The sequence below is a fragment of the Paenibacillus shirakamiensis genome (genome assembly GCF_017874255.1).
GTDB classification, from domain to species: domain Bacteria; phylum Bacillota; class Bacilli; order Paenibacillales; family Paenibacillaceae; genus Fontibacillus; species Fontibacillus shirakamiensis.
The window spans coordinates 576715-634106 of the sequence record NZ_JAGGLD010000001.1 but is presented as its reverse complement, the minus strand read 5'-3'; the positions used below and the strand labels follow the sequence as shown (position 1 = coordinate 634106).

General features: G+C 43.1%; 63 protein-coding genes and 1 pseudogene (1 of these 64 running past the window's edge). 5 read left to right on the top strand and 59 right to left on the bottom strand.

Annotated elements, in window-relative coordinates; genetic code table 11:
- The 4 genes in view from proC to mtnB are tightly spaced (at most 2 nt apart) and all read left to right on the top strand, a layout consistent with a single transcriptional unit that may run on beyond the window.
- Positions 1–715 carry the 3' portion of a pyrroline-5-carboxylate reductase gene (gene proC / locus J2Z69_RS03045; protein WP_209859027.1) on the top strand. The gene continues 143 nt to the left of window position 1, outside the view, so the window shows 715 of its 858 coding nt (coding positions 144–858); its start codon lies beyond the left edge, outside the window; the stop codon is at positions 713–715.
- The gene (locus J2Z69_RS03040) at positions 712–1923 is read left to right on the top strand and encodes a 2,3-diketo-5-methylthiopentyl-1-phosphate enolase (protein ID WP_209859024.1); all 1212 of its coding nucleotides are present in this window, start codon (positions 712–714) and stop codon (positions 1921–1923) included. Before proC ends, J2Z69_RS03040 begins: the two co-directional genes overlap by 4 nt.
- Positions 1920–2591 carry a 2-hydroxy-3-keto-5-methylthiopentenyl-1-phosphate phosphatase gene (locus J2Z69_RS03035; RefSeq protein ID WP_209859023.1) on the top strand — a complete coding sequence of 224 codons (672 nt, stop codon included), beginning with the start codon at positions 1920–1922 and terminating at the stop codon, positions 2589–2591. The genes J2Z69_RS03040 and J2Z69_RS03035 overlap by 4 nt, the downstream gene beginning before the upstream one ends.
- Positions 2592–2593: 2 nt before the next feature.
- Complete coding sequence (gene mtnB / locus J2Z69_RS03030; protein WP_209859020.1) at positions 2594–3238, top strand: methylthioribulose 1-phosphate dehydratase; 645 nt, start codon at positions 2594–2596, stop codon at positions 3236–3238.
- A 317-nt stretch (positions 3239–3555) separates the two neighbouring features.
- Here the strand turns inward: mtnB and J2Z69_RS03025 are convergent, their stop codons facing one another.
- The 26 genes from J2Z69_RS03025 to J2Z69_RS02900 all read right to left on the bottom strand — a co-directional run bounded on the left by J2Z69_RS03025 (position 3556) and on the right by J2Z69_RS02900 (position 28642).
- The gene (locus tag J2Z69_RS03025) at positions 3556–4269 is read right to left on the bottom strand and encodes a hypothetical protein (protein ID WP_209859019.1); all 714 of its coding nucleotides are present in this window, start codon (positions 4267–4269) and stop codon (positions 3556–3558) included.
- Positions 4250–5455, bottom strand: a complete 1206-nt coding sequence (locus J2Z69_RS03020) for a hypothetical protein (protein WP_245338927.1) — start codon at positions 5453–5455, stop codon at positions 4250–4252. The genes J2Z69_RS03025 and J2Z69_RS03020 overlap by 20 nt, the downstream gene beginning before the upstream one ends.
- A 21-nt stretch (positions 5456–5476) precedes the next feature.
- Complete coding sequence (locus J2Z69_RS03015) at positions 5477–5977, bottom strand: hypothetical protein (RefSeq protein WP_209859017.1); 501 nt, start codon at positions 5975–5977, stop codon at positions 5477–5479.
- Positions 5964–6491 carry an RNA polymerase sigma factor gene (locus J2Z69_RS03010; RefSeq protein ID WP_209859016.1) on the bottom strand — a complete coding sequence of 176 codons (528 nt, stop codon included), beginning with the start codon at positions 6489–6491 and terminating at the stop codon, positions 5964–5966. The genes J2Z69_RS03015 and J2Z69_RS03010 overlap by 14 nt, the downstream gene beginning before the upstream one ends.
- A gap of 387 nt (positions 6492–6878) precedes the next feature.
- The gene (locus J2Z69_RS03005; RefSeq protein WP_209859015.1) at positions 6879–7583 is read right to left on the bottom strand and encodes a DnaD domain-containing protein; all 705 of its coding nucleotides are present in this window, start codon (positions 7581–7583) and stop codon (positions 6879–6881) included.
- Between the two features lie 19 nt (positions 7584–7602).
- Positions 7603–8898 (bottom strand): asparagine--tRNA ligase, encoded by a 1296-nt coding sequence (gene asnS, locus J2Z69_RS03000; RefSeq protein ID WP_209859014.1) that lies wholly within the window; start codon positions 8896–8898, stop codon positions 7603–7605.
- A gap of 38 nt (positions 8899–8936) precedes the next feature.
- Positions 8937–10157 (bottom strand): acetate/propionate family kinase, encoded by a 1221-nt coding sequence (locus J2Z69_RS02995; protein WP_209859013.1) that lies wholly within the window; start codon positions 10155–10157, stop codon positions 8937–8939.
- Positions 10154–11026 carry a 3-hydroxyacyl-CoA dehydrogenase family protein gene (locus J2Z69_RS02990; protein ID WP_209859012.1) on the bottom strand — a complete coding sequence of 291 codons (873 nt, stop codon included), beginning with the start codon at positions 11024–11026 and terminating at the stop codon, positions 10154–10156. Before J2Z69_RS02990 ends, J2Z69_RS02995 begins: the two co-directional genes overlap by 4 nt.
- A 138-nt stretch (positions 11027–11164) precedes the next feature.
- A complete protein-coding gene (locus J2Z69_RS02985) occupies positions 11165–12667 on the bottom strand; it encodes an AAA family ATPase (protein ID WP_209859011.1) in 1503 nt (500 codons plus the stop codon).
- Positions 12660–13193, bottom strand: coding sequence for a hypothetical protein (locus J2Z69_RS02980; RefSeq protein ID WP_209859009.1), 534 nt, complete (start codon positions 13191–13193; stop codon positions 12660–12662). Before J2Z69_RS02980 ends, J2Z69_RS02985 begins: the two co-directional genes overlap by 8 nt.
- Positions 13194–13478: 285 nt before the next feature.
- Positions 13479–13964 (bottom strand): cell wall elongation regulator TseB-like domain-containing protein, encoded by a 486-nt coding sequence (locus J2Z69_RS02975; protein ID WP_209859007.1) that lies wholly within the window; start codon positions 13962–13964, stop codon positions 13479–13481.
- A gap of 34 nt (positions 13965–13998) precedes the next feature.
- A complete protein-coding gene (locus J2Z69_RS02970) occupies positions 13999–15297 on the bottom strand; it encodes an amidohydrolase (protein WP_209859005.1) in 1299 nt (432 codons plus the stop codon).
- Positions 15287–15937 (bottom strand): redox-sensing transcriptional repressor Rex, encoded by a 651-nt coding sequence (locus tag J2Z69_RS02965; RefSeq protein ID WP_209859003.1) that lies wholly within the window; start codon positions 15935–15937, stop codon positions 15287–15289. Before J2Z69_RS02965 ends, J2Z69_RS02970 begins: the two co-directional genes overlap by 11 nt.
- 21 nt (positions 15938–15958) lie before the next feature.
- Positions 15959–18817 carry an ATP-dependent DNA helicase DinG gene (dinG, locus tag J2Z69_RS02960; protein WP_209859001.1) on the bottom strand — a complete coding sequence of 953 codons (2859 nt, stop codon included), beginning with the start codon at positions 18815–18817 and terminating at the stop codon, positions 15959–15961.
- A 167-nt stretch (positions 18818–18984) separates the two neighbouring features.
- Positions 18985–19617: a tetratricopeptide repeat protein gene (locus tag J2Z69_RS02955; protein ID WP_342591546.1), complete on the bottom strand. Its 633-nt coding sequence runs from the start codon at positions 19615–19617 to the stop codon at positions 18985–18987.
- Between the two features lie 144 nt (positions 19618–19761).
- Positions 19762–20145 (bottom strand): aspartate 1-decarboxylase, encoded by a 384-nt coding sequence (gene panD / locus J2Z69_RS02950; protein WP_209858999.1) that lies wholly within the window; start codon positions 20143–20145, stop codon positions 19762–19764.
- A complete protein-coding gene (panC, locus tag J2Z69_RS02945; protein ID WP_209858997.1) occupies positions 20138–21043 on the bottom strand; it encodes a pantoate--beta-alanine ligase in 906 nt (301 codons plus the stop codon). Before panC ends, panD begins: the two co-directional genes overlap by 8 nt.
- Complete coding sequence (gene panB / locus J2Z69_RS02940; protein ID WP_425354975.1) at positions 21040–21906, bottom strand: 3-methyl-2-oxobutanoate hydroxymethyltransferase; 867 nt, start codon at positions 21904–21906, stop codon at positions 21040–21042. Before panB ends, panC begins: the two co-directional genes overlap by 4 nt.
- 278 nt (positions 21907–22184) lie before the next feature.
- Positions 22185–23159, bottom strand: coding sequence for a biotin--[acetyl-CoA-carboxylase] ligase (locus J2Z69_RS02935; protein WP_209858993.1), 975 nt, complete (start codon positions 23157–23159; stop codon positions 22185–22187).
- On the bottom strand, positions 23149–24498 hold the full coding sequence (locus tag J2Z69_RS02930) for a CCA tRNA nucleotidyltransferase (protein WP_209858991.1): 1350 nt from the start codon (positions 24496–24498) through the stop codon (positions 23149–23151). The genes J2Z69_RS02935 and J2Z69_RS02930 overlap by 11 nt, the downstream gene beginning before the upstream one ends.
- Positions 24499–24548: 50 nt before the next feature.
- Positions 24549–25709, bottom strand: a complete 1161-nt coding sequence (bshA, locus tag J2Z69_RS02925) for an N-acetyl-alpha-D-glucosaminyl L-malate synthase BshA (RefSeq protein WP_209858989.1) — start codon at positions 25707–25709, stop codon at positions 24549–24551.
- Positions 25710–25756: 47 nt separating this feature from the next.
- Positions 25757–26455, bottom strand: a complete 699-nt coding sequence (bshB1, locus tag J2Z69_RS02920; protein WP_209858987.1) for a bacillithiol biosynthesis deacetylase BshB1 — start codon at positions 26453–26455, stop codon at positions 25757–25759.
- The gene (gene mgsA / locus J2Z69_RS02915) at positions 26452–26874 is read right to left on the bottom strand and encodes a methylglyoxal synthase (protein ID WP_209858985.1); all 423 of its coding nucleotides are present in this window, start codon (positions 26872–26874) and stop codon (positions 26452–26454) included. Before mgsA ends, bshB1 begins: the two co-directional genes overlap by 4 nt.
- A 15-nt stretch (positions 26875–26889) precedes the next feature.
- Positions 26890–27693 carry a 4-hydroxy-tetrahydrodipicolinate reductase gene (dapB, locus tag J2Z69_RS02910; protein WP_209858983.1) on the bottom strand — a complete coding sequence of 268 codons (804 nt, stop codon included), beginning with the start codon at positions 27691–27693 and terminating at the stop codon, positions 26890–26892.
- A gap of 20 nt (positions 27694–27713) precedes the next feature.
- Positions 27714–28250, bottom strand: coding sequence for a tetratricopeptide repeat protein (locus J2Z69_RS02905; RefSeq protein WP_209858982.1), 537 nt, complete (start codon positions 28248–28250; stop codon positions 27714–27716).
- Between the two features lie 59 nt (positions 28251–28309).
- A complete protein-coding gene (locus J2Z69_RS02900; RefSeq protein ID WP_209858980.1) occupies positions 28310–28642 on the bottom strand; it encodes a nucleotide pyrophosphohydrolase in 333 nt (110 codons plus the stop codon).
- A gap of 150 nt (positions 28643–28792) precedes the next feature.
- Here J2Z69_RS02900 and J2Z69_RS02895 point away from each other — a divergent pair, with 150 nt between their 5' ends.
- Positions 28793–29662 (top strand): YitT family protein, encoded by an 870-nt coding sequence (locus tag J2Z69_RS02895; protein WP_209858978.1) that lies wholly within the window; start codon positions 28793–28795, stop codon positions 29660–29662.
- Positions 29663–29816: 154 nt separating this feature from the next.
- Here J2Z69_RS02895 and J2Z69_RS02890 read toward each other — a convergent pair whose 3' ends face one another.
- From J2Z69_RS02890 to J2Z69_RS02730, 33 genes and pseudogenes are all read right to left on the bottom strand, one after another.
- Positions 29817–30695 (bottom strand): sporulation protein YpjB, encoded by an 879-nt coding sequence (locus tag J2Z69_RS02890; RefSeq protein WP_209858976.1) that lies wholly within the window; start codon positions 30693–30695, stop codon positions 29817–29819.
- A gap of 56 nt (positions 30696–30751) precedes the next feature.
- On the bottom strand, positions 30752–31378 hold the full coding sequence (locus J2Z69_RS02885) for a DUF1405 domain-containing protein (RefSeq protein ID WP_209858975.1): 627 nt from the start codon (positions 31376–31378) through the stop codon (positions 30752–30754).
- Between the two features lie 106 nt (positions 31379–31484).
- A complete protein-coding gene (locus J2Z69_RS02880) occupies positions 31485–32375 on the bottom strand; it encodes a menaquinol-cytochrome c reductase cytochrome b/c subunit (protein WP_209858973.1) in 891 nt (296 codons plus the stop codon).
- 28 nt (positions 32376–32403) lie between these two features.
- Positions 32404–33075, bottom strand: coding sequence for a menaquinol-cytochrome c reductase cytochrome b subunit (qcrB, locus tag J2Z69_RS02875; protein WP_209858971.1), 672 nt, complete (start codon positions 33073–33075; stop codon positions 32404–32406).
- Positions 33076–33091: 16 nt separating this feature from the next.
- Positions 33092–33637 (bottom strand): QcrA and Rieske domain-containing protein, encoded by a 546-nt coding sequence (locus J2Z69_RS02870; RefSeq protein ID WP_209858969.1) that lies wholly within the window; start codon positions 33635–33637, stop codon positions 33092–33094.
- Between the two features lie 169 nt (positions 33638–33806).
- Positions 33807–34244, bottom strand: a complete 438-nt coding sequence (locus tag J2Z69_RS02865) for a DUF2487 family protein (RefSeq protein WP_209858967.1) — start codon at positions 34242–34244, stop codon at positions 33807–33809.
- A 100-nt stretch (positions 34245–34344) separates the two neighbouring features.
- Complete coding sequence (locus J2Z69_RS02860; RefSeq protein WP_209858964.1) at positions 34345–34527, bottom strand: IDEAL domain-containing protein; 183 nt, start codon at positions 34525–34527, stop codon at positions 34345–34347.
- A 22-nt stretch (positions 34528–34549) separates the two neighbouring features.
- Positions 34550–34765, bottom strand: a pseudogene (locus tag J2Z69_RS02855) (gamma carbonic anhydrase family protein); the annotation flags it as partial.
- Positions 34766–34952: 187 nt separating this feature from the next.
- Positions 34953–36053: a hypothetical protein gene (locus J2Z69_RS02850; RefSeq protein ID WP_209858962.1), complete on the bottom strand. Its 1101-nt coding sequence runs from the start codon at positions 36051–36053 to the stop codon at positions 34953–34955.
- Between the two features lie 90 nt (positions 36054–36143).
- A complete protein-coding gene (locus tag J2Z69_RS02845; RefSeq protein WP_209858960.1) occupies positions 36144–36731 on the bottom strand; it encodes a histidine phosphatase family protein in 588 nt (195 codons plus the stop codon).
- 84 nt (positions 36732–36815) lie between these two features.
- Entirely contained in the window at positions 36816–37418 is a 603-nt protein-coding gene (locus J2Z69_RS02840) for an anti-sigma factor family protein (protein WP_209858958.1), read from the bottom strand.
- The gene (locus tag J2Z69_RS02835; RefSeq protein ID WP_209858955.1) at positions 37415–38008 is read right to left on the bottom strand and encodes an RNA polymerase sigma factor; all 594 of its coding nucleotides are present in this window, start codon (positions 38006–38008) and stop codon (positions 37415–37417) included. The genes J2Z69_RS02840 and J2Z69_RS02835 overlap by 4 nt, the downstream gene beginning before the upstream one ends.
- A gap of 779 nt (positions 38009–38787) precedes the next feature.
- The gene (locus J2Z69_RS02830; protein WP_209858953.1) at positions 38788–39882 is read right to left on the bottom strand and encodes a prephenate dehydrogenase; all 1095 of its coding nucleotides are present in this window, start codon (positions 39880–39882) and stop codon (positions 38788–38790) included.
- A 40-nt stretch (positions 39883–39922) separates the two neighbouring features.
- Positions 39923–41029: a histidinol-phosphate transaminase gene (gene hisC, locus J2Z69_RS02825; protein ID WP_209858951.1), complete on the bottom strand. Its 1107-nt coding sequence runs from the start codon at positions 41027–41029 to the stop codon at positions 39923–39925.
- 26 nt (positions 41030–41055) lie between these two features.
- On the bottom strand, positions 41056–41862 hold the full coding sequence (trpA, locus tag J2Z69_RS02820) for a tryptophan synthase subunit alpha (protein ID WP_209858949.1): 807 nt from the start codon (positions 41860–41862) through the stop codon (positions 41056–41058).
- A complete protein-coding gene (gene trpB, locus J2Z69_RS02815; protein WP_209858947.1) occupies positions 41859–43055 on the bottom strand; it encodes a tryptophan synthase subunit beta in 1197 nt (398 codons plus the stop codon). Before trpB ends, trpA begins: the two co-directional genes overlap by 4 nt.
- A complete protein-coding gene (locus J2Z69_RS02810) occupies positions 43056–43721 on the bottom strand; it encodes a phosphoribosylanthranilate isomerase (RefSeq protein WP_209858945.1) in 666 nt (221 codons plus the stop codon).
- A gap of 1 nt (position 43722) precedes the next feature.
- The gene (trpC, locus tag J2Z69_RS02805) at positions 43723–44529 is read right to left on the bottom strand and encodes an indole-3-glycerol phosphate synthase TrpC (RefSeq protein ID WP_209858943.1); all 807 of its coding nucleotides are present in this window, start codon (positions 44527–44529) and stop codon (positions 43723–43725) included.
- A complete protein-coding gene (gene trpD / locus J2Z69_RS02800; RefSeq protein WP_209858941.1) occupies positions 44519–45562 on the bottom strand; it encodes an anthranilate phosphoribosyltransferase in 1044 nt (347 codons plus the stop codon). Before trpD ends, trpC begins: the two co-directional genes overlap by 11 nt.
- A 26-nt stretch (positions 45563–45588) precedes the next feature.
- Positions 45589–46977, bottom strand: coding sequence for an anthranilate synthase component I family protein (locus J2Z69_RS02795; protein WP_209858939.1), 1389 nt, complete (start codon positions 46975–46977; stop codon positions 45589–45591).
- Between the two features lie 337 nt (positions 46978–47314).
- Positions 47315–47689: a chorismate mutase gene (aroH, locus tag J2Z69_RS02790; protein WP_209858937.1), complete on the bottom strand. Its 375-nt coding sequence runs from the start codon at positions 47687–47689 to the stop codon at positions 47315–47317.
- Between the two features lie 2 nt (positions 47690–47691).
- On the bottom strand, positions 47692–48789 hold the full coding sequence (gene aroB / locus J2Z69_RS02785) for a 3-dehydroquinate synthase (protein WP_209858935.1): 1098 nt from the start codon (positions 48787–48789) through the stop codon (positions 47692–47694).
- Positions 48789–49958, bottom strand: coding sequence for a chorismate synthase (aroC, locus tag J2Z69_RS02780; protein ID WP_209858933.1), 1170 nt, complete (start codon positions 49956–49958; stop codon positions 48789–48791). Before aroC ends, aroB begins: the two co-directional genes overlap by 1 nt.
- Positions 49959–50128: 170 nt before the next feature.
- Positions 50129–50317 carry a hypothetical protein gene (locus J2Z69_RS02775; RefSeq protein WP_209858931.1) on the bottom strand — a complete coding sequence of 63 codons (189 nt, stop codon included), beginning with the start codon at positions 50315–50317 and terminating at the stop codon, positions 50129–50131.
- 65 nt (positions 50318–50382) lie between these two features.
- Positions 50383–51222, bottom strand: coding sequence for a CheR family methyltransferase (locus J2Z69_RS02770; protein WP_209858929.1), 840 nt, complete (start codon positions 51220–51222; stop codon positions 50383–50385).
- Complete coding sequence (gene ndk, locus J2Z69_RS02765; RefSeq protein WP_209858928.1) at positions 51213–51656, bottom strand: nucleoside-diphosphate kinase; 444 nt, start codon at positions 51654–51656, stop codon at positions 51213–51215. The genes J2Z69_RS02770 and ndk overlap by 10 nt, the downstream gene beginning before the upstream one ends.
- Before the next feature lie 98 nt (positions 51657–51754).
- Complete coding sequence (locus J2Z69_RS02760; RefSeq protein WP_209858926.1) at positions 51755–52729, bottom strand: polyprenyl synthetase family protein; 975 nt, start codon at positions 52727–52729, stop codon at positions 51755–51757.
- Positions 52726–53586 (bottom strand): menaquinone biosynthetic enzyme MqnA/MqnD family protein, encoded by an 861-nt coding sequence (locus J2Z69_RS02755; RefSeq protein WP_209858924.1) that lies wholly within the window; start codon positions 53584–53586, stop codon positions 52726–52728. Before J2Z69_RS02755 ends, J2Z69_RS02760 begins: the two co-directional genes overlap by 4 nt.
- Positions 53583–54215, bottom strand: a complete 633-nt coding sequence (locus J2Z69_RS02750) for a UbiX family flavin prenyltransferase (RefSeq protein ID WP_209858922.1) — start codon at positions 54213–54215, stop codon at positions 53583–53585. Before J2Z69_RS02750 ends, J2Z69_RS02755 begins: the two co-directional genes overlap by 4 nt.
- On the bottom strand, positions 54212–55084 hold the full coding sequence (locus J2Z69_RS02745; RefSeq protein WP_209858920.1) for a UbiA-like polyprenyltransferase: 873 nt from the start codon (positions 55082–55084) through the stop codon (positions 54212–54214). The genes J2Z69_RS02750 and J2Z69_RS02745 overlap by 4 nt, the downstream gene beginning before the upstream one ends.
- Positions 55077–55802 (bottom strand): demethylmenaquinone methyltransferase, encoded by a 726-nt coding sequence (locus tag J2Z69_RS02740; protein WP_209858918.1) that lies wholly within the window; start codon positions 55800–55802, stop codon positions 55077–55079. Before J2Z69_RS02740 ends, J2Z69_RS02745 begins: the two co-directional genes overlap by 8 nt.
- Positions 55803–55822: 20 nt before the next feature.
- Complete coding sequence (locus tag J2Z69_RS02735) at positions 55823–56659, bottom strand: heptaprenyl diphosphate synthase component 1 (RefSeq protein WP_209858916.1); 837 nt, start codon at positions 56657–56659, stop codon at positions 55823–55825.
- A 127-nt stretch (positions 56660–56786) separates the two neighbouring features.
- Positions 56787–57326, bottom strand: a complete 540-nt coding sequence (locus J2Z69_RS02730) for a hypothetical protein (RefSeq protein ID WP_209858914.1) — start codon at positions 57324–57326, stop codon at positions 56787–56789.
- Positions 57327–57392: the final 66 nt, after the last annotated feature.

Sequence of the window (57392 nt, the reverse complement as noted above, 5' to 3'; positions counted from 1 at the left end):
ACTTGACTACCTCGCTCAGACGTATAACGTGCAAGTAGGTCACTCAGCCGAACAAAAGCAATCGATGTTGCAGCGTTCCCCGATCCTTGTGCTAGCCATGAAACCTAAAGATGCGGCGGAAGCTCTTAAAGCACTTGGGCCTATACTTCATGAAGACCAATTGGTTGTCTCCGTTATTGCAGGATTATCCATTCCTACTATGCAAGCTCTGCTCGGACGCAAACAGCCGATTGCTCGTACGATGCCGAATACCTCAAGCTCGATTGGACTCGGCGCAACGGGAATTGCTTTTTCTAAGGAAGTTCATACCGATTTGCAGCAAAAAGCCCTCTCTATCTTTGAAGCAGTTGGACTCGTGACGATCATTGCAGAAGAGAAAATGGATATTCTCACGGGAATTTCAGGAAGTGGTCCCGCTTATATTTATTATATGATGGAAGCCATGATTACCGCTGGTGTAGAAGGGGGACTCATGGCAGAGCAAGCGCGTGAACTTACGGTACAGACCGTTCTTGGCGCTGCACAAATGATGCTACAGACAGAGGAAGATCCGGCCAACCTTCGTAAGGCTATCACATCACCAAATGGTTCTACCCAAGCCGCGATTGAAGTGTTCGCAGCAGCAGGTTTTACCGAGACCGTAAAAGCTGCCGTAAGGCGCTGTGAGGAACGTTCTAAGGAAATGGGCGCGGCTATTCAGGAGTCCTTATCATGAGTTACTGTACAGCAACTTATAGAATTCATGATGCCAAGGCAGATTTTCAGCGCAAAGCGGAGTCCATTGCAGTCGGCATGACGGTAGGCAGCTGGACAGAACTGCCCCAGCTCCAGCAAGAAAGCATGCGGAAGCATCTGGGGCATGTCGTTAGCGTCAAGGAAGCCGAATCAGCGGCGGGTAAGCGGTATGCTGATGTTACCATCGCTTACCCCGATCTTAATTTTAGTCGAGATCTTCCTGCTCTCCTTATTACGGCATTCGGCAAAATCTCTATGGATGGACAGATTAAATTACTGGATCTGGATTTCTCCGAAAATTTCCTGAGCCATATGCCAGGACCGAAATTTGGAATTGAAGGCATACGTTCGCTTCTCCATGCTCCCAAGCGACCCTTACTGATGAGTATATTCAAATCTGTAGTTGGTTACGATCTGGAAGGACTGAAGCAGCAGTTCCTTGCTCAAGCCTTAGGGGGTGTGGATCTGATTAAGGATGATGAAATCCTGTTCGATAACCCTCTCACTCCGATCGAGCGACGTGCGGAAATATGCAGACAAGCAGCCGAGGAAGCAGAACAAACCACGGGCAAAAAATTGCTCTACGCCGTGAATCTTACGGGAAGAACGTCCGAGCTTCGCAAAGAGGCACTTAAAGCTATCGATGCTGGTGCCAGCGCTCTGCTCTTCAGCCCGCTAGCTTACGGGCTGGACGTGCTTCAGGAACTGAGCAGCGACTCGGATATTCACGTCCCGATTGCTGCCCATCCGTCTCTTGCGGGCGCGCTCTATCCCGCGCCGAATTATGGCATTGCCGCATCGCTATTGCTCGGCAAGCTGATGCGCTCCGCGGGAGCGGATCTAGTTCTCTTCCCTTCTCCATACGGATCTGTCGTGATGCCAAGGGAAGAGAATCTCGCGATCCGCGATGAACTGGTCCGCAAGGATAGCCCGCTGCGGACCAGCTTCCCTGTACCGTCAGCCGGCATTCATCCGGGGCTTACGCCCCGTATTCTCGCCGACTTCGGTCAGGACGTCGTCGTGAATGCCGGGGGTGGCATTCACGGTCATCCCGGCGGCGCCGCAGCCGGAGGACGGGCCTTCCAGCAAGCGATTGAAGCCTCGCTTGCAGGGCAATCGCTTGAAGAAGCAGCAGAGCATCATGCAGAGCTCAAAGCCGCACTACAACTATGGGGAGGACAACGATGAGCAGCATCAAACAGCCCGTCATTTTCTGTGATTTTGACGGGACGATTACCCTCAGTGATAACATTGTCGCTATTATGAAGCATTTTAAGCCTGCGGGCTATGAGGCCATTATGAAGCAGATTCTTGCCCATGACATTTCAATTCATGAAGGTGTTGGAGCGATGTTCGCCCTCCTTCCTTCATCGATGAAAAAAGAGATTACAGACTTTGTATTAGGACAGGCCGGCATCCGAGACGGTTTTGAAGAGTTCTTAAATTATGTCCAGAGCCAGCACATTCCGTTTTATGTGACGAGCGGTGGAATCGATTTTTTCGTGAAACCTTTACTTGCTCCTTTTCCTATTGCGGACGATCATATCTATTGTAATGGCTCGAATTTCTCTGGTTCACATATCGAGATTACCTGGCCGCATCCATGTGATGAACATTGTTCCAATGACTGCGGTATGTGTAAGACGACAGTTATGCGCCAATTTCCTATAGAGCAGTATGAGCGTATTCTGATTGGCGATAGCTTGACCGACTTTGAAGGTGCCAAATTAGCAGATCGCGTATACTCCCGCTCTGCTCTAACCGTGAAATGTAAGGAACTTGGCATTGCCCATACCCCATTTGAGACATTCCATGAGATTCAAGAGCATATCGAGAAAAGATTAGGAGCTGAATAGGAATGAGCTTTGCAAATATACCTTTAGAAGAGAAGCAACATGCCTTACAAGAACTGCGTATTATTAAAGAACAATTTGCAGCACGTGGCTGGTTCCCGGGAACCAGCGGCAATCTTTCTGTTCGAGTCGGGGCATACCAGCCCGAACAATTTCATTTTGCTGTAACGGCCAGTGGGAAAGATAAATCTATCCATACGCCAGAGGACTTTCTCTTCGTAGATCAAGCGGGGCAACCTGCGGAAGCTACTAAGCTAAAGCCAAGTGCAGAGACGTTGATTCATGCCGAGATCTATCGCCTTACGGGGTGCGGAGCTATATTCCATGTGCATACAATCTATAACAATATTATTAGCGAAGGTTATGGAGATACCGGTTATATTCCCGCTCAAGGCATTGAACTTATCAAAGGACTGGGCATCTGGGAAGAGAATGCCAAGATTCAGATACCTATTCTCCCGAACTTCGCTGCGATCCCACGTATTGCTGAACTCATTCCGGCCGCGTTACAACAAGATATTCCTGGCATAGTTCTGCGTAACCACGGCATTTATGCTTGGGGAGCCAACGCTTTTGAAGCCAAACGTCATCTGGAATCCTTCGAATTTATTTTTGAACATATTTACCGTAGTCTGACCTTGAGGGGATAGGATGTTGGAGAGGTACAATATGAATAATACGACGTTTTTGTAGGTTCGTTCGAAGCGATATACATACAGAAGCGCGTTACGTGCTATTGCTATGCCTATATGCTATGCAAGTCATGTCTTATGCTTATCATACAAAAAGTAGAGAGGGCTCGTAAGCCCTCTCTATTTTATAACAGGGAGTTGAATGGTTAATGAGTCTCTCATGGACTACAGCGATTGCAGGACTTTTCATCCTATTGATTTCTTTAGGGCTAATTGTTTTCTTTTTTGTCTACCTCATTCGAAATAGAAGACAGGGGTAAGCTATTCTTCGGTGCTCAATATCTCACTTTTACATTCATGCCTTTAGGAGCCACAAGGGTAGCGGTAAGCTGGCTGGCTCCTTCGTTAAATAAAGCTTTAGGAGGATTAATTAGCTGCACATACAGCGTATCTCCCACCTGATTGAACGAGATTGCTTCTTTGTCGTATTTCTCCGTTAATGCTCCTTCTGGCTCTGACGTACTTTCGTAGGTCCCCCACATCTTCATATCTTTCACAGGTGCATAATCTACTTTCACTTGTTCAGGGTAGACGCCTTCTACAATGATCTTCGTTACTCCACTTGCAAGCGGTATAGCAGTTACAGGGATACGATGCGTCAGCTTATCAGACACAATCGACTCTCGTACTTCCTTAATCAGCCCCAGTGAAGTAAGTCCTGCAAACATCAGACACCCAACAGACAACATGCCTACGAAAAAAATACTTAGTACATCATAGTACATCTTTTTTTGTCTAAAAAGTAGCGTATAGAATACAATTTCGAGTCCAAGCATAATAAAGATAACGGGCCACCAATTCATTGCAGCATCAAACGCACTTAACCCTTTCCACTGCGCTATCAAAATTACAATACCCAGCCAGAGCAAAGATAACCCCATAGATAAGGTACCCACACGCCACAGTTTAGCGGGTTTCTCTTCGAAGGACTGTGACTTTTTGAATGGTTCTGACTTTTGTAGTACAACCTCATCTTGAAGATTCGTCATCATGGTTCCTCCTATCATCAGGAATTAAATTAGGCCCTGCTGGCTTAGAAGTGCCGCGGCGATCACCTGCTAGCAATCTCAAGCCTCCAGCAATTAATACGACAGCCACTACAAAAGGTCTGAAATATTTATCAATCCGTCCTGACAAGTATAAGTTGGGGAATTCTTTATCTATAACAGGAACGACTAGATTCATCGCTACATAATAGATGCCTAACACTATAAGAATCATGCCTAACCAGCGCTGATGATTTCCAAGTCCCTCGACCAAAGGCTTATCAACAAGGGGCTCTCTACCATAACGACTTGTCATTTGCATTCCGTCAAAAAAACTATAGAACCAAATTACGGGAAGAAGGAACAAAAATAAAGATAAGCGCAGCACATCTATAATATAGAAACTCCCAAAGAACAAGACCATCAGCTGCAGACCACGCTTTTGTACACCTAAATACATCTGACCTGCGCCTGGAATAGCAGAAAGCATCGTCGCTAATACCTTACTACGTTTCCCCTCTTCTTTACCTGCTTCCCAATCATCAAATAGCGTTCGGTCCACAATGATCTCCCCCGCCTGACGGCGATGGACTAACTGAACGGCATCGAACATGCTATATAACCAGATAATTGGGAGTATTCCTAAAAACAATAGAAAGGCATCACTATTCGTAATTCCAGATACAAAGAACAGCATCGTAATCATACCGAAGAAAGCAATAAGGAAAGACAATCCCCTTTGCATTAAGCCCATATGAAGATGGCCAAGACCAGGAACAAAGGACAACAGAATGGTATAGAATCGCTCCCCCTCTTTCCGATTCACCTGTTGCATGGAAGGCGCTGAAATATATCCCTCTGTAAAAGATGATTCAGATTGGCTTGAGTTATGGGTAGGATTAAGATTAGCTGTGTGGGGTGCATAGGATGATAACGCAGGTGCTCCACTGAGTAAGAGAATGATAAGATCACACATGCTAATTATCCATACGATTACTGCAAAGATTGAAGCAACACCAAAAAAACTATCATCATTATTTATCATACCTAGAAATGCTCCACCAAATAACGCACCAAAAAATAAAAACATATAAACAAAACTTCTAGTCTTCCTCCCCCAGTAAAAATGTCCTAATCCCGAAATCACATTCAACAAGAAAGCCAACATTCGGCTCCGCTGTATTGGCATATTTCCCATTCCTTTCTGCTGTTAATTGTGTCTGTTCAACCGATCAAGCCAATGTGTAGTTTTGGTCATGAGCTGAGCACTATACGATGCTCCTTTGAGTTCCAAAGCACCTTCGCTGTCTTTGAATAAATGATCGAATGTTCCTGTACTCATCAGTACTAAAGTAATTGAAGCCGCAATGGCGTAATGTGTGATCGGGTGAATCAGCCAAGAACGGCCTTTAACCCGATGATACTCAAGCTCATAATCTTCCTGCTTGATACCTTGATGCTCATCGGAATATTCTTCCTGCTTAATACATTTTTGCCGAGGAAGCTCCGCCATGACATTATGTGTAAATTGCGCAGGATCGTTAAGCTCTGGGAATATAGACGATTCATGTTCAAGGATATCCATATATTCAAGCATGAACTCATCATTTTGTTCCATTTGCTGTTCTACTTCTATACGGCCTCTATCATCCAGCTTATCGTTCATATAAAGTAGAATGAGTTCTCTGTATGAGCTATCACGATCTTTCATGGCTTTCTTCCTCCTTCCAATGTTCACGAATGAAGCCTCTTGCTCGGTAAAGCCTAGACTCAATCGTTCGAACCGAGACGCCCTCCTCTGAGGCGATCTGATCATACGTCTTTTCTTTTAGATAAAATTCCGTCACAATGTGACGATGCGCAGGGGGTAAAGAACTTATTCTAGTATGCAGTGTGAGCTTACTCTCTCTTTTGATCAGCATATCTAAAGGTTCATCTTCATCCGCTATCTTGGCCTGAAGCCAATCTTCTGAATTCCATTCATCTTCCCGTCGTCGTTCCTTACGCCGTTTGGCATCTATAGCTTTGTGGAAGCATATTCTTGAGATCCATGTCTTGAATCCTTCAAAGCGATACTGGGGGAGAGATTCATAGATTTGAAGGAACGTCTCTTGCGCCGTATCCTCGGCTTCTTTGGCATCTCTTAATACGGAATAAGCCATTTTATAAATATAATTGCTGTATGTATCTACCAGATCCCTGAAGGCCTCCGGATGACCTTGCAAAATATATCGTATACGCTGCTCCTCTTCGATTTCTCTCCCCCCCTTCCTATATAACTGACGCTTAAGCTTACGTCAAACCCTGCATAGATTCACAAAAGAATTTTAATATAGCCAAATAACTCTACATTAGTCTTGAGCAAGCCTCGTTATTTCACAATAATCTACATAGTTAACACTGCCTATCTCATATATATCTCAGTATTTCATATGGATCTCCATAATCTATACATTCTCAGCCCTATCCCTTCTTGAGTAAAGTCCTCTATTTAAATGAAGTATTTAATTCTATGAAGTAGCTCATTCTTACCGGCAGTTCATTAAATAGATTTGTAACCATAAAAAAGCAGCGATCCTAGTCCTTAGGATTCGCTGCTTGCTGTAAATAAATTATGATTTCCCTTGATTACGAAATTTTTGCGTAAATGCTTTAGCATCCTCAGCAGTTTTGACTCGATTACGGCTCCATTCGAGAAGAATTCGATCTATATAGCGAAAATGAATTTTACCCGCAAATACCGCTTCTTTCAAAGCCAAACGAATAAGTTCATCAGCATACTGATCTTGATCTAACCAACCCGAAATCGTCTCACATTCCATTGGAGACAAGGGTCTAGCGAATTCTTTTTCAAATGTAACAAACAGATTTCTCTCCTGCTCTTCCAAAGAACCCTCAACATGATCAAGCTGAACTTGTTCAAATACCTTCTGATCTTGAGGAGACATGCTTCCAGACATTTCTTCGGCTAAGAACACACTAAGCTTCTCATACATCCCCGTCAGATTATAGTGTTCATAGCGTATACCTAACGCATCCGTTACCTCGTCAATGGCAATCCAACCTTCACGCATCAGCCGCTGAATATGTAGGCTAATTACGGTGTCGGAAGCACCCATACGAAGTTCTAATTGCTCCATCGATGGGAAGGCATTTAGTTCTTGTTGACGAAAGGATAATAATTGTATAAGTAGCATGGCTTCCGTGTCATTTAGGCCCAGCGCTCGATAGGATTGAAGCAACGCTTGAGGAACATTTACGATCCCCTGAGCCATTCCCCATGTTATCCCCTGCAACAAGCCTTGTTCATGATTCATAGTTATACCTCCCTTTTCCTTACGGATAGAGGCGATACAGTGTACGAGGGAACGGAATGGTCTCGCGAACGTGATCCAAGCCGCAAATCCATGCTACAGTTCTTTCTAGTCCTAAGCCAAATCCGGAGTGAGGCACCGTTCCGTATTTTCTTAGATCTAGATACCATTGGTAGGCATCTGTGGAAAGATCGTGTTCTTTGAAACGCTGTTCCATTAGTTCTGGATCATCGATTCGCTGGGAACCCCCAATAATCTCACCGTATCCCTCGGGTGCGATCATATCTGCACATAGAACAACATCCGCATTGTTAGGATCTGGCTTCATGTAGAAAGCCTTAATCCCTGCAGGGTAATGCGTGATGAACACGGGTTTGTCATACCGTTCTGCAATCGCCGTCTCATGAGGAGCGCCGAAATCTTCGCCCCAAGGAATATCAAATTCCTGTGTATGCAAGTATTCAATTGCCTCATCATAAGTAATGCGAGGGAAGGGTGCGGTAATGTTTTCAAGCTTCGTGATATCACGGCCCACAGCTTCAAGCTCCATACGACAGTTTTTCACCACAGATTGTACAACATGAGCGATGAATTGTTCTTGAACTTTCAAGCTTTCTTCGTGATCAGTGAACGCCATTTCAGGCTCTATCATCCAGAATTCAATTAGATGACGACGGGTTTTGGATTTTTCCGCGCGGAATGTAGGTCCGAAGGAATACACTTTACCCAGTGCCATAGCTGCCGCTTCCATATATAGTTGTCCACTTTGAGTAAGATAAGCATCTTCTTCAAAATATTTGGTATGAAACAAGTTGGTCGTGCCTTCCGCTGACGTTGGTGTCAAGATCGGAGGATCGACTAGCGTAAATCCGTTCGTATCAAAATATTCCTGAATCGCACGAATGATTTGAGCACGAATGACCATTACAGCACGCTGTTTGGAAGAACGCAGCCATAAATGACGGTGATCCATGAGGAAATCTACCCCATGCTCCTTAGGTGTAATCGGATAGTTCTCAGTGATGTGTATAATATCAAGATCCGTTACAGTCATTTCATAACCTGAAGCACTGCGAGGTTCTTCGCGAATGATCCCTTGCACATAAAGGGAACTTTCTTGAGTTAAGCTCTTCGCTTTGTCCCATACTTCCTCAGATACTTCACTTTTTACAATCACGCCTTGAATATAGCCAGTACCGTCCCGAAGCTGTAAAAATTGAATTTTACCGCTTGAACGCTTGTTATTCACCCATGAACCAATGGATACCGTCTCTCCAACGTGTTCACTTACTTGACGAATCACGGTTTTGGTCGCCATGATATCTCTCCTCTTTCAACCTAATCTAATAGATGTAATTATTTGTTGTTCGCTTGCTCGGCTTCTAATACAATTCGGTTCGTATCTCTTGCAATTACGAGTTCTTCATTGGTAGGAATAATGAGAACCTCTACCTTTGAATTCGGCGAAGAAATACGGCGTGCATCCCCCGAGCGAATCTTATTCAGTTCAGGATCAATTTGAACCCCTAGATAAGATAGATTATCACATACACGTTGACGAACGATAGCAGAATTTTCCCCTACGCCTGCGGTAAATACAATCACGTCTACCCCATTCATCGCTGCGGCATATGAACCAATATATTTACGAAGACGATATTCGTACATCTCGAAGGCTAATGTTGAGTTCGGGTCTCCTGCCTCCAGTCCATCTGTAATATCACGCATATCACTGCTGATTCCAGAGATGGCGAGCAGTCCACTGTGCTTGTTAAGCATCGAGTTGACTTCACTAATAGATAAATCTTCTTTGTTCATTACAAACGTCACCACAGTAGGATCCAAATCACCACTACGCGTACCCATCATTAGACCTTCTAGAGGGGTTAAGCCCATGGAGGTATCTACAGATACGCCACCTTTAATGGCGGTCAAGCTAGCGCCGTTCCCGATGTGACACGTAATAATTTTCAAATCTTCAATTGGACGGTCTAAGAAAGCGGCAGCCGCTTTGCTAACATATTGATGCGATGTACCATGAGCCCCATAACGGCGAACATGATGTTTTTTGTAGAGTACTCGAGGAATTGGATACAAGTACACTTTCTCTTCCATCGTCTGATGAAATGCTGTGTCAAATGTAACTACCTGCGGAACACCTGGCATGTTCTTTTCTGCTGCGTTAATCCCCATAATGGCTGGAGGATTATGTAGAGGGGCTAAGTCGAATAGGCGGCGAATTTCACTTTTCACTTCGCTTGTAACAAGCGCTGATCCCTTGAAAGTCTCCCCACCATGAACTACACGGTGACCTACAGCTTGAATTTCGCTAACGGAATCAAGCACACCATGTTCTTTGTCTGTGAGCTTCTCAAGCACCTTACGGATAGCTGTCGTATGCTCCAGAATTTCACTCACTTCCGTAATTTCTTCTTTGCCGGTAGGCTTATGCGTAAGAATGGAGGAATCCATGCCGATCCGTTCTACTAGACCTTTTGCGAGTACAGACTCATCTAACATGTTATACAATTGATACTTTAAAGAAGAACTCCCTGCGTTAATTACGAGTACTTTCATATCCGGTCACCATCCTTATCGTATTTGAAGAATCCTTCGCCTGATTTCACACCGAGATTACCTGCACGAACCATTTTCTTCAGTACGATGGAAGGACGATATTTCAATTCTCCAAATTCGCGGAACATGCGCTCCAGGGCAGCAAGTACGGAATCCAGTCCAAATCGGTCAGCCATTTCAAGAGGTCCATACTGGAATTGATATCCTACACGCATAGCGTCATCGATATCTTCAGCGGAAGCTACACCTTCTCCTAATACATGAAGAGCTTCATTAATTAAAATACAAATAATCCGGGATGTTACAAATCCAGGAGATTCATATACCATAATCCCGCGTTTCTCCACGACTTCTTCAACGAAACGTTTGGTCTCTGTAAAGGTATCATCAGATGTTTTAAGTCCACGAATGATTTCAACCAGATCGATTCTAGACACTGGGTATATAAAGTGCATGCCAATGACACGTTCAGGATATTTAGTCAATCCAGCGATTTCCGTCAAGCTTAGTGTGGAAGTGTTGCTAGCTAAAATAATGTGACTTGGACACACTTGATCCAACTGAGCAAAAATTTCTTTTTTAGCCTGTACATCTTCTGAAATTGTCTCGATTACCATATCGCAAGTACTTAACTCTGCAAAGTGAGTAACTTTTTGAATTTTAGATAAAATCAGTTTTTTCTCAGCTTTGGTAATGGCCCATTTTTCTAATTGCTTATCTAAGCTTGACTCAATTAAGCCATAAGCCTGCTCTAATTTTTCAGGTGTTTCTTCCAAAAGAAGAACATCCAAGCCTTTAGCTGCTAACATTTCACAGATCCCTTGGCCCATGGTGCCGCCGCCAACTACCCCTATTTTTTTGAAATACATGGTTTTCTCCATCCTTTGTGTATGATCTCTATAGTGTGTATTATACCCTCGATGTCGAATAATACATCTTTGTGTACCCGACTTATAATAATATCCTAGCACGAACAAAAAGTAAAAAAAAATTACCAACCTAGAGAACTAGGCGGGTAATTGTGCACTTTCCATAAACTGATGACGGAATTGCTCTCCGCTAAGCCGTTCTTCTCGGAGTAGGATATCGAGAGAATTGTCGAATATTGCTGAATTTTGAACAAGCGCAGCTTTCGTTCTTGCAGCAAGATCATCTAGAATATAAGTATTCTCTTGCATCAGCACTTCGGTTGTAACCATATCCATATTCACAATGCCGAGACGAGTTAAACCTGAGGTCATCATCGTGTGCACTAACTTCAAAGCTTGGTCAAAATCGTTTCGAGAACCTGTACTACGTCCTCCATAATAGATTTCTTCCGCTGCGGCACCAGCAAGAGCTACCATGATTTGTCCTTCTAAGTAACCCTTCGTGTACAAATATTGCTCTTGCTGAGGATTGTGTCTTACATACCCTAGTGCCTGTCCACGAGGACTAAGTGCTACTTGGTTCACACTTCCTGGGGATACAATTTCAGCAAGCACGGCATGGCCTAACTCATGCACGGCTACTCTCCGTTTCTCTTCATCATTCGATTCGCGGTCCGTCTTCTCTCCAAGCATCACTTTATCGATAGCCATAGACAAATGGCGTTGCTCTATGAGATTCATGTTCTCTCTCATCGCATAGATAGCCCCTTCATTCATGACACTCTCCAGCTGAGCACCTGAGAATCCATAAGATTCATCAGCAATTTTATCGAGTACAACTTCCGCATGTAGAGGCTTGTTCTTCGCATGGAGTTCAAGAATATGTTTGCGCCCTTTTTTATCAGGAAGATCTACTTCAATATGACGGTCAAAACGGCCGGGTCTAAGCAGCGCACTATCCAGCATTTCTTTACGGTTGGTAGCAGCAATGACTAAAATACGCGGAGCATCCGAAGAATAGATTCCATCCATTTCGGTCAACAGTTGATTCAGAGTCTGGTCGTACTCGCGTTGCTGACCTCCTTCACGTTTGCCACCGATTACATCAATTTCATCGATAAAAATGATCGCATTTTCTTTCTTTTCTTTTATAGCTCTCGTTCTTGCATCCTTGAAAAGGTCACGAATTCGGCCAGCACCCACACCTACATACATTTCCACAAATTCTGAACCGGACGCTGCAATGAACACAGATTTAGTATAATGTGCGGCTGCCTTAGCCATAAGTGTCTTCCCTGTTCCTGGAGGGCCTGTGAGCAGAATCCCTTTAAGCGGACGTATACCAAACTTTTGAATTTCTTCATGACGGACCATAAAATCTAGCGCTTCTCGAAGTTCCTGCTTTGCGCTATCTTGTCCACCGATTTGTTCAAATGTTAATTTCGAAGGGCCCTCTTTCTTACGTTTCTTCTCCTGAGATGCGGTCACCGCAATGCCTCCGCGCATGTTCATGACCAAATAAAGCGATCCTACCATAGTTAATCCTATAACGAGCGGAAGAACATTCATTCCGATAAATGCCATGAATACCAACAATACGATAATGAAACCTAATACGGCCTCTTTCACCCATTTAGACATTGTTCCATACCCCCAGTTCACCCGGCACGCGAGGTAAAATAATGAACTTGCTTGCTTTGCCATCCGTCAGTGAGATGTAAATATTCTTGTCATCCATCGTTGCATCGGCAGACATATTGCTTTGACCTTTAACTAGTTGATTCAGCATATCTGGAATCTCTGTGTACTTCTTGCCGTCCATGGCTTCAGCCACAGAGAATAGGGCCTTGGACCACCATAAATCTAGCGCTTTATTGGAATGATCTTCTACCGTCATTTTGAGCTTCCGATTACCTATTAAGTCTTTACCGTCCATTGTCACATATTTGGCCAAACCACGAATATCTGTTTTTGGGGCAAGATCAAGTTTCATATCTAGTTCTTTTTGGTTAATATCAAATTGGACGTTTTTGACGCCCTCATATTTGGTAACGAGATGTTCAAGCGGTTGTTGCACCGCAAACTGTTTGTATGTGAACCAACCTCCGAATAGCAATACACTGGATACTGCTACAGCAGTAACCAAGGGAACGATGCGTAGTTTCAAAGTAGACATCCTCCTATAAATTAAGTTAATGAATAGCGCAAGGAATACATACGAGTAGATCGTTGATTCAAAAAAGATAGCGGTGAATCCGCTTATTTGTGTTTACTTTTGTATACCAAAAAGTATATCACAGAATATATATGATTTCGAAATTTATGAATGCATAGATATGAAAAATTAAGCAATTTCCTGGATTGTTCAGAAATTAGACGTATTTCGCCCATACAAAAAACCTTCCGGAAATCCGGAAGGTTTTTTTGTACTATCCTATAGACTATATCTATTCTAACTATTCGGTAGAGTGAATACATCTTCAAGCGCTTTCCCATCAGCAAAATTATAGAATCGATACATATAATGATCCCCATCTTTATAGAACACTTGCCATACATATTGATTGTTATATATTCCTGGAATGACGCGTTCTAATGTTATATTGGGCATTTGTTGCTGTATTATAGCTCTTATCTTCGCTTCACTCGTTCCTGCCGAAGAAGGCGCATGATATAGAACCTTTCCATCTTTGACCCACACGAACATTTCTTTTTGTGAAGCATCTTTTCCAATGACTACATAAATGACTTCATCCCATACAGACTTGACTGTCTTCGTAATCTCCGTAAGTCCCACAGCCTTAGCAGCGGCAGCTGAAGCGACCTGTTCCTCTGCATTGCGATCCTTCATGACATAGATATAATAACGGCTTATACCGATTAATATGAGACTTAGCACAATGAGTGATAACAGAATCCACTTGGTTCTAGTCTTCAAGCCTTCAACTTCCTTTCACTTAGAATACATAAATTTAACGAGCAAGCAGTCCTTCAAAACAAGCCTGTGCCTCATGGCGAACACGTTCTTCATCAATCGTTAGACAGTTGCCTTGTTTTACAACTTGCTCTCCATTCACCCAGACATGAAGGACATCTTTGGGGCCCGCAGAATACACCATGTGAGAAACATAGTCAGTACGGGGTAAGAAGTGAGCTTGTTCCGTATCTATTGCTATAAAGTCGGCCTTCATTCCCGCACTTAAGCGACCTACACGCTCTAGATAGATTGATTCAGCTCCATAGATGGTACCCATTTTCAGTGCCACTTCAGCCGGAATGGCAGTCGGATCTCCCGAAAATCCTTTGTGAATGAGGGCAGCTAGACGAATCTCTTCGAACATGTCCAAATTGTTGTTGCTTGCCGCACCATCTGTCCCTAAAGATACCTTCACACCGGACTTCAGTAAGTCAGTTACTCTAGCAATGCCACTAGCAAGCTTCAAATTGCTCCCAGGATTGTGAGATACGGCTACCTTGTTAGCCGCAAGCCGTTCAATTTCTTCATCATTGAGATGGACAGCATGGGCCACGATGGAGGGACGTGTAAAAAAACCTAACTTCTCCAGGTGCGCTACAGGACGTAGTCCGTACTCCTCAACATTTTGTGCAACCTCGGAAGCCGTTTCGGACATATGCGTATGTAGAGGAAGATCTAAGTCATGCGCAGCTTGTACAAATTTTTCAATAAATGCTGGGGGGCATGTATAAGGGGCATGGGGTGACATCATCGTCGTAATACGGCCATTTGCTTTTCCATTCCAGTCCTTAGCAAAACGTATTGCTTCATCCAATTTTTGCTGCTGCACATCCTCAGGGCATAACCCAATGGCACCGCGCATCAACACACCACGTATTCCAGATTCATCGACTACCTTCGCTACTTGATCCATATGATCATACATATCTAAAAACGTAGTGGTACCGCCTTTAAGCATTTCGACTACGGAGAGTGCTGTGCCCCAATAGACATCACGAGAGGTAAACTTGGCTTCCATCGGCCACATTTTCTCTTGCAACCAGACCTGAAGACTGAGATCATCACCATAACCACGAAGTAACGACATGGCTGCATGTCCGTGAGTATTCACGAGTCCGGGAGCAAATAGTTGACCTTTGCCATCATAAGTAAAGGTCTCTTCTTCACCTTCAGGGCGAGTCTCCCCTATATATAAAATAGTATCATCTTCTATAAGCATGTACCCCTGAATAACGGAGCGTCCTTCCTCAAGTACAACAAATGTACCGTTTTCAATTAACCATCTATGCGTCATGTTTGTCGTTCTCCTTTTCGTTATCAAGATAATAAGCAAGACTAAGGAGATCCGTTGTGAAATCCGCAGCGTGCAGTCGCACTTCAGAAGGCACTTTAAGAATGGTGGGAGCAAAATTTAAGATGGCTTCGATGCCAGCACTCGTAAGTTGATCCGCCACTCTTTGCGCTTCCACATCCGGAACCGTAATAATTCCAATCCGTACTTTTAGCCGCTGCACCGTCTCCACCATATCTTCAATAGGCTGAATCGTTAGGGAGTTAATCTTCTGACCCACTTTAGAGGGTGAGGCGTCGAACACAGCCACAATTTTCATATTGTCTTTGAGGTAAGTATTGTAGTTCGACAAAGCTTGACCTAGATTACCTGCCCCCACTAAAGCTACATTAATCTGTTGATCCAAATTTAAAATTTGACGAATTTTCTCAATGAGATAAGAGACATCATATCCAATCCCTTTACGGCCAAAGTCACCAAAATAGGCCAAATCTTTGCGAATTTGAGCTGGATTAAGATCCAGCTTCTGACCTAATTCTTGAGAGGAGACCGTAGCCACCTCCCTCATGCTCAGCTCACTGAGAAAGCGCAGATATACAGGTAATCTACGCACAACAGCATCTGAAATTTTCTCTGATTTCATTTATTTTCCCCCTATGCGTTGTTAAACCTGACTTGCGCTCAGCCACTCGGAGATCCGAGGTACCATTTGTTCGGTCGGCATATGCTCCATTTTAGGTCCGGGCAATGAATATAAAAAGTACTTTCCGTAATATGAATCTAGTATTCTGGTGTCATAGACAATGACAATACCACGGTCTTGAGAGGATCGAACGAGGCGTCCAAATCCTTGTTTGAATCGGATAACCGCTTGAGGCACACTAAGCTTCATGAACGGATTTTTTTTCTGCTGCTGAAGCTTTTCGCTTTTCGCTTCGATGAGTGGGTGATTCGGTGGCTGGAAAGGTAAGCGAACAATAGCTAGGCTCGTGAGTGCATCGCCGGGGATGTCGACCCCTTCCCAAAAACTGTTCGTTCCAAGGAGTACCGAAGCTTGCTGACTTTGGAAACGACGCGTTAGCTTGGTGCGATTCCCGCTGTCCACCCCTTGACCAATGACCGTAATCCCATTTGCAGATAACATATCTTTGAGTGGTTCATACACTTGTTTGAGCATACGATACGATGTGAACAAGACAAGCATTCTACCGTGTGTGGCAATCGCTGCATTACCTAAAGATTGGACTAGCGTATTTACGAAATGATCGTCACCCACGCTGCCCTTAACACTAGGAAAGTCTCTAGGAATAACTAACAAGGCCTGTTCTCTATAATTAAAAGGAGAGGGAAGTAACGAAGTCAAGACGCGGTCTTGTTCAAAAGCTTCTTTAAGCCCTAACTGTTCAATCATATATTGAAAAGATTTGTCTACGGCGAGTGTGGCCGAGGTCATGACTACACTTTTTTTCTTATCAAAAAAATACGCTTTGAGTTGTTCACTTACCTCAACAGGAACAGCGAAAATTTGCAAAGAACGACTGCGATAATGTCCGTTCCCCTCGATCCAATAGACCGTGTCTTCATTCTCAAGCTTCATGAACATCCGAATGTGATCTCGCTCTGAGGCTAAATCCTTGAACAGACCACTTAAATCCGTCATCAAACTCTCCGAACCAAAGCCGCCGTCATCATCCTTAAGTTCATTCAGCATACGCTCACCCTTACGAATGATGGTGCCCAAAGTCATGAATATTACGTTCTCCTGATCCGTGAGATCTTCCCAATTCTTTGGCTTCTTCGTGGGGTGGAGTCTGAGGACGAACTGACCCGGATCTCCTGGCGCAGCATCACTGCGTTCTGGCATCAAGGCAAAGAGGAGATCACTTAGGCGATCCCAATGCTCTTTCACCTCAATGAGATCAGGAATGATGCTATCTATTACACTTACCCACTCCTGTGCCTTCTCAGATGGACTACTCTGCAGCTGCATTCTCAAGTTAGAGAGCTGTCCTGTCCGGCTATCTTTGTATAGACGTGTCAGGGTATGAACAACAGTAAAATATTTCATATTCATACCTAAATGTTTGCCCGCCACTTCTTCAAGATGATGAGCTTCATCGATCACAAGTCTTTCGTAAGATGGCAGTAATTGATGACCCGCTTTGACATCAGTGAACAGTTTGGAGTGATTGGTAATTACGACATCCGCTATGCCCGCTTCGTGCTTAGCTTTGTGGTAGTAGCATTTGCGGAACCAAGGGCAAGACCGTCCTAGACAAGAATCGGATTCACTAGCCACTGTCTCCCAGAACTCTAACCCCTTATTACCTTGATTCAGTTCTTCGTCATCGCCCGTCTCCGTCTGCGTTAACCATACGATCATTTGCGCAGCAGTTAACACATCTTCTCTAGGAGAGCTGAAATCACGTTTGTTAATTTTATGTTCAAATTTGCGAAGACACAAATAATGCTGTCTACCTTTGAATATCGCCGCGCGAAAAGGAAAAGGCACGACCTCAGTTAGCAAAGGTATATCGCGCTCTCTAAGTTGTTCCTGTAGGTTAATCGTGTGCGTGCTGATCATCACTTTTTCCTCTGACTTCACGGAATGATAAATGGATGGCAGCAAATACCCTAGAGATTTCCCTGTACCTGTACCTGCTTCGATCAACAGATGTTTATCTTCATCAAATGCCTTCATCACTTCGGTTTGCATCATATTTTGAGCTTCACGTTCTTCATAATGTGAAAGTTTTGCACTCAAATTCAAACGGACTTGATCCATGAATTGTTCAAAATTCAGATCCTTAAGCGGATTCTCATCTTCAATGCTACGGGCTGGCATAATGTCCATCCAGTCTTCCGTCTTCAGAGCAAATTGACGATAATAAGTGAACCCCTCAATGGACTGATCCGCCTTCTTCTCTGCTTCTTCTAGAGCCGCATCAAAAAACCAGCCCAAATCGCTATCCTCGCCTGCGAACAGATCTGATAATCGTTGAAGGCCCAGTAAAGGTAACGCATCAATTTCTTCCAGACATTTCAAAAATATTAACGCTGTTGCAAGCGCATCGCTATCTGCTTGGTGTGGACGATCATGCTGCAATCCAAACTCACCAGATACCAAACTAAGTTGATATGAAGGCAAGGAAGGAAACATAATTTTGAGAAAATCCATTGTGTCCAAAATACGACCTGTAAAAGGTAAATAACCTGAACGATCCAATGCAGATTGCAAAAAGTTAAAATCAAAAGCTACATTATGACCGACCAACACTACATCATCTAATAAAGGCACCAACTCAACCATCATTTCGTCAAGTACAGGAGCCGATGCCACATCTTCTTCTGTAATTCCTGTAAGTTGTGTGATAAATGGAGGAATGGATAATCCCGGTTTGACGTAGGAAGAATACACTTTATTAATAGTTAGATCATGATCTATAATAGCAAGTCCCACTTGAATAATCTCATCAGAGGACTGGTTACCCGTTGTTTCAAAATCGAGAACGGCATATTTCATGTTTAGTCAAATCCCTTTCGTTCCAGTCTCTATACCAGCATACCAGAGATTCATCCGTTTGGAAATTAATCAAGTACAAACAGATATTCGCATTCATAAATGATAAAATAAAAAAACGATGCGCATAATCCCATGAGGTTAGCGCACCGCTTTATTAGGTATTCGGGTCACATGAGTGATGCCAGCTGACTTCCATATTGGAGACAGCCTCTTTTCTGAAGACACACATTAAGATTAGCCAAAGGTTCAGGAAAAGAAGGATCCATATGATGAGCAAGAGTGAAGTATTCCTGAGCTCTGTCCATTTGACTCATCTTAGCTTCTACACATCCCAATGCATTGTAGATGATGGAGCGAAGCCTTTTATTACTGGTAAGGGGAAGAACCCATTGGAAGTGTCTCCCAGCTTCAGGAAAATCTTCTGTATTCAAATGACACATAGCCAAATAAATATGGGCAAGAAGACTGTCCTTGAACTGCTCCGTCGACAGTTTAAAATGTCTTGCTGCCTGCGGATACATATTCAATTTGTAGTACCCTTGACCTTTAATAAAGTCAGGTGAGCTCATCTCTGGAAGTTCAGCAGGGGCTCCTGACTCCGGAAGACCCCACCCCTTTCGAATCTCGCTCATTTTCTCTTCAAATGATAGCCATTCCTCAATAATTCCATCACTCATCGTCTTTAGCGTCTGCCATTTCTGGCTGAGTTCCTGTTTGTCAACTCCCTCAGCTATCGGATATCTTCGAGCAATGTCATCCAGCATTTCATTCATTTCCGCAAATACGTGTTGAAACATCATCTGCATCCCACCCTAAACGAAAATGAAATCGAGAAGTGTAGCGACCCTTATATTCATTTTTTGTTCAAAGAGGCTTTTTCATTCCTCAAGGGATTAATTACATAGCAGACGCCTAGATGTATGACTTGTCAAAAGTTTTCTACTTTAACGGATTGTAGCATGGAGTTCTTGCTGAACCGTCTCCACTGCATGATTGCATTCATCCACGAATACAACCGTTGGCTTGAATCCATTCAATTCTTCCTTCGAGACTTGAGCATATGAGATGATAATCACATTATCCCCCGGCTGAACCAATCGTGCGGCAGCCCCATTAAGGCAGATAACACCACTACCTCTAGGTCCTGTGATTACATAGGTTTCCAAACGCGCCCCGTTATTATTATTAACAATTTGAACCTTCTCGTTCTCCAATAAGTCCGCTTGTTCCATCAACTGTTCATCAATGGTAATACTTCCTACGTAATTCAAATTGGCTTCGGTTACCGTAGCCCGGTGTATCTTGGATTTCATCATTGTTCTATACATGGACAGGCACTCCTTTGGAAGATATAACAACATTATCAATAAGGCGCGTCGTTCCAAATTTAACTGCAACAGCCACAATTACATCATGCTCAACATGTCTCAAATCCACATCACGGCCTATTTCATTTAGAGTAGGGAACTCGAGTACTTGAACATAATCAATATTGGCTAAGGGTTTGGATCTAATCAACCCTGTTACCCGTTCCACAAGTTCTGTCGCTGTCACCTTCTGATCTCCTTGAAGATCATGTTGAACTTGTTGTAAAGAATCGGACAAAATTAAAGCCTGTTTCCGATCTTCAGAGCTAAGATACACGTTTCTGGAACTCAACGCAAGTCCGTCTTCTTCTCTTACAATAGGACAGGCTTCAATGGTTACATCAAAATTTAGATCCTCAACCATTTGCTGAATGACCGCAATTTGCTGCGCATCTTTCATACCGAAGTATGCATAATCTGGCGCAACTAAGTGGAACAACTTGGAGACGACAGTGGTTACTCCATCAAAATGTCCCGGTCTTGATGCACCGCACAAGCTTGAAGTTAACTCTGAGACTACAATTCGAGTCTTCGCAGGTTTGGGATACATCTCGACTACACTAGGAATAAATACAATATCTACACCTTCACGTTCTGCTAGTGCCAAATCACTTTGTTCATTTCGGGGATATCGCTCAAAATCTTCGTTAGGTCCGAATTGAATTGGATTTACAAAAATGCTTAGTACGACTAGATCATTTTTTGCACGTGCTTCTCGAAGCAGACTGGCATGCCCTTCGTGTAAAAAGCCCATTGTAGGAACCAGACCTACGGATATCTCCCGCCCTTGGCGCATTGCTGCGTTACGTTCTTGTCTCACGCTCTCCCGAAGTACTTGGACTTCACCAATTACCTTCATGCCCGTGATTCCGCCTTTCTGCGTCCATAAAGCTCAGGAATTACATTTTCATCCGCAGTGAATACATGTTGCTGTGCTGGAAATTGGCCTGATTTCACTTCACTCACGTACTCTTCAAGTCCTTGACGAATTTGCGCTCCAATATCTGCAAAAGTTTTTACAAACTTCTTATCTCTATAGTTAGGGTCATATTTCAGAATATCATGATATACCAGAACTTGACCGTCACAGAATCTGCCTGCTCCAATGCCAATCGTTGGAATGGTCAGTTGTTTGCTGATTTCTGCCGCCACCTCTTCGGTTACTAGCTCAAGCACAATAGCGAAAGCTCCAGCCCGCTCCAGTGCTTTGGCATCCTCCAATAGTCTGCGTGCATCTTCTGCTGTTTTCCCTTGAATACGGTATCCGCCAATTTGATTCAAGGATTGAGGTGTAAGCCCAATATGGCCGATGACAGGAACTCCAGCTTTGACAATACTTTCTACAGCCAAGCAGATTTCCATACCGCCTTCCATTTTAATGGCATGTGCTAGGCCTTCTTGCATCAGGCGTCTTACATTCCTCATAGTCTCATCAATACTTCCGTGGTAAGTCATGAAAGGCAGATCTGCAACAACAAAGGTATGTGTGGCACCTCTACGCACAGAAAGTGTATGGTAGACCATATCATCTATGGTAACTGGTATCGTGGTTTCTTGACCTTGTACTACATTTCCTAATGAATCTCCGACTAAAATCATATCTACGGAAGCAGCTTCCGCCAAACTTGCAGATGGGTAATCATAGGCAGTGACCATGGTTAGCTTCTCGCCATCTTGTTTCATTTTTTTCATTTTCACAATGTTCAGTGCTTGTTTAGCCAAGGTTAACATCTCCTTTTGGGTTTCCCGCTTACACAACAAAAAGAACCTTTTAGCAGCACTAAAATTCAGTACGAATACTAAAAAGTCCGAAAGTCCATTAGAAGAGTTACAACGTTCGTCCCTTCTGTCTCGGTCCTTTCGGCTCAGAGCAGAATCCAACGTCAAAAGTCGACGAATCATTCAGTTAGGTCCATTGCGCATCCAAAGCAGGTACAAGTGCAGTTCGGTCAAGCCGATACCGCCTCATGTGCTCAGTATACCATGGGACGTCAATTATTTCACGTATTCAACTGAACTTCTCCAGAAAATACAGTTACCTTCTTACCTTCTTCGTTCTGTACAATAAGTCCACCTGATGAATCTAGACCTACGGCGTAGCCTTGTACAATTTGACTGCCTGAATGGAGTGTTACCTCACGATTCAATGTCACAGATAGCGCTTCCCACAAATGCGCAATAGGCGAGAATCCTTCCTCTTGATATAAATCATATAAGGTTTCTAATTCCTGTAGTATTGCACTTATAAGTGCGGCTCTGTCTACTTCTGCACCTTGCTCAAGCTTAAGCGATGTGACTTTCGTTCTTAATTCTTCGGGATAATCTTCAAGATCCATATTTACATCGATCCCGATACCCGCAATACAATATCGAATTCGCTCATCCTCGGCTACTGATTCTAATAATATGCCACTAATTTTCCGCCCATTCACAAGAAGATCGTTCGGCCACTTAATGCCCGCATCAATCTGGGTTAGTGTACGTATAGCTCGGCATACTGCTACAGCTGTAAGGAGCGTAAGCTGAGGGGCACAAGCCAAAGATTGGTCTGGCCTTAGCAAAAGACTCATCCACACGCCTTTACCGGGAGGAGAAAACCAGCTCCGACCTTGTCTTCCTCTTCCAAGTGTCTGCTCTTCCGCAATAACTAGCATTCCCTCAGCCGCTCCTATTTCAGCATTGCGCCTTACTTCTTCTTGCGTGGATGTCGTCGTCTCCAGCAACTTGAGATTGCGGCCGAATCGCTTTGTCTGCATGCCTAACATAATAGATACTGTATCAAGACGGGCTGGGCGATGCAGTAATCGGTACCCTTTTCGCGATACAGCCTCAAATTCGTACCCCGCCTCTCTTAATTTGTTAATTTGCTTCCACACCGCAGTACGACTGATGGAAAGTCTACGGCTAATTTCTTCACCTGACATATATTCTCCCGGATGAAGCAACAACATATTCAGTAAAGAGTTATTTTCCATATCCATTCTCCACCTTTGTCAATTCTTCAAGTAGTGCTGCACGTTCATTCTTGAGATCACCTGCGGCTACAAGTCCAACTAATCGTTGCATCGTTTCACTTACCCAAGGTCCTGCCGGCCTACCTACTTGGACAATTACATCTGATCCACTTATGTTTAGTTCCTTTGCCGAATGGAGGGGAACTTCAGTACACCACTGTTGCATGATCGGCAAATAGAACGTCAAGTTCTGGGATGTCTCAACTGGAGTTGATATCTGATCTTCTGAATTGCCGGTAAGCTTCTCTGTAGAGAGTAAACGCTCTCTTACAAGCCAGTGACTAGCTGTTACTTGTCCATATTTAAGCTGTAAAGTAATCCAAGCTCTACGTAATCCTTCATAATCAGATTGGCGCGTATGGAGTCTATCCTGTTCGAGCTTTCTGTGGCAATCCCTGATCTCTAGATCAAAATATATAATTTTTGTTATAGCTTCAATCATTTTGGACGGGAATGTCCAAGACTTCAGCCAAAGCTCTAAATCCTTAACTTCAGATTGAAACCACTGAACAATGTAAGACCAACGCAATGCTGCAGGTGAGGAGGGCAATTTTTCTAAAAGCTCCGCTTCAGATTTAGATATGGCTGAACTCTTCATAGCAATTTTAGTATATTTCATCAGACCACTTCGCTCTAACAATTCTAGTCCTCGCAGCGGGTGTGGTCCTGCAATTATCTTTTCTAGTTCTGCTCGAATCCGTTCTACAGCTATATATTGAATCGATGCTCGATTATGGATGAGCCCTTGCCACGTTCGGACAGACGGAACAAAATTAAAAATAGAGGCAAAGCGAATGGCTCTTAGCATACGAAGCGCATCCTCTTCAAATCGCTCATCTGCCTTTCCAACACAGCGAACTAGTCCTTCTTTTATATCTTTACGACCACCAAAAGGATCAATCAATCTACCTGCACGATCCATAGCCATCGCATTCATTGTAAAATCTCGACGTTTTAGGTCTTGCTCCACGTCCTGAACAAATTCCACTTCACTTGGACGTCGATGATCTTCATACCCTGTTTCTTTACGAAAAGTTGTCACTTCAAAAGGGATCTGATCCATAATTACGGTAACTGTACCGTGCTGCATACCTGTCGGAACAGTACGTTCAAACATATTTAAGACCTGTTCCGGTCTTGCCGATGTGGTTATGTCCAGATCATTCACGGGTCTACCCATCCACTCATCCCGGACACTTCCACCGACATAATATGCTTCGTAGCCCTCATGCACCAGCTTTTCAAGCACTTTGTCCGCGGCTTCCGCCATAGCTCTTTCGACTTGCTTCCATTGTTTCAACCGATTCTACCTCCTACACAAAAATACTTCGGACATTCGTCCGAAGTACCTTAACTGCATACCGGCTTTGGCCGAGGTACATCAAGACCCAATACACGGTAATATATTTGTTCATACTCTTCTGTTATGCGTGCACTGCTAAATTCATTTTTTGCACGGATTAAGCATGCTTCGGATACCTTCTTCGCAAGGGACTCATCCGTAAGCAGGTGAACAGCGTAGTCCGCCATAGCCTGCGTATCTCCAATAGGGGCTAGGAACCCTGTCTCCCCATGAGTGACTAACTCAGGGATACCTCCGGCCAGTGATCCAATCGTAGGTACACCACAGGCCATAGCCTCCAATGCCACCAATCCAAAACTTTCTTTTTCCGAAGGAAGGAGAAGAACGTCCGCTGTCGAGATCACTTGAGCGATCTGATCTTGTTTGCCTAGGAACTGAACTTTGTCTTCTAGACCCAGCTCTTTAATTTTCCACTGAATTTTGGGCAGCTCAGGCCCCTCACCTACAAATAATAACCTAGATGGAACCTGCTCACTTACTTTAGCAAAAATATCAACGACATCCTGAACTCGTTTGACCGGTCGGAAATTCGAGATATGCATCAATATTTTTTCGTGCGGAAATGCAAAGTCACTGCGTAATGACTCCACACTCCGAGGATAATAAATACGCTGATCAATAAAATTATAAGTTAAATCGATATCTCTCGTAATATCCAGCACTTCACGAGTCTCCCTCATCAAGTCCTCAGACACCGAGGTTACCGCATCACTTTCATTAATAGCAAGCCTAATCAAATCTTTGAGGGATTCATCTTGTGCTAAGACCGTAATGTCTGTACCATGCAAAGTCGTTACCACTTTGAGATCTGTTCCAACCATTTGCTTGGCTAGGAATGCACATACTGCATGTGGAACGGCATAATGCACATGAAGAATATCGAGTTTCTCTCGCTTAGCTACTTGAGCCATTTTATTGGCTAGAGACAAATCGTAAGGTGGATAGCGGAACACATAATAATCGTTCACTTCCACTTCATGATAAAAAATATTTTTCTTAAAAGCCCCCAAACGAAAGGGAACGCTATGTGAAATAAAATGAACTTCATGTCCTTTTTCTGCAAGCAGCTTGCCGAGTTCAGTCGCAACAACCCCTGACCCGCCTAGTGTGGGATAACAGGTGATACCAATTTTTAAAAGTTGGCTCATTGCAGGGGCACCTTCTTTCTAAATTCAATTCATACCTTAATTTATGTTTATTGTGAGTCAAATAGATGAACTTTATAAGGTGACTTGACCGCAAATCCTTCGGCATAGGTAATACGTTTACGTTGTCCGATTAAGGAATCTCTTGCTTTCACACGTTCTACATAGCCTTGCGTTAACACCGTTTTTACTCCATCCGCTGCGAGCGTAAATTGAGACACGTAACACTGCATAGACTTTTCTTTGATTGGATATACGTCCGTTATATCTACGATAAGATCGGGCGTACGCCAGTCATTAATAAAATAGAAGTAGAGCTCGTCCACTGTAACCGCAGGTTTGTCTGGCATCCATTTGCGAAGCTTTGCATTGAATACAGCATCTTCTACAATTTTGCTACACTGTACATGGTCCGGATGACGATCGTCCCAATAGGGCGCAAAGACAATGGATGGTGCATGATCTCGGATTACAGAAGCTACCGCCTCTACTTGTTCCGTTGTAACATAGAGACCTCGATCCGGTAATTGTAAATTACGGCGAAGCGTAAGTCCCAGCACCTCGGAAGCTGCTTCTGCCTCAACTTTACGAATTTCAACTGTACCATTGGAAGACATCTCGGCTTCAGTAAGATCACATATACCTACCTTGAGTCCTGCGGCCGTATGCTTAGCAATCGTCCCACCCATTCCAATCTCTGCATCATCAGCATGTGCGCCAAAAATAAGAATGTCCAGCTTCTCCATCATACACCTAACCTCGGGCGATGCAGGTCTACAAGCTCCCGCCAGCCAAAATCACCACGGTCAAGGGCTCTAACTAATATCTCCGCTGTAGCTACATTGGTCGCTACTGGAATACCATGAACGTCGCATAAGCGAAGCAAAGCCGTAATATCGGGTTCATGTGGCTGTGCCATCAATGGATCTCTAAGGAAGATGACGAGGTCCATTTCATTTTGAGCTATTAAAGCCCCAATTTGTTGATCTCCACCAAGGGGACCAGATAAAAAACGATGGATTGAAAGTTTTGTATTCTCCATAATACGTTGCCCTGTAGTTCCGGTTGAATAAAGTGTATTGCCAACAAATACATGTTCATATGCAATCACAAAGTTCACGATTTCTTCTTTCTTCCGGTCATGGGCAATGAACGCAATATTTAGCATTGGAAAGCCCCCATTCTAGTCGATGAAATGTTCAAATCCGTATACCATTCCTTTATACTCCATAACCTTCTTAACCGCTAGATTCACGCCTGGCATATAACCTGCCCGTTCGTAGGAATCATGACGAATCTTTAAGGTCTGACCGAATCCCCCAAAAATGACTTCTTGTTGTGCAAATACACCAGGCAAACGTACACTGTGAATTCGGAATCCATTGTAGTAAGCTCCACGAGCCCCATCAATGGTCTCTTCTTCATGGGGATTGCCTTGACGTATTTCCTCCCGATTCTGGGCGATCAACTCTGCGGTCTTTATCGCTGTACCTGAAGGAGCATCTAATTTTTGATCGCCATGGTACTCAATAATCTCAACATTTGGCATATATTTAGAGGCTTGGGCCGCAAACTTCATCATTAATATGGCTCCAATTGAGAAGTTAGGGGCAATCAGCCCCCCAATTCCTTTATGCTGGCATTGCTTGTCCAGATCCTCGATCTGTTCGGATGTGAATCCAGTCGCTCCCACGACAGGAGCAACCCCGAGACGAATAGCTAACACTGTATTAGCGTACACCGATTGAGGTGTTGTAAAATCGACCAATACCTGAGCACCACTTGTACTCAGCGCTTTCTCTAAATCGGTCTGCACAAGAACGCCGCAAGGAGACAGGCCCACAAGCGTTCCTGCATCTTCGCCTTCATGTGATCTATTAATAGCTGCAACAAGTTCAAGATCCTTGTCTTCGAGCACCATCTTAACAACTTCCTTGCCCATTCTACCACCAGCACCCACTACAGCTACTTTTAAATTTGTTGACATATGACTACCCCTCACTAGTTCTAGAGTGATGATTGATTGATTTTGGAGATAAATCGTTGTTCCCATTTTTTTAATGATGTAGTAGATATGCTATCATTTTGAAGCGCTAATGCTTCTCTGACCGCAGCAAGAGCATCTGGATAACGTTCTAAAGCCTCATAAGCCGAAGCGAGCCACACAAAACTCTCTCCATACAGAGGATCAAAAGCTGTGGATTGCTCAAGAAGGGAGACCGCTAAAATGGCATTATCCGTCTCAATGGTTCCTCCAGGCCCAAATAACTGGACTGCTGAAAGTCGCATCTCTCTAGCTTGCAGACGTTCATATTGAAGCTTATACTCTTCTGTATCCGAATCCAGACGAACGGCCTCAGAAGCATGAAATACAGCTTTGTCCATCCGCCCACTTCGTGCGCAGGTTACTGAGCAGCGAAAGTGAATATCTGCGTCAAGTGGATTTGCCCCAATGGCTCGATCGAACCACTGAATCGCTTGTTCAAAATCATGATTCAAGATACTTTTGTACGCTTGGGCCAAAAATCTCTCGAGCTGCGTCATTGAACATTCTCCTTCTATTCATAAGCTGATTATCTATAACCAGCATATGATGAAGAGGCCTATTCGGTGTCCTTTTTGGTCCAGCGATTCGCATCGCGCGTATTAAATTTATGCATTACTTTATTATGAGCTTCTGTTAGATCAATTCCTAGAGAGTTAGCGAAGCACATGGTAATGAATAGGATATCTCCAAGCTCAAGTTCAATAGAATTATCCGCCTCGCTAGATTTTTTAGGCTTTTCTCCATAAGCATGATTCACTTCTCTAGCTAGTTCACCCACTTCTTCACTCATACGAGCCAGCATCGCTAAGGGGCTGAAGTACCCTTCTTTGAACTGAGATATGTAACGGTCCACTTCAAGCTGAAGTTCAGCAAGTGTTTTTTCCTGCATGTAAGTACCTCCCCTCGCATGCGAAGGTTTTACCCCTATGTTATCCTAAAGAGGAATTGAAAACAAATTGTTTTTTAATCCGGCGAACTAAAGGTATACTATGATCTGGAACGTTTGTCTTTCCTGAAATACGCACAAGTGAGGTATGCCATGCTAACCAACCGATTCAACCGTGTCGCCAAAACCATTTTGCCTATCGTGCTAGGCACAGCCATCTACGCTTTCGGATTGCTTTATTTTATTATTCCTAACCGACTGATGGAAGGCGGCGTAACTGGAGTAACGATTCTGCTGAACTATGCATTCTCGGTCTCTCCTTCGTTATCTACACTTATATTAAATATCCCCCTCTTTTTACTTGGCTGGAAAATTCTTGGGAGTAAACAGATTATCTACACTGGAATAGGCATTGGATCACTGACCTTTTTCCTTTGGCTTTTTGAAATCTGGATTGAAAAAGGCTGGATTTCACCATTCCGAACAGAACATGATTATATTCTCGCTTCATTATATGCTGGCGTCACCTTGGGCACGGGTCTTGGACTTGTATTCCGCTTTGGAGGAACTACTGGAGGATCTGATATTATCGCAAGAATATGTAACCGTAAATTTGGATGGAGTATGGGACAAATCATCCTTGCCTTGGATATCATCATTATCGGTGCGTCGTTGTTCTACATACCTAAAGAACAAATTCTATATACTTTTGTTGCAGTATTCATAGCCTCAAAAGTTATCGATTTCATTCAGGAGGGGGCTTATGCAGCCAAAGCATTCACCATCATCAGTGACCATGCCCCTGAGATTGCCGACCTAATCACCAAAGATATGGAACGAGGGGTCACGCTGATTCCGGCCATCGGAGCTTACTCCAAACAGGCGAAATACATGGCTTATTGTGTTGTAGCTAGGCAAGAGATCCGCACACTGACGATGATTGCCAAATCTATTGATCCAAGAGCTTTTATTATCATTAATGATGTTCACGATGTACATGGTGAAGGATTTAGAGAAGAATAGTACGATATCCATATTAATTGTATAGTTGCATTATATTAAGTATGGACTCAGACTTAGAGCCATTTAAAAACCCCGGCAGGAGAAATCTTACTCGGGGTTTTCTTCACATTTAATATAATTTTCTAATATAATTTCATAATTATTTATTTTATCTCTATATTCGCCAAGATTTTGTATTCTTCATTCCACGAGCACTTCTGACTTCATTATAAGTTGTATAGTTCCGAAAACCGGTATACATTAATGCAAGGATAATCCAACCCCCGATGAGAAGCCCCCAACGTAGCGGATGAGCATTTCCTGCCATAGGCAAAAGTACAGGCTCCGTTTTTTTCTTGCCAAATAAGCTTTGCACAAGTTCATCACCTTGGTCCAACACCCCTTTTAACGCCTCAGCATCCATCTTTTTCGTTGTACTTATTCCTTGAAGATAAGAGAGCCATGAATCAAATTGATGGATAAGAGAAGGATCCTTTTGGATAATCGCAGCTGCTCGTATGGTCTGATAATGTGTATTCAGCGATTGTACGGAAGACTTGACTTCTTGAGCGCTTCCCTCAGCTCGGGCTCGAATGATAAGGTCTACATCATTAGAAATAAGTCTATAATACTGATGCCAAAGGGCTTGGTCTTTATGCAAAAGACTATCAATAGCTAATCTCAACTTAGAGGAAGATGCTCTCCATTCTTCTACAGAATGATCTGATCTTGCTAACGCTTCTCTCGTATTCAGCACCGTCTCGGTTAGCGCATGAATCCCTTCTACACTTGACAATCCCTTATAAGGAATATCTACCAGCAACTGCACTACCTTACTCATCTCGATCTGCGCACGCTCTCCATCCCCATCTTGCATGTATCGATACAGTGCTTCAGAAGCACTATCTAATTCCTTGAGTTGGTTAGCAACCACTGTAGATACAGAGGCTTCGGAGCCGGCATATGCCTTTGAAGGTATACATAGTAGGATGAGCAACAATGCCGCAATCAGTTGCAGGGATACACCTCCCCAGCTTCTATAACTCTTTTCCATGGACATCCCTCCTGATCCATGTCTATGCTACTATTCAAGAATTAGAACCCAACAGCTCATGTCCGAACTTGTCTCACTACAATCCAACTGATAAGCACACTGAATAAAGTTAGCATGATTGTAAAATTCTGCACAGCTCCAACATCGTTCCAGAGTTGCGTAGGTAAATAAGGATATACCTCATATGTATAATCAATCGTATCATTTAATAATGTCCAAAGACCGGCCCCGATTAAAAGTCTTGAACCGAATTTAAATAGTCTTATATAGAGCAGCGCTTCAACGGCCATCGCTGAATGTGAGATAACAAGCATCCAATCTTGCCAGACGAGCTCTTGCCCTTGATATGCCCCCGCAAAGATCATAGTAACCGCCCATATGCCATATTTAATACTAGTTACAACGGCTAATGCCTCAATAATTTCACGAAATAAGCCCCAACTCTTGGCCCTCCGTTCGCTAATAAGCAAGAATCCAATAGCTAAGCAAAAAAACAAACTTGCCGTCGGACTATCCGGAACAAAAATGACTTGCCACAGCATCCCATCAGCAACCGTACTTTTCATCTGGTCCTCGTACCAGATGTATCCGTATATTGTACCTAGCACATTACTAATAAGTAATAGCCACAAAAAAGATCGACTTGCCAAAAATTCTTTACTCCACCAATACGATAAACTCATGTATGTAAACGCCTCCTTCATTATGCATTATAGCATTTTACAAGCCGCTCTATGGAATACAAAAAAAGAACTTGATTGCATGATGCAATCAAGTTCTTCTAAACTGTTATTTCTTTTCCGCTTTTTGTTTGGATAACCAGTCGGCCAATTGATCTACGTCTTTTGCTGTTAGACCTGCAGAGATTGCAGTATCATACATCGGAGGCATATTGCCATCTGGACCTTTTTTACCCTCTTTGATAATTGCGAGAATGGCAGCCTTGTCATGCTTATCACCCACACCCCGTAATGAAGGACCGCTTGCACCCTTCAAATCCGTAGCGTGACATGAGATACATGTGGCTTTCTTGAATGATTCCATCGCTGGATCATCTTTGTCCACGATCGCAACTTCTTTAGTTTTCACTGCATTAGATGGAGCAGGAAGACCTTTCTCTCTAGCTTCCTTCGCCTTTTCAATTCTACGTTCTTCCTCTGGCTTAATTCCGGTTGCTGCTAACTCATGCTTGTAATGTGTCCAAGCAAAGTTCGTCAGGTACACGGTAGCCACGAGAGACAACAACATAATGGATGAGGCAATCGGTCTGCGATAGAAACGGCGTTCTTTACCACGATCTAGGAATGGAGCTAAAAGTAGACCTCCGAAGGCTACTCCTGGTATTCCTAGTGTGCCTAGAACGATCCAAGGCCCCGAAGCATAAGGATATTTCAAATATTGATAAAGGAATAAGAAATACCAGTCCGGCATCGGAATAACCGAAGCTGTTGGACTCGCTGGGAAACCGAGTGGAGCAGGTTCAGATATAGTAAGCACTAGGAATCCTACAAGGACAACGACGCCTACCATCCATTCTTTTAATAGGAAGTTCGGAATAAATGCTTCTGACTTTCCTGGGTATGAGGTGTAGTCGGGAGGTGTAATGAATCCATTCCCTTTACGTACCCGTGAATCTCCGACAAAGACGACTTTTTCCTTCGACTTGTCTACGTGACCCATAAAAATGCCTCCCTTCTCTTAAAATATCTTATAGCGGTCCGGAAATTCCCTGTCTGCGGATCATAATGAAATGTCCCACCAGAAGGATGAGCAACACGGCCGGAAGGAAGAACACGTGAATCGCGAAGAAACGCGTAAGCGTCTGCGCCCCTACAATCGTCCCCCCCTGTAGCAATTCTTTTAGAATAGGCCCAAGGACAGGAACCGAGTTGGCAATTTCCAATGTAACTTTTGTTGCAAAGTAAGATTTGTTATCCCATGGAAGCAAATAACCCGTAAGACCAAGCCCAATCATTACGAAGAAAATCAGCATGCCTACAACCCAGTTCATTTCACGAGGTGCCTTATAGGAACCTGTAAAGAATACACGCAAGGTATGTAGAAACATCATAACAATGACCAGACTCGCTCCCCAGTGATGCATCCCCCGAACAATCTGTCCGAATGCAACCTTCGTCTGAAGAAATTCAACGCTGGCATAAGCATTAATAATATCAGGAACATAATACATGGTCAGGAACATCCCCGACAAAATCTGGATGACCGTGATAAAGAACGTCAATCCGCCGAAACAATAGACAAATGCGGAAAAATGGTGGGCCGGGTTAACGTGCTCAGGAACCTCGTGATCCGCTACATCTCTCCAGATCGGCGTAATATCAAGACGTTCGTCGACCCAGTTGTAGATACTCTTCAACATGCGACTATGCGCCTCCTTATTTAACTCTTGTGTTCGGAATGATATCGCCTAACAAAACCCAGTCTTTATCAACCTTAACCTTGTACTCGTCAAGTGGCTTAGGAGCAACAGCGAGGTTTTTGCCTTCTTTGGTATAATGCGCACCATGACAAGGGCAATGGTATTCATTCGGAAGACTTTTCTCATTATTCCAGCCGATTGTACATCCCAGATGTTTGCAGATTGGTGAAAGCGCATAAATTTCACCCTTCTCATCTTTGCGGATCCATGCCGTCAATGAAGCGGTGCTTGCATACCATCCATCTTGCTGTTGAAGTTCAAAAGTGAACTCCTGTGGTTCATTCGTAATTTTGCTAGTCTCTACTACTTTTACAAAGGAGCCTTCTGTCTTCTTGTGAAGAATCGGATCCACAGCAAAACGAAGCATCGGCAGTACAACTCCACCTGCCATGTAAGCGGTAGCTCCTCCCAGCGTGTAGGTCAGAAACTGTCTGCGTGACATTTCTTTTCTCCGATTGGGTGGTCTGTGCGATGATTCATGCTGGTCATTCGTATTACTCATACTGTCTTCAACCCCCTTTTCGAACCAATTCTCTCCATTTTCAATGATTAAAATCACACGAAATACTAGGACATTACTATAATATATTAGGCTTTCAGGAGCGTCAAGAATTTGTAACAAAGGATGGGGTATACTGGCATCATCTTGTCGCAAAATTGTCGATTTTTCGTCACAATTTAGTGGATGATGAACGCATCCAGAGTGCCTGTATCTCTCGCATTACGGATACAGAAGGCGCTTCATCCGCTTGGCCCATAAAGTGCGCTGGAGTAACTATTAAATCGCTTTCACAAATTAACTTGGAATCGATCTCGACGTCGGCTGATACGAGTATTACATACTTAAAACCTATGTACTTGACATTATGACAGAGCTTGTTCAGATAGCTGTGTATATCCTCAACTTCGTATTGAACCGCAGGATACGTCACAATTCTGCCTTTAAACGGAACCTCAATCCAATCCATAACATCACGCAAACGCTCTAAAGCATACACCACTTCAAAAGGCTGCTCCGTTCCTTGAAGTCCAGTCACAGGAATCAGGCAAGTATCTAAATAGGGTTTGAGTTCCTCCCATTCTTCAGGACTGATCTCGCTGAATTTCATCCTTCTCTCTCCCTTCAGTCCTTCTATTATACCTGATAATTCCATATATAGATCAAGCTATTTTTTAGAAATAAAAAAAAAGAGATGCTCTAGGCATCTCTTATCTCTCTAAAGCTCTAAGTTCATTGGTTAGTTGGCAAAATGCACTCTTATCACCTTGAGCTAGCGCAGTATCAATCTCGTAATGAATTTTCTCAGCACGATGTCTTCTGAGAGCTTCATCCCACACCATTTCCGCCGCAAGACTGAGCATCACTTCATAAGATACTTTCATTTGATCCATGGGATGAACCTCCTACCTTTTATCAAAAGTTCCTATACTCTTCTGCTTTTATCACATAACTCTTCGCCGTGAGCATCATTCTCTGCAAATCTGCCTCAGTCAGCTCCCGAACGACTTTAGCAGGTGAACCCATAGAGAGCGTATAGGGTGAAATTTTACAATTTTTAGTGACACGGGAACCTGCCCCTATCAAAGCATATTCCCCAACTTCAGCACCGTTTAGACAAATAGCTCCCATAATCCCAGATTGCATACTTATAGTTACATCCCCGATGATCTGGCCCCCTCTGCAACAAATACAGAATGGTCGACAATCGGATATTTACCTTTGTAAGAAACATACATAGATGATCACTCCTCATATAAAATGTATTAAATTTGGAGTGATCTTAAGCATTACCTATAACAAAAGTTATGGGCATGCGTTAGATTTTTTCATGAGATGACTGTAAAGACATTACAATGGAAGTTCCGTATACTGTCATTTCCATATACCTTTCATGCTGTTCATCTTCGCCAACTCTTACTAAACCTAGATGGAGCATCATTTTGACAATACGCTCTTCAAAAATCGATTCTGCTGTATCGTAATAGTAAGGTTTAATCAGCTTGACCATCGTTTGCTTCAATGAATTCAGATTGACCCATGTTCTTGAGCTTCGATCAATCCATACCATTAGCGATAGCAAATTAGGAATCGCTGCTTTGTAACTCTTTAACCAAAAATGTACTAGTTGTATCACGGGTATTCTTTTTTCATCCAAAGCGAATTGTAGACCAGACGCAGTTAGATTTAATTGAAACTGACTTTCATCTAACCATTTTTGAGAATAGGCGAAGTCATACAGCAGTGAAAATCGATCTGGATAAGCTGTAAAGGTGCGTCCATAACCAAATCTCCACCCGCCTTTGCTTACGAGGGGTTCTGATACATGAAGCAAGTCCATAAGCAGCTGTTGATTGCGTTTATACATGATACCCTCTTGATTCAAAGGAATATCCTGCTTAGAGATATCGCGAATAAGCAGAAACAAATCTTCTGAAATCAAACCTTGCTCTTCGCGATATACCGATGGTTCAATGCCTTGAACGACTTCGGATACAAGCTTCTGGCCCAGAACTTCACGAAATCGATCCTTCAGATCTTCTGGAAGTTCAAATAAGTATTTTGTACTTAATGAAGATCCATTAAACAACCATCCCCTTTGACGGAACCTGGCTATAACATCCCGGGGATTTTCTTTGGCTTTGGCTACCTCCGTAAAGCGGGAATGTTGAGCACAGGCAATTAATTCCTCAAGACTGAAATGCTGTTTCTGATCGAACAACAGTGTATTCAAAAATCTGAAATCTTCTACGCTAAGCTGGTGAACATGCTCCTTAATGAATTCCTTGCGCCCTACTTGATGGAGAATCGACTGAATTAACTCATTTTTGGAATTTTCGTTGCATCGGCATTGGTAGTGGTTCGCAATTTTACTCAGGTGGCCGATGTCGGCGTATGTGAGCATTTCTGCTAAGTTCATGGTTTCACCGCCTCGCCGTTTTACTACCATTATGGGAATTATTACAACTTTTATTCTTCGTATACAAAAAAAATAACCCGTATGCACGGATTATTTTTTGGCTTCTTCTAAATGTTTAAGACAGTTATAGACTTTTGGTTCCCATCTCTCGTCCCGCTTCTCCAGAATGGTTAATGATAAATTTCCAATGCGCTCTTTGAACCGATCTTCGTACAATGCTGTGTAAAGCTGAGCTAATAATCCCCCGTGCGAGATGACTAATATATTTTTATCAACATGAGTTTGACCTATTTCCTCTAAAAAAGCTAGCGCTCTTGACCTCACTGCATCATCTTTCTCTTGTCCAAGTTCTTGCTCATGCCAGTCTATTCCCCATAAGGATTCTCTCTCGGCTGAAGTCCTTCCTTCCACTTGTCCAAAAGCTCGTTCTGCTATTCTTGAGTCCGGATCAAGGAGAGGAATATGCAAAGCATCGGCAATGATTTGACCACTTTCCTGAGCTCTCGAAAGACCACTTGTGATAACAAAATCCCATGTATACGGCTCCTGCTGTAACCGTCTAGCTAGTAATTTCGCTTGGTTGCGCCCTTCTTCATTTAGAGGAATATCACTTTGTCCTTGGATCTTTCCTTGGGCGTTCCAATCGGTTAAACCATGCCGAATCAGACCAATTAACATGTTGCCGCCTCCTAATTCTATTCCTAATATGTAAAAAGCAAATGCCGACCGCTTGAATCGGTCTGCGCATTTGCTGCTTTGCATTTAACGTTTGATTCTTCGAAGTCCTGTCCATGAGAATAAAGCTAAACCCATACCTACAATGGAAAAAATCATCCAATACTGTGGATAGGCAGGATTCATCTTGACAACAAAAGGATCGACAATCCCCTTAGAAAGACTTGAAAGATTGTACGATACAGTTGAAGTATTTCCCGATTCTCCCCCAGCTATCGCTGTTGGAACAAGTCCACTCACTATTTGCTCTTTAGCTTGGGGTTTGGACTGAATAGGCCAAAGAAAAAATAATGAACTGCATAGAAATATGGCCAGGAATCCTGCTACCCATAACGCCAAGCGATGCTTTTGACGGTAAGCGAGCTTAGAAGATTGAGGGCTGACAGGCGCAAGCCATGGCGACTCCGCATAGATGCGGTCCATGACATTCCGATTAATACGTTCGGTATGTTCAGGTATAGAATCGATCTGAAGGTTATGTATATGCTGTTCAGTTTCCTTCCAGATTTCATACTCAAATGCGCAAGCTTCACAACCCAATAAATGCCACTCAAAACGCTTTCGACGAGGGTCATTCTCAGGCATATCCCAAATCAACCCTAGTAATTCCTGGGCCTCATCACAATTCATCTGCTTTTCATCCCTTCATAGTGCTCATAAACCGGTTCGTAGAGGTAGGGTTCAAGCTGACTCTTGACACTGCTTCTTGCTCGAAATAGCAGTGATTTAACTGCACTTACACTTTGACCAAGTATCGTAGATATTTCTTGATAATCAAGCTGGTCGTACTCTCGTAGAATCAGAGCGGACCTTTGCTTTTCTGGTAAGTTATTGATGGCATCTCTGACCATGCCAACCTTTTCACTTCGCAACACAGCCTGCTCAGGAACAATATCTGCAGGTGCTGCCGGGACGTATCCACCTTCATCGAGTGACACATTACCTGTCCTCTGCTTTCTTAATTCACTTAGAACTGTATTTCTAGCAATCGTATACAACCAAGTGGAAAAGGACGCATCGACCTCTCTAAAAGAATGAAGACTACGGAAAGCCTTGTAAAAAGTTTCGGAGCATAAATCCTCAGCTAATAATTCCAATTGTGCACTTTTGAGCATATGGTAAACGAAAGTTAGGATCTTACGTTGATATCTTCTCATTAAGTCTGAATAAAGTTCTGTATTACCTTCTTTTATTTCACGAATTAACTGGGAATCCGTCATTAGCATGCGATCCTCCTCGCCTATCCAATTGCCTCTTCCCCATCTGCATGACATGCTTAAAGCACTATAGGAAGGTAAAAGTTTCGGCAAAACCGAAAGTATATGAAAAAAGGATAAAATAATTAGTTATAAACAGGGTAAATTAGATGAATATGGAGTTTCCCGCAGAATACTCCCATATTATAGCATACTCCTCGGGATTAATAAAAATAGTTCTAAAGTCTAAAGTATATTCCAGGTTTTAGCTATTGTTGCATGTAGTCTAAAATGTAAGAGTAATACGCTGGGATTTAATGCCATTAAATTTAATCCATACTTACATATATGTAAAAAAAATGAATTTGAAACATCTTTCATTACAGGAACACTAAAGATGGCCTTCGGTGTAGCTCCTAATAAAACATTTATTCGATTTGGAACGAGTTCGTGGGCAACAGGCAGAATTGAGTAAGCATAAGTACTACAAATAGCGGTAACATCGCTGGCTTTATCTCCGTGAAATTAGCTAACACAAAAACAAGAACCCTAAATGTATGTTTAGGGCTTCCAAGAGTAGCATTCACACACAAAAAAAAGACCGCCATAATGGCGGCCTGTCGCTCATGATGAGCAACACAGTTATTGGATAGGAGTGGAGAGAAACCATACTGTACTTTTATTATATGTATCCGTTTACATTATGTCAATAGTATTTTTAGATACGCTTACATTTCTTTTTTCTGGATGAGAAGGATTGAATACCCTATCTCCTCATCCTCACCTAGATAATTCATTTTTAATCAGATGTACACAATATAACCCAAAGATTGCAAATGCAGCTTGGCACGTTCCATATCGCTTTCTTGCCGAAAGGAAAGTCTTAATACCCCTGGTACATCCTCACGACTTTCAATGATCTGCATGTTGCTTAGATTAATATGTCGGATTCCAAGCTCCGTTGCGATATGTCCAATGACTCCCGGGGTATCCGGAACATCAATATATATATCATACAAAGCATGGATTGCTCCTTTGCGCCGTTCCGGTAGTTCATTACGGAAATGATTAGCCGTACCAAAAGCTTGTTCTATGCCTTCCGCATCTCCTTCAGTAAGAAGACCTATGAAGCGGCTAGTCTGTTGATTCCAGTCTTTTAATAGGCTAAGGAGCACTTCTTTGTTACTTAATAAAATATCCCGCCATATCACAGGATCACTTGAAGCAATGCGAGTAATATCTCTAAATCCGCCAGCAGCCAATTGTAGATATAACGGGTTTGTATGATTGTAATCTCTTACTTGATTCACTAATGCCACCGCAATTATGTGAGGCAAGTGACTGATAGCCCCTACAATCTCGTCATGGATTTCTGGGTCTACTTTGACAATATGAGCTTTAGTCCATTGCAGAATCTCAGCTAAACGCCCATACACCGTTTCATCCACACTTGAAGAAGGAGTCAAGACGTAGTAGGCATTCTCAAATAAAAGCGAAGATGCTGCACCTACTCCTGAACGTTCCGATCCAGCCATCGGATGCCCTCCGATGAAATGAACCTCCCTCATGCCTAGCTTCTCAGCACAAGTTACGATTGATGCCTTTGTACTCCCCACATCCGTAATCACACAACCGGGTTTTAGAGGAAGGTTTGCAAGTTTCACTAGATAAGGTTCAATGAGACTTACCGGCACACATAGAAAAATAAAATCAGCATCTAAAGCTGCATCTTCCAAGGAGAGCGTAGCCGTATCTACGACACCACGCTCTAATACCTGTTCCATTATGTCCTGACGATGACAATGTCCAACTACCTGTATGTTAGGCTTACCTTTGAAACAAAGCGCTAGAGAGCCTCCTATTAAGCCGACTCCAAAGACTGCGATTTTTATAGTCATGGCTCCCCACTCAATCTATCTAATATAATTTTGAAGTTAATTATTCCGCTACAACTTGGGATTTTTGCTCTTCCATTACCTCTTCAAGCGCTTGGATAAATTTACGACTATGCTCTTCAGTCCCCACACTCACCCGTACATAGTTCGGATATTTACCAAATCCTCCGCGTACAATGATGCCACGTTTGAGCAGTGCTTGGAACACGTCTATTGAAGATTGTTTTGCATCGAAGAACACAAAATTGCCATGTGCCGGGAAATAATGCAGATCTAATCTCTTGAATTCTCCATACAAAAATTCTCTACCTTCATCGTTCTTCTGCTTACAGAAGGCTACAAATTCATGATCTTGAATTGCGACTTTAGCAGCAGCTTGTGCGAATCTAGAAGTGTTGAACGGCTCCCTTACCTGATTAATCAATTTGATAATGGGAGCGGGACCTACACCATAACCGATGCGCAAAGAAGCGAGGCCATGAATTTTGGAAAACGTTCTAAGAATTACAAGATTAGCATATTGCTGAATCAGACTTAAACCATCTGGGAAAGAAGAGTCCGTGACGTACTCAACGTAAGCTTCATCCAGAACAACTAATACATGAGACGGCACTTTATCTAAAAAGGCCTTTAGTTCATCCGAAGTAACAATTGTGCCTGTAGGATTGTTAGGATTACAAATCCACATCAATTTGGTCTTCTCATTAATAGCATCAAACATAGCATCTAGATCATGTACGCCATCTTTCAGAGGGACTTCATGGGTAATTGCGCCTTCGATATCTGCATTACTCTTATATACAGAGAACGTCATATCCGCCATGATATTCTCATCTCCCGGGACGAGAAAAGCACGTGCAATTAAAGCGATAATCTCATCTGAACCACAGCCAAAAATAATCTGATCACGATTTACACCCAAGTGCCCTGCTAGGACATGAGTAAGTTCCGCTGCACTACCGTCAGGATAGATATTTAGCTGGCTGAGTTCTTGATCGATAGCTGCACGAACATTAGAAGAACTACCATAAGGATTCTCATTAGAAGCAAGCTTAATGACTTCCTCAAGTCCTAATTCTCTCTTTACTTCTTCCAAAGGCTTCCCCGGTGTGTAAATCGGCAAGTTCACAATATTAGGTTTTGGTTGCATTTAAATCTTCCTTTCTTTTATGCAGATTAATCTTTTAATTGTGCCACAAACTCTCGAATTTGCAAGAGACCCTCTGCACGATTCACTTCATTTTGAAGATAAGGAATCGAATCCTCAATCTTGCGTACAATTGCACTGCCCACTACAACGCCATCACAAATCCCAGAGAAATGCTGTACTTGCTCCCTACTCGAGATGCCAAATCCTACAGCGACTGGTAATTCTGTCTGTGATTTCACATCTAGTATAAACTGCTCTACTCCCTGATGGAAAGAAGCTCTCTCCCCTGTCACCCCGAGGGAAGAGACACAATAAATAAATCCACGTGCATTTGCCAAGATTCTGGTTATTCGCTCGTTCGACGTTGGAGCCACTAGAGGGATAAGATAGATATTTGATGCATCCGCTAGCTTCAATACTTCACTTGATTCTTCAATAGGAAGATCAGGAATAATTACACCACTAATTCCGTTCTCTTTAAGCTGAGTAAAAAATGATTCGATTCCTGTTTGAAGTACAGGATTGTAATAAGTGAACAATACGAAAGGCATCTTCACACCGCGTTGTCTTGCTTTTGAAGCAATTTGAATGCAGCTCTGAATTGTAATTGAACCAGCTAAAGCTCGTTCAGAAGCTCTCTGAATGACAGGACCATCCGCTAGAGGATCGGAATATGGCACGCCCAGCTCTAAAATATCGGCGCCTGCTTGTTCCATAGCTATAATTAAATCAAGCGTCGTATCAAGATCTGGATCACCTACCGTTATGAAAGGAATTAAACCGGTAGCATTGTTCTCCCGCAGCTCCTTGAATTTGATATCAATCAAATTCATAATCCCTCACCTCCAAGGTAGGTCATAATCGATTCTACATCCTTGTCTCCGCGCCCAGAAAGGCAAATGACAATAATGTGATCCTTTGGTAGGCTAGGTGCTTCCTTAATAACTTGAGCAACTGCATGTGCGGATTCCAAGGCTGGGATAATTCCCTCTTGTTGACTTAACAGTTGCAGAGCATCCAATGCTTCTTGATCCGTAATGGGTGCATATCTAGCCCGTTCAATATCTTTTAAGTAGGAATGCTCGGGCCCAATCCCCGGATAATCCAAACCTGCCGAGATGGAATGAGCGGGTAGCACTTGCCCAAAAGCATCCTGCAATAGATAGCTAAGTGAACCCTGAAAGACTCCCTTTGTTCCCTTTGTCATCGTAGCCGCATGGAATTCGGTCTCTACTCCTCGGCCGGCCGCTTCAACACCAAGTAACTTCACCGCCGTATCTTCTACAAAAGGATAGAACATACCAATTGCATTGCTCCCCCCGCCAACCGCAGCAACAATTAGATCGGGTAGGCGCTGTTCGGCGGCTAGAATCTGACGGCGGGTCTCATCCCCAATAATCCGTTGAAAGTTCCGAACCATAAGTGGATAAGGATGAGGACCCGTAGCTGATCCTAAAATGTAAAATGTATCTTGCACATGACTAACCCAATATCTTAGCGTTTCGTTGCAAGCATCTTTTAGCGTTCTTGTACCTGAAGTTACAGGAATGACCTCCGCACCTAACAGACGCATACGGAACACATTTAACTGTTGGCGCTTCATGTCCTCTTCTCCCATGAACACTTTACATTCAAGCCCAAGTAGTGCAGCAACGGTCGCTGAGGCCACCCCATGCTGACCTGCCCCTGTCTCAGCAATCACTTTTTTCTTTCCCATCCGTTTGGCTAAAATACCTTGACCAATTGCATTGTTAATTTTGTGTGCACCTGTATGGTTAAGATCTTCACGCTTGAGATAAATTTTAGCTCCGCCTAAATACGCAGTAAGCCGCTCAGCAAAAAACAGGGGTGTCTCTCTCCCTGAATATTGTTGTAACAAATAGTCAATTTCTTGTTGAAATTCTGGGTCGTCAGCATAATATTTGTATGCTTGTTCCAGTTCTAATAACGCATTCATCAAGGTCTCCGGAACATAACGACCTCCAAAATCTCCAAAACGTCCATTCTCATCAGGTACTTGTGCCATCTAGTTCTTCACCCTTTCAACAAAAGCCATAATTTTGATTACATCCTTCAGCCCATCTGTCTCTACTCCGCTTGATACATCTACGCCGTCCGGATGATAAGCATATAGCAGATCTTGAACGTTATCAGGGTGAAGGCCACCAGCTATGATAAGCGGAATTCCCACTTGGTTGGTCCACTTCTGTACACTCTCAATTCGTGTCCAATCGAATGTCTCTCCTGATCCGCCGCCATACAATGGATCATAGGTATCCAGCAACATTCCGTCGATGGTTCCCCGGTACGATTCTAACTCATAGCCCACATTCAGTCCTTGACTATGAATAGAGCATGCTTTGTATACTTCTATATTAAATTCAGATCGAATCTGTTGACAGAACTCGGGACTTTCTTGACCATGCAACTGAATGATATCAAGTTTGGCTACAACTAAAACTTCTCTCAGCTCATTTAAAGAAGGATTGACGAATACGCCAACACTTCTCGGTCTAGATTGGGTTGTCCATTGATTTAGGACTTCAATGAGTAATGCAGCTGTTTGTGCCGTAATCTTTCGCTTGCTTGGAGCGAAGACGAGGCCAATGTGATCGACGGGTAAGTTTATCATAGATTTTAGCACTTCAACGGACTGAAGTCCACAGATTTTTACGGTAGTTTGGAGACTCATGCTAATACTCCGCCTGCGATAACGCTGCATCCATGAGCTCGGTAACAGCTAGACCGACATCGGTGTGGCGCATAAAAGTCTCCCCGATTAAAACGCCCTGAGCTCCGCATTTTTTTAGAAAAGATAATTCTTCACGTGTGGATATTCCGCTTTCGCTAATTAACGTTATCCCTTCCGGGATAAGTTTTGATAACTCTTCCGTAGTGCTAAGCGATGTCTCAAATGTACGCAAATTACGATTATTCACTCCAATTAACTTGGACTCTCCAATCGTTAGTACACGCTCCAATTCTTCATGATCATGAACTTCGACTAATACATCCATACTTAGACTATTAGCAAGCTTCTCATAAGTTCTCAACTGCTCATCATTTAAAATAGCAGCAATGAGTAAGATGGCATCTGCTCCAAGGATACGCGCTTCGTAGATCTGTAGTTCATCAATAATAAAATCTTTTCGAAGTAAGGGTACATGGACTGCTTGCCGTATATCTTGCAAGAATTTGGCATGTCCTTGGAAGTAGGTCTGGTCCGTCAACACGGAAATACAATCAGCCTGCGCACTGGCATAGGTCTCTGCAATCTTCACTGGTTCAAAATCTGCTCGAATTAATCCTTTAGAGGGCGATGCTTTTTTCACTTCTGCGATGAGACCGATGTCTCTTTTACGCCGACTTGTTAGTGCATCATGAAATCCCTTCGTAGCAGGGAGAGTCTTTAGGGACTTTTCTATATCCTTGAGGTTATAATGAGCTGAAAGAATCGCTACTTCCTCTTTTTTTGTAGCAACAATACGATCAAGATACATAGTTAATTTCCCCCGTTGTCTGTATAAGTTGTTCAAGTTTCATCTGCGCTTTGCCGGAATCAATAGCTTCTGCTGCCATGATGACTCCTTCCCGAATACTCTCGGCAAGCCCAGAAACGTAAATACATGCACCCGTATTCGCAAGTACTACATCACGATAAGGACCTTTTTGGCCCTGTAAAATATTCCTTATGATACCTGCGTTCTGAGCAGCATCTCCACCAATCACATCATCAATCGGATAAAGGGTTAATCCCAAGTCTGTCGGATGAAGATCATAAGTGACTACTTGACCATCTTTTAATTCGGATACTTTTGTAGTTGAAGAAATGCTGATCTCATCTAAACCTTCTTCGCTTGTCACCACAAGCGCCCGCTTAGAACCTAACTCTCTTAATACTTCTGCTATCACCGCAGTACGGCTACCGTCATAGAGTCCTAGCACTTGTCGATCTGCACCTGCCGGATTCGTTAAAGGACCTAACATATTGAAAACAGTGCGAATTCCAAGCTCTCTGCGAGGCGCAGCTGCATGCTTCATAGAGGGATGATATAGTTGGGCAAACAGAAAGCATATGCCAATTTCGTCAAGACATTTTTCTGCTTGTTCTGCTGTAAGATGGATATTTACACCTAATTGTTCGAGTACATCAGCGCTTCCTGCACGTCCTGATGCAGAACGATTCCCATGTTTAGCTACACGAACGGAAAGTGAAGAAGCTACAATAGCAGAGGTAGTGGAGATATTAAATTTATGGATGCCTGATCCCCCTGTTCCGCAAGTGTCCAGCAATTGCTTTGATTCAGTACGAAGTCTGTTCCCTTGACCTCGCATAGCCTCGGCAAAACCAGCTATTTCCTCCACGGTCTCCCCCTTCATCCGAAGGGCAGCCAAGAGTCCTCCAATTTGTGAAGGTGTAGCGGTCCCTCCCATAATAATCTCCATAATTCCGCGCGACTCTTCTCGGCTTAAGTGTTGACCTGAAATAACGCGCGATAATCCATATTGTAGTAAGTCATGCCCTCCGCTCATGTGCTTTTTCCTCCTGATCTTGTATTTTACGGTACATAATGAAATAGATAATCTTGATTAATAACGCCTTCGTTAGTCATGATGTGAGGAACAGGATACATCTGTTCTGCCGTTTGAATTGCCTGAAGTAGAACTTTAGCTTTAGTTAAACTTTCTGTAAAAGCTACCTCTGGCACCGTATCTTTGGTAACAAGAGCTCCCGTCTGAACATATGCCTTTCCATTTCTGAACACCAACGTCGAACTTGAAATGGAAGCCTCCATATGTCCGGAGAAACCCAAATAACCGACAGCCCCTGCGTACAGTCCCCTACTTTCGTTCTCTAATTCTGCAATGATTTTAATAGCTCGTATTCTAGGTTTTCCTGATACAGCCTCTGCTGGCAGACAAGATATGAGCTTTTCGAAGAATACTTCATCCTCGTGCCTCTCTTTTAAATTATCTGACAACTGAGACCTGTCGTCTGAGCCCTTTTCATGAAAAGTATGCGTCTGTACTTGATTGGGATGGAACTCAACATAAGACTCAGGTGACGAACCTATGATTACATCCCCCTCCACCTTCAAGTAATACATATATGAGGATGGTCTCAAGCTGCGGAGTACTCGATATACCTCAAAAGCCGAAACTTCCGTTTCTCTATAGAACCTTTGAGAAAGCACGACTTGGGAGATATCTCCCATGCGTATATGTTCTTGGGCATGCCTCACATTATTAATATAGTGCGCCCTAGTTATGTTAGATGAAATATCACCCAAATCTTCGTCATCAGGAACAGTTCTATACTCCAAACTCCGTTGTATTCTCTGTTCGCTTAACGCTCTTTCCATCGCATCTAACTTCTGCAGTACCTCATGATAGCTGGCTTCAATTTCTGCATGTAAAGCACTTGGAGTGACATGTAAGTTAGCTACGAGTAAAATCTGCTGCTGTACATGGTCGAATACAATTACCTGATCGTAGAACATGAATTGTATATCTTTCATTTGCAGATCATCCAAGGCATGAGGTGGTACTTCGTCATAATATTGAAGAAGATCATATCCTAAAAATCCGACCGCACCTCCAGTAAAAGGAGGAAAACCAGTAATGGCTGGACTACGATACTGACGAAGGGCTGCCTTAAGTTCTTCAATAGGTCCACCCTTCAATCTGGACTGTTTGCCTTCTTGATCTAAAGTGATTTCCCCATGCTTAGCAGTAAGTATTAGAAAAGGATGTATTCCAATAAAAGCATAGCGAGTTGCGTGACTCCCCTCATCTAAACTTTCTAACAGAAATGCATGATCTCGCTCTGCAAAATGTTGGAAGATTCGAATAGGTGTATCCATGTCTGCGAGTAGGGGCCTTACTATTGGAATAAGATTATAATCTCGTGCCATAGAGATTACTTCATGCAGGTTAGGGGTTGTCATCTTGCCTTCTCTCCTTTTTTATTCGAGTTAAGGAGCAGTCTAGTGCCAAAATTCTATACAAAAAAAGCCTCTACCGAAGTAGAGGCTGGTTAGACAGTACAGTTAAATAAACGGGCAACCATAACATGATCCCTAGAGTCCTAGATTCCGGGTTGGTCGTACAATCCATCATACCTCTTCTACAACCAGGTCTGCATGGATTGCTCATCTTATGGTCATGCGCTCAGCTCATCTCTGCTCATCTCAGCTCTACTCTGCTCTGCTATTACATCTTACTTTATACTAATATACCTGATTGTTAGGGACATTAGCAACATATCTGCGGAATTATTTCCATTTATTTGCTATCTGTTAATAAATCAGGCCGAAGTGCTTTTGCTGCATTCAAGTATACATGCTTCATCTCTTTTTGACTTTTGGTGGTGTTCACTTGTATAAGTAGCCGAATGCAGAGCGGTAGGCTCTCTTTGACCGGAATCTCTGTAGAACACATGAGAGGTACAAGATCCCATCCACTCATTTGACGTATTGCTCTTGCCGGGAAGGTAGCATCCAAATCTTGAGTCATCGTTATCCATACGCTACAGATGTCCTCAGGAATAATGTCATTTCTATCTACTATGTCTTTTAGCAAAATAACTGTTTCTTGCAGAATCTCATGCTCTTCGTTGCGGTGAACCGTAGTCGCCCCGCGGATGCCACGGTTATACATCGTTAGATTGCCTCCCTTTTTAACTGCCCAATAGCATTCCTAACTTCATCCAAGCTAATATCAGACACAATTTCAACTTGACCCACCGTTATCGGAAGCACAAACACAATTTTATTATTTTTGAACTTTTTATCATGAAGTAAAGCACCAATTAATTGTTCGGTATCCACATGAGGAGACAGGGAAACAGGTAGTCCAAATGCCTTAAGCAGACGCCTTGTATCCTCATATACTTGGATATCTCTTCCTCTAGCAACAGCGATAAGGGCAGAGCCGATCATCCCTATAGCAATCGCTTCCCCGTGTACATATTCCCCATATCCAGCTACGGCCTCAATGGCATGGCCGATCGTATGCCCCAAATTCAATATTGCACGCAGTCCATTTTCTCGTTCATCTTGAGATACTACCATTGCCTTGACAGCGCAGCCCTGTTCAAGACCATACGCTAATGCTTCCGGCTGAAGTTCGAGAAGTTCTGTAACATGGGCAAGACACCATGCAGCGAAGCTGGCATCCCAGATTAAACCATGCTTGATCATCTCAGAGTAACCAGCTCTTACCTCACGGTCAGGAAGGGTTTTTAATGTATCTACATCATACAGGACTAATTCTGGTTGATGAAAAGCACCAATCATATTTTTGGCTAAAGGGTGGTTCACGGCAACTTTTCCCCCAACGCTACTATCATGGGCCAAAATCGTCGTCGGAAGCTGAACAAAACGAATGCCTCGCATATAAGTTGCCGCTACAAAACCCGCTAGGTCTCCTACTACGCCTCCACCTAAAGCAAGAACTGCTGAGTTACGATCAAGCCCAGCTTCAATTGCCTTAGTCATCACTTCTTCAAAAACAGCCAAAGATTTGGACTGCTCACCGGACTTTACAATCGATACGGTAACGCTAAACCCAGCCTCTTCTAAACTCTTTAAAACAGGAGCAAGATGTAGTGAGGCTACTTGATCATCCGTAACTAAAAGAAGTGAACTTTGGTTCGAAATGGACTGTTGCAACAAATACTCTGCCGCAGTATTCAGCAGTCCACGCCCTATAATAATCGGATAAGATCGTTCTCCTAAATCTACAGTTAATGTTCTCATTAGTAGTTCTCCAACTGGGCCTTGTAACTCTCCACATTGCGTTCAATTTCTTGAATGGAATCCCCACCGAACTTTTCCAAGAAGGCTTTAGCCACTTCCCAAGCCACTACACTTTCTAAAACAACACTTGCTGCAGGTACCGCACAAGCATCAGAACGTTCTACTTGCGCAGTGAATGGCTCTTTTGTATCAATATCCACGCTTTGAAGGGGCTTATATAGTGTAGGAATCGGCTTCATTACGCCGCGCACTACTAAAGGCATTCCGTTCGTCATTCCGCCCTCAAAGCCACCTAGACGGTTGCTAGCACGATAGTAACCATGCTCTTCGCTATAGAGAATTTCATCATGGACCTGTGAACCTGGGATCGTACCTGCTTCAAATCCGATTCCAATCTCTACTCCTTTAAAAGCATTGATCGACATTACTGCTTGCGCTATTCTTCCATCTAATTTTCGATCATATTGCACATGGCTTCCTAGTCCAATGGGTACACCTTCCACAATACATTCCACAATGCCACCAATGGAGTCGCCATCTTGCTTAATTTGATCTATGTAGGCTTCCATCTTCTTTTCTGTTTCTGCATCAACTACACGAACAGAAGATTTCTCTGTCGCTTCCACTAACTCATCTAGACTTAGTTGATGTGCTGGAGCCTCAATTTCACCAATACGAATGACTTGACCGCCTATTTTAACTCCAAAGTGAGCTAGCAATTGTCGAGCTACCGCACCGCAAGCCACACGAATTGCAGTTTCTCTTGCACTTGAACGCTCCAGTACATTACGTAGGTCCTTCAGATTGTATTTCAGACCTCCGTTAAGATCTGCATGTCCAGGACGAGGACGATGAACACGGCGCTTATCTTCATCAGAGCCTTCGATCGGCTCAATATTCATAATATTTTGCCAATGCTTCCAATCATTGTTCTCTACGATAAGGGCAACAGGCGCTCCGGTCGTATATCCATGACGTACCCCACCTGCAATCTTGGCCGTATCTTTTTCAATTTGCATCCGGCGTCCCCGGCCATATCCTTTTTGACGACGTAACAATTGAAAATTTAAAGCTTCAAAATCAAGTTCCAAATTACTAGGCAATCCTTCTATAATCGCAGTGAGTTGCGGTCCATGCGTCTCTCCTGCCGTTAAATAACGTAAACTCATGATGCTTTCCCCCTTTAAACTTTTAAACTGTAATAGGCTAAAATCCGATAATTTCTTTGCTCATTATAGTATGGTCAAGCCTTTTTGACAAGAAAACTGAGCTACTTCCTCATTACATACAAAAGGCGCGACATTCTCACACTGGGAGAATGACACGCCGTGATGTATTTTCATGTATTGCTAATTCTTAGAGATCCATCATTAACAGTCGCCTCATAATGCACACTCAACCGATCTGTATCCGATGCATTCTTTAGCAATGTATGTACCTGCTTTCCCTCCACACCAAGAATTTGGGCGCATTCATGCAGTGTGAGGAACCCTCGCTGATAGGCCACCATCACTTTTCTTTTATCCATAAGTCTGCCTCCGATGATGAACTGAATTAGTAACAGTATCGGAGTTAGCCAGAAGGAATATACCTTTAAATCCCAGCCATTTTTTTACGATAAAAGAATGTTTCGGACGTCTCTAGACCATATTTGGCCGGCGAAAATATTTGTTCTGTACTCCCTACAAACAGCATTCCACCAGGGCGAAGGGCTTGAGCAAACTTCATATACAGGTCGTGTTTGGCTTCTTCCGTGAAGTAAATCATCACATTTCGGCACACAATGAGATCAAAGTCCTGATCGAATCGATCCAAAAGCAAATTCTGCTTTTTGAACTGGACAGATTTTTTCAGATTCTCATCGAACCGGAACATCACTCCTTCAGGACGAAAATAACGTGTAGCAACCTGAGCAGGAACATCCTTAAGAGAACGATCCAGATAAAGACCTTCCTTAGCTTTAGCAAGTGCGCCTTCATCTAGATCAGAGGCTACCAGAGTGGTCTGCGATAAAAGCCCTAAATCAGCCATAATCATGGCTAATGTGTAAGGTTCCTCTCCCGTAGAACAGGCCGCACTCCAAATTTTCAGGCGTGGCTTCGTTTCAAGCAATTCAGGAAGGACCGTATCACGCAAAATCTCCCATCGATTAGGATTCCGCCAAAATTCAGATACATTGATAGTCATCTTGTCCAAAAATTCATGAAAGAGCTTTTTATCCTGCATCATAGCTGTAAAGAAGTCATCAAATGAGGTATACCCATTCTTCATTCGGAGTGTAGTTAGGCGACGTTTCATTTGGGCTTCTTTATATTGAGCGAGATCAATTCCGGTATGCTGTTTGACTTGACGAATAAATCCCGAGTAATCGGGATCTTGCGTGAATTCTTGTGACTTGTCCGGCGGAGCTACAATAGGCCGACTTAGATCCACGAATCCGTGCTTTTCTTATAACTTAAGATTTCGTGCGGAGCGAAGAAATTAGCAATCTCTCTTTCTGCGCTCTCCACAGAATCCGAACCATGAATCAAGTTAGAAGGCGTATGCGCCGCATAGTCACCACGGATCGTTCCGGGCTGAGCCTCTGTCACATTCGTCTTACCTATAACAATTCGAGATAAAGTCACAATCTCGTCGCCTTCCCATACCATCGCAAAGACAGGGCCGGAGGTAATGAACCTCACTAAATTATCGTAGAAAGCCTTACCCTCATGTTCTGCATAATGCTTTTTCGCTTGTTCTTCGGTAACTTGTACAGGTTTGGCAGCTACAAGCTTCAGTCCTTTGTCTTCCAGACGAGTAATGATTCGACCTACTAAGCCGCGCTGAACACCATCTGGTTTAACCATTAAAAACGTACGTTCCATAGGTAACCCTCCTAAATGGTCGCCGCCTGTTCCATATATCTATACATCAGGCGATCTCACTCCATATTTTAGCAGATATAACTTTAGGTGATAAGGGTCTAGTAGGCCCTTCTGTTGACAAAATAAGCAATTTCCTGCAAATGTTTTTTGGCTTTGTTGTCTTTGAGATGATGAAGCGCAGCAAGTGCCTTTTCAATGTAGCGATCCGCAAGCTGTTCGGCCTTTTGAATACCGTCGCTTCCCAAGATCATTTGAATAGCTCTAGAGGTGTCTGCTGAACCATCTTTCGCATGAATATTAGCAAGTTCTTGCAACAGTTCTTCTCTAAGTGCGGGATCTTGCAGTGCATAAAGCACAGGTAAAGTAATATTGCCCTGACGCATATCACTTCCTGGCGGTTTGCCCAGTTGCTTTTCTGTTCCTTTTAGATCTAGTAGGTCATCTCGAATCTGGAAGGCCATTCCCACGTTGTATCCGTATCGATATAAAAGTCTACTGATCTCTAAAGGGGCTTCAGCTGCTACAGCTCCGAGCTGGCAGCTCACTGCAATTAATAAAGCGGTTTTACGACGAATTCTTAATAAATAATTGCGAATGGATTGATCCGTATTGAAAAAATCTCGAATTTGTTCCATCTCACCGATAGACATCTGTACGAGTGCCTTGGATAATATTCGGTGAATCATAGGATTTTCCAGTTTGGACACTAGCGTCAGTGCCTTAGCATAAATATAATCGCCTGTATACATGGCGATTTTGTTATCCCATTTTGATTTAACTGTAGCTTTGCCGCGACGAGTACTAGCATCATCAATCACGTCGTCATGCACTAATGAAGCAGAGTGAATAAGCTCTAGTGGAACGGCAACATGCAGCAATCGTTCCAAATCGTAATGACCAAATTTACCGCCCAGAAGTACAAATACAGGACGTAATCTTTTCCCACCTGCTTTAAGCAAATGAAGAGAAGTTTCGCTCAGTAACTTCTGGTCTACATCGATACTGCTATAAAGTCGCTGTTCGACGTAGTCAATATCCTTTTTTAATGTACCGAAAATATCTAATATTTTCATTCTTTCACCCGTGTCAGCTTATTGTCACTCCATATATTCAATTGAACTTCCTTGCGAAGGAGTCCCATTTCATATGCATATCTAAAATATAATGCAAGTCCTGCTTGTTCTTTCGCACTAAAATCATGTCTGAGATGATTGAAATAATGACGCCAATATGATTCCGTTCCTCCAATTACTTGAATAGAACGCTGAATAACAGGCTCCATGTTCTGCTTACTCCTGCGTCTGCTTTCTTCAAAGGCTTGAACAACTTCATCTACCATGCGCGGATGATTCTCTGCGAAGGTCTTGGTCACGGTCCAGAGTGCAAAAGTCATACCGTATCCAGTCCATCTTTTCCAGAATTCCCCCAAATCCGTAACGATATAACCATGATCTGTCCATGAAGCGCGAATTGCATGATCACCGATTAACAAAGCACCATCACTATTCTTCATCATTTGTTCTAGATCAGGAGCACTATCCCAATACGACGGAGTGCCCTTTAGAGCTTTCTCTAAAATGATCTTCAACAGATTAATTGAGGTAGCAGAAGTATTCGTTAAGGCAAAACGCCCATTCACAATTTGCTCCAGTGGTTCTCTGGTAAATAACAATATGGAATGAACTGAACCGTCCGAACTTACGGAAAGATTCGGAAGAATGAGCAACTCCTCTTCTCCTACCCCATAAGCGAAAGAAGAAATCGGAGCTATATCTAGTGATCCACTAAGCATCATTTGATTTAGCACGGCCGGAACTTTAATGATCTGTTCAACGGGTTCAGAAAGATTTGATGAATCAAAATAGTGAAATACGGGCCACACATTAGTATAGTCGATCTGTCCCATACGTACACAATGTGATGGGTTCATGGCTGTCCCCCCCATCTAGTAAAAAGACTATGATCTATGTGGATACTGTCCAGTACTTTACCCACAAGAAAGGCAACCAAATCATCAATGGTCTTCGGGCCAAAATAAAAGGCCGGCATAGCCGGGATCATTTTCACGCCTAAGCGAGATAACTTAAGCATATTTTCTAAATGAATAGCATGTAACGGTGTCTCTCTAGGCACAAGAACCAGCGCACGTCCTTCTTTCATCATCACATCTGCTGCTCGTGTCATTAAGTTCTCCGAAGCCCCTTGCGCAATAGAGGATAGCGTTCCCATGGAGCAAGGCATAATGATCATGCCATCAACTCGGAATGAACCACTGGCTATAGAAGCGCCAATATCGGCGACAGGATGATACTGATAGCTTCCCGGAAGATTGCTGAAATTCTCAGCAAGAACCGCTTCTCGGTCTGAGGTCTGCCAGTGTAGTTCTTCTTTGATGACGCGCCACCCTGCATTAGAAATGATAATGTGCACTGTGAAACCCAGACTTAATAATACTTCTATTAATTTTACGCCATAAATAGAGCCACTAGCTCCAGTTATACCTACGACATAAGTTTTGTTCACATCTGAAGAGGTCAAAGTTGTCGAGTTCGTTGTCATGATCGATTCACCAACAAATCAATGAACGTGAACCCGAATACTACAATACTAAGCACCCCATTCATCCAAAAGAAAGCCGTTTGTAAGCGACTAAGATCTTTGGGCGATACAATGTAGTGCTCATAGAAGAGAATTAAATAGGCAATCAGCATTCCAGCTGCGTACCACCATCCCAAGTCGATCATTAAGAATAACCCTACAAATCCAAGTGCAGTTACGATATGAAATACTTTGGCAATGATTAAAGAATTAGCTACACCGAAGCGTGAAGGAATTGAGTTAAGTCCTTCCTTACGATCAAAGTCAATATCTTGACAAGCATAAACAATATCAAAACCTGCTACCCAGAACGTAATAGTGAAATAAAAGACCATCGCTGCCGCACTTACTTCCCCAGTAACTGCAACCCAGCCACCTAATGGAGCGAGCGCAATAGTTAGGCCCAGCACAACGTGACAAAGCCATGTAAATCTTTTGGTGAAGGAATAGATGACTAACATAAAGACTGCAATCGGCAACAACTTCATGGACAAAGAATTCAAGTTTGAGGCTGCCCAAAACAGAAGAATGAATGAAACCGCGATAAAAATAATTACTTCACTAATCTTCAGAAGACCCGCAGGTATAGCTCGTCCTGCTGTACGCGGATTTTTCTTGTCGCTTACACGGTCAATCAGCCGATTAAGTCCCATTGCCGCACTTCGTGCTCCGAACATAGCCATTAGCACCCAGCCCATCTGAGGCCAGGACGGTAGATGCCCAAGTACCACCATTGAACCTAAAAGTGCGCCCATAAAAGCGAAAGGAAGTGCAAAAATGGTATGCTCGAATTTAATCATTTGAAGAAAAACAACCGTCTTTTTAAACATCTGAATTCACCTTAATCCCAATATGTAATGCGGCTATACCACCGGTGAGAGGGTAAGCCTTAACTTGTGTAAGACCCGTTTCGGAAAATATTTGAGACAGTTCATGACGTCCTGGAAATTGAGCTAAAGAATCTGGCAACCATTTGTACTGTTCATAACGTTTAGCGAAAAATTTACCAAGCCAAGGAAGAATTTGCTGGAAGTAAAAATAATAAATGCCTTTGAACGGTTGCCATGTAGGCTTGGATAATTCTAGACAAACAACCATGCCTCCAGGTTTGACTACGCGGTTCATTTCGCTTAACACTTTACGTAAATCAGGAACATTGCGTAGACCAAAACCTATCGTTGCATAATCAAATGTATTGCTGGCATAGGGAAGTTCCATCGCATTGCCTTGTACAAGATCAATCTGTTGCTCTAGGTGTAGCTGATTTACCTTGGCATGTCCGACCTTCAGCATATTGTCACTGAAATCAAGACCTGAAATTTTGCCACCACTAGCCTGAGCCATACTGATAGTCCAATCACAAGTGCCACAGCATAAATCTACTGCTGTATCTCCAGGAGCCATCGCCATTTTCTTCATGGTGAACTTCCGCCACGCCTTATGCCGTCGGAAGCTAAGAATATCATTCATCAGATCATATTTTGGGGCGATGCTCTGAAATACCGAATGTACAAATTGCTCTTTTTGTTTTGACGATTGTGATTCCAATGGGCTTACCTCACCTTTCTCTAGGACACCTTGCCTGATTGTTCCATGCCTACAAAGATAGGGTTAACAATTCGAATTAATTCTTCGCGAAGTCTAAGATCCGAACATTCCCCCACAATGCTTTGAATTCGCTGAATTGATAATTGGATTTTGCTATCCAAATGAGATTCCACACTGTATGTATCCAGCATAGTGCTCCAGGCCTCTACGGTAAATTCATCCCTATCAACGTGCGTGTCCACCTGCATACTCAGCAGTTGCGAGACATACAAAGAACCTGAGTTCATCGCCGTACGTTCTTCTTGTAAGGTTTCAATCACACTAAGTTCAGAAAGAAGTTCAAGATAGCTATGAATGAGGTCTGAGTTCAGGCGCGAGCTGAATGTATGAAATAGCTCTTGTTTGAGCTCCGCTTTGTCATGCAGATATTCCTCAGCTGTCAGATTATGAATACCGAGCTTTGTATACAAATTCACTTTCTTTCGGTTCACTTCCGACACAGCTTGACTTAGTGTGGAAATCAACTGAATCTCGCCCACTTTAGATAATAATTCATAAAATGAGCTGCTAAAATAATCTCCCGCTAAAACATTTAACTGCCTAGCCCTCATCAGAGATTCTTCTTTACGAATATCCTCCGGGTCAATTAAATCATGGGTATCTAGTCCAAGTTGAACCAGATAGACTGCCAATACAATCGATTCTATATCATCTGGCCGAAAGGCCGATGAGTTCGATAGATAGGCGTAAAGCAAATGAACACGGATATCCGCAAAAGGCGGAAGTTCCGTGTGAGCCGTAATCATGTCGTATCCGACGTATTTAGTTGCCAATTCAGATATGCGATAAGGTTTCATTCTGTGCCTCCGAGCCGCTCTATACTGACGATGTCATTTTCCGTGTCTTAATCTTATATATTATAGCATAAGTTCATGGGGTGCGCACGAAGTCTGAATGAATCCTTCGCTTAGTCCTTTCTATACTTTAAGGGACAAAGCGAGTTTTCCATAAATTCGTCTCTGTAAATCTGAACCAACCTTTAATTTCAGGGGTCAACTCTTGGTCTCCCAGTGCTTCAAGTTCCTCAAGGGCCAACTCTGGCCATTCATCTCGACGAATGTCAGCTGCGAGTAGCAAATGCTTTTCCCCTACCCATTCATCTTCGGCCATGACTCTAATCAATAACTGATTGATGTTGCTTGTACGCTCAAAGGCAAAACGAATCAAAGCTGCTATATTCAAATAAACACGTGACATGTGTGTATTATTTTTGGTTATTTTTAAATCTACAGACAACATGTGATCATTCAGATCTGCCTTTGATAGGGGGAGCGAAAGAGGGAGCATAATCATCGCATCCACCAGATTGTCCTCTGAAAGGAGTCCCGGCTTCTCGCCTTGAGCAAATACCATCTGAGCATCATTTTTGTGGTTTTTCTTCCCTAAATTCGTAAAGCCTGCCATCATAATCGCTATAATTATTGTTCCGCATATCATTAGCCATATCCATCGCCATTTCCCCATGCCTACACCTTCTTCTCTTGGGCTCGTGCCCCTGGCACGTACAATAAAGCGCTATACCTCATTGTA

What these genes read in the sequence shown, in the direction of transcription:
- mtnB (WP_209859020.1), top strand. Translation starts at nt 2,594, where the DNA reads ATGAGCTTTGCAAATATACCTTTAGAAGAGAAGCAACATGCCTTACAA.
- J2Z69_RS02830 (WP_209858953.1), bottom strand. Translation starts at nt 39,882, where the DNA reads ATGACTATAAAAATCGCAGTCTTTGGAGTCGGCTTAATAGGAGGCTCT.
- J2Z69_RS02745 (WP_209858920.1), bottom strand. Translation starts at nt 55,084, where the DNA reads ATGTTTAAAAAGACGGTTGTTTTTCTTCAAATGATTAAATTCGAGCAT.
- J2Z69_RS02995 (WP_209859013.1), bottom strand. Translation starts at nt 10,157, where the DNA reads ATGAAAGTACTCGTAATTAACGCAGGGAGTTCTTCTTTAAAGTATCAA.
- dinG (WP_209859001.1), bottom strand. Translation starts at nt 18,817, where the DNA reads ATGAAATATGCCGTTCTCGATTTTGAAACAACGGGTAACCAGTCCTCT.
- qcrB (WP_209858971.1), bottom strand. Translation starts at nt 33,075, where the DNA reads ATGTTGAAGAGTATCTACAACTGGGTCGACGAACGTCTTGATATTACG.
- bshB1 (WP_209858987.1), bottom strand. Translation starts at nt 26,455, where the DNA reads ATGATGGAGAAGCTGGACATTCTTATTTTTGGCGCACATGCTGATGAT.
- trpC (WP_209858943.1), bottom strand. Translation starts at nt 44,529, where the DNA reads ATGTATCTTGATCGTATTGTTGCTACAAAAAAAGAGGAAGTAGCGATT.
- J2Z69_RS03025 (WP_209859019.1), bottom strand. Translation starts at nt 4,269, where the DNA reads ATGACGAATCTTCAAGATGAGGTTGTACTACAAAAGTCAGAACCATTC.
- aroB (WP_209858935.1), bottom strand. Translation starts at nt 48,789, where the DNA reads ATGAGAACATTAACTGTAGATTTAGGAGAACGATCTTATCCGATTATT.
- trpA (WP_209858949.1), bottom strand. Translation starts at nt 41,862, where the DNA reads ATGAATTTGATTGATATCAAATTCAAGGAGCTGCGGGAGAACAATGCT.
- J2Z69_RS02750 (WP_209858922.1), bottom strand. Translation starts at nt 54,215, where the DNA reads ATGACAACGAACTCGACAACTTTGACCTCTTCAGATGTGAACAAAACT.
- trpD (WP_209858941.1), bottom strand. Translation starts at nt 45,562, where the DNA reads ATGAGCGGAGGGCATGACTTACTACAATATGGATTATCGCGCGTTATT.
- J2Z69_RS02840 (WP_209858958.1), bottom strand. Translation starts at nt 37,418, where the DNA reads ATGAATTGTGATGAGGCCCAGGAATTACTAGGGTTGATTTGGGATATG.
- J2Z69_RS03015 (WP_209859017.1), bottom strand. Translation starts at nt 5,977, where the DNA reads ATGAAAGATCGTGATAGCTCATACAGAGAACTCATTCTACTTTATATG.
- mgsA (WP_209858985.1), bottom strand. Translation starts at nt 26,874, where the DNA reads ATGCTAAATATTGCGTTCATTGCCCATGACCGGAAGAAAGAAGAAATC.
- J2Z69_RS02965 (WP_209859003.1), bottom strand. Translation starts at nt 15,937, where the DNA reads ATGAAATCAGAGAAAATTTCAGATGCTGTTGTGCGTAGATTACCTGTA.
- J2Z69_RS02880 (WP_209858973.1), bottom strand. Translation starts at nt 32,375, where the DNA reads ATGGGTCACGTAGACAAGTCGAAGGAAAAAGTCGTCTTTGTCGGAGAT.
- J2Z69_RS03035 (WP_209859023.1), top strand. Translation starts at nt 1,920, where the DNA reads ATGAGCAGCATCAAACAGCCCGTCATTTTCTGTGATTTTGACGGGACG.
- J2Z69_RS02885 (WP_209858975.1), bottom strand. Translation starts at nt 31,378, where the DNA reads ATGAGTTTATCGTATTGGTGGAGTAAAGAATTTTTGGCAAGTCGATCT.
- J2Z69_RS02845 (WP_209858960.1), bottom strand. Translation starts at nt 36,731, where the DNA reads ATGTTAATTGGTCTGATTCGGCATGGTTTAACCGATTGGAACGCCCAA.
- hisC (WP_209858951.1), bottom strand. Translation starts at nt 41,029, where the DNA reads ATGCAACCAAAACCTAATATTGTGAACTTGCCGATTTACACACCGGGG.
- J2Z69_RS02970 (WP_209859005.1), bottom strand. Translation starts at nt 15,297, where the DNA reads ATGACGCATAGATGGTTAATTGAAAACGGTACATTTGTTGTACTTGAG.
- J2Z69_RS02890 (WP_209858976.1), bottom strand. Translation starts at nt 30,695, where the DNA reads ATGGAAAAGAGTTATAGAAGCTGGGGAGGTGTATCCCTGCAACTGATT.
- aroC (WP_209858933.1), bottom strand. Translation starts at nt 49,958, where the DNA reads ATGAGTTTACGTTATTTAACGGCAGGAGAGACGCATGGACCGCAACTC.
- dapB (WP_209858983.1), bottom strand. Translation starts at nt 27,693, where the DNA reads ATGTCAACAAATTTAAAAGTAGCTGTAGTGGGTGCTGGTGGTAGAATG.
- J2Z69_RS02955 (WP_342591546.1), bottom strand. Translation starts at nt 19,617, where the DNA reads ATGATGTTTCAACACGTATTTGCGGAAATGAATGAAATGCTGGATGAC.
- panC (WP_209858997.1), bottom strand. Translation starts at nt 21,043, where the DNA reads ATGAAGGTAATTGGTGAAGTCCAAGTACTTCGGGAGAGCGTGAGACAA.
- J2Z69_RS03020 (WP_245338927.1), bottom strand. Translation starts at nt 5,455, where the DNA reads ATGCCAATACAGCGGAGCCGAATGTTGGCTTTCTTGTTGAATGTGATT.
- J2Z69_RS02985 (WP_209859011.1), bottom strand. Translation starts at nt 12,667, where the DNA reads ATGTCTAAATGGGTGAAAGAGGCCGTATTAGGTTTCATTATCGTATTG.
- J2Z69_RS02850 (WP_209858962.1), bottom strand. Translation starts at nt 36,053, where the DNA reads ATGAACTTAGCAGAAATGCTCACATACGCCGACATCGGCCACCTGAGT.
- J2Z69_RS02835 (WP_209858955.1), bottom strand. Translation starts at nt 38,008, where the DNA reads ATGACGGATTCCCAGTTAATTCGTGAAATAAAAGAAGGTAATACAGAA.
- J2Z69_RS02860 (WP_209858964.1), bottom strand. Translation starts at nt 34,527, where the DNA reads ATGGATCAAATGAAAGTATCTTATGAAGTGATGCTCAGTCTTGCGGCG.
- J2Z69_RS02760 (WP_209858926.1), bottom strand. Translation starts at nt 52,729, where the DNA reads ATGAAAATATTAGATATTTTCGGTACATTAAAAAAGGATATTGACTAC.
- J2Z69_RS03040 (WP_209859024.1), top strand. Translation starts at nt 712, where the DNA reads ATGAGTTACTGTACAGCAACTTATAGAATTCATGATGCCAAGGCAGAT.
- J2Z69_RS02935 (WP_209858993.1), bottom strand. Translation starts at nt 23,159, where the DNA reads ATGGAAAATAACTCTTTACTGAATATGTTGTTGCTTCATCCGGGAGAA.
- J2Z69_RS02795 (WP_209858939.1), bottom strand. Translation starts at nt 46,977, where the DNA reads ATGACAACCCCTAACCTGCATGAAGTAATCTCTATGGCACGAGATTAT.
- ndk (WP_209858928.1), bottom strand. Translation starts at nt 51,656, where the DNA reads ATGGAACGTACGTTTTTAATGGTTAAACCAGATGGTGTTCAGCGCGGC.
- panD (WP_209858999.1), bottom strand. Translation starts at nt 20,145, where the DNA reads ATGTATAGAACAATGATGAAATCCAAGATACACCGGGCTACGGTAACC.
- J2Z69_RS02755 (WP_209858924.1), bottom strand. Translation starts at nt 53,586, where the DNA reads ATGAACCCATCACATTGTGTACGTATGGGACAGATCGACTATACTAAT.
- asnS (WP_209859014.1), bottom strand. Translation starts at nt 8,898, where the DNA reads ATGGCGACCAAAACCGTGATTCGTCAAGTAAGTGAACACGTTGGAGAG.
- J2Z69_RS02810 (WP_209858945.1), bottom strand. Translation starts at nt 43,721, where the DNA reads ATGAGTCTCCAAACTACCGTAAAAATCTGTGGACTTCAGTCCGTTGAA.
- J2Z69_RS02735 (WP_209858916.1), bottom strand. Translation starts at nt 56,659, where the DNA reads ATGAAACCTTATCGCATATCTGAATTGGCAACTAAATACGTCGGATAC.
- J2Z69_RS02775 (WP_209858931.1), bottom strand. Translation starts at nt 50,317, where the DNA reads ATGGATAAAAGAAAAGTGATGGTGGCCTATCAGCGAGGGTTCCTCACA.
- J2Z69_RS02990 (WP_209859012.1), bottom strand. Translation starts at nt 11,026, where the DNA reads ATGTATTTCAAAAAAATAGGGGTAGTTGGCGGCGGCACCATGGGCCAA.
- J2Z69_RS02900 (WP_209858980.1), bottom strand. Translation starts at nt 28,642, where the DNA reads ATGCAGGAAAAAACACTTGCTGAACTTCAGCTTGAAGTGGACCGTTAC.
- trpB (WP_209858947.1), bottom strand. Translation starts at nt 43,055, where the DNA reads ATGGCACAAGTACCTGATGAGAATGGACGTTTTGGAGATTTTGGAGGT.
- J2Z69_RS03005 (WP_209859015.1), bottom strand. Translation starts at nt 7,583, where the DNA reads ATGAATCATGAACAAGGCTTGTTGCAGGGGATAACATGGGGAATGGCT.
- J2Z69_RS02905 (WP_209858982.1), bottom strand. Translation starts at nt 28,250, where the DNA reads ATGACGCAGCTCGAGAGATTTTTGGCCCAAGCGTACAAAAGTATCTTG.
- J2Z69_RS02865 (WP_209858967.1), bottom strand. Translation starts at nt 34,244, where the DNA reads ATGAAATTCAGCGAGATCAGTCCTGAAGAATGGGAGGAACTCAAACCC.
- bshA (WP_209858989.1), bottom strand. Translation starts at nt 25,709, where the DNA reads ATGAGCCAACTTTTAAAAATTGGTATCACCTGTTATCCCACACTAGGC.
- J2Z69_RS02870 (WP_209858969.1), bottom strand. Translation starts at nt 33,637, where the DNA reads ATGAGTAATACGAATGACCAGCATGAATCATCGCACAGACCACCCAAT.
- aroH (WP_209858937.1), bottom strand. Translation starts at nt 47,689, where the DNA reads ATGTATAACCGTGGCATCCGCGGGGCGACTACGGTTCACCGCAACGAA.
- J2Z69_RS02895 (WP_209858978.1), top strand. Translation starts at nt 28,793, where the DNA reads ATGCTAACCAACCGATTCAACCGTGTCGCCAAAACCATTTTGCCTATC.
- J2Z69_RS02730 (WP_209858914.1), bottom strand. Translation starts at nt 57,326, where the DNA reads ATGGGGAAATGGCGATGGATATGGCTAATGATATGCGGAACAATAATT.